Here is a 49737-nt window from a genome sequence, read left to right on the forward strand (position 1 = left end):
AATCGCGCTGGTGGACTACAGCTTTAAGGTGATTATCTGCATGCTGTTTTTCCTGCCTGCTTATGGCGTGCTGTTAAATACCGTACTCAAACGACTGGCCGAAAAACCTGCCGGTGCCAGAGTTAATTTCGGCTGAAACCCGCTGACCTTTTAAGCTGCCTTGCCACCCCGGTAAGGCAGTTTTTTGCCACGTCATCTCCGCTTTCTTAAGTTCTAACCCGCTAAATTGCGCCGCTGTCAGAGCAAAACCTCGCCATTAAAAACGGTGTCTCAAAAGACGTTAAGCACCTACACTACAAAGCGTCAGTTGCTTTTAACCGCTGATTACTATTCTATGAGTGGCAGTAACAGGTACACGACTAAGGTAGAAGAGAGAACAATGCGTAACTTACTAAAATATGCTGGCATCGGTTTACTGGTGGTTGGACTGACCGCCTGTGACGGCAAAAATGATAAAGCCGCAGCCGATGGCAATGGCAGCAGTAGCAGCCAGAGTGGTCAGACAGTGACCCTGATGGACGGCAAAATGAGTTTCTCCCTGCCATCTGGCATGTCCGATCAGAGTGGTAAACTGGGTACGCAGGCTAACAATATGCACGTCTACGCCGATGCCTCCGGCCAGAAAGCCATTATTGTGATTGAAGGGGACACAAGCAGCGAAGGGCTGGATACGCTGTCGAAACGTCTGGAACAGCAGCAGCGCAGCCGCGATCCGCAGTTGCAAGTGGTTACTAACAAAGCTATTGACCTGAAAGGTCAGCCTGCTCAGCAGCTGGACTCGGTGATTTCAGCAAAAAATCAGTCATCCTGGTCTTCAGTGGTGCTGGCAAAAGTTGACAACAAATTGCTGACGTTGCAAATCACCCTCCCTGCGGATAATCAACAACAGTCTCAGGCTGAAGCTGAAAATATCATCAACACCATCACGCTTAAATAGCCTTCTGGCCCCTTGTCGTCAGGGGCCGTTTTCACCCCTCCCGGACCGGCACAGCTTAGCCTTGCTTCACCATCGTCAGCTCTCCGATCCGGACGAAGGGGTCACTTCAGCTCAGTGGTTCCGCAGCCTCAGCCAGACGCTGTCTCAGCTGCTGATAACGTTGGGCAACATGCTGTTCTGCCCATTTTTTGTCGGCGATTTTTTCTATTTTCACCGCGCAATATTTATATTCCGGGGTTTTTGATATCGGGTCGAGGCTGTCGATTGTCAGCTCATTGCAGGCACCAATCCACCACTGATAGGTCATATAAACCGCCCCCTGATTGGTACGGTCGCTCACTTCTGCCCTGCTGATCACCTTGCCACGTCTTGATACCACCCACACCAGCTCACCGTCACTGACAGAAAGTTGCCGCGCATCCTCAGTGTTAATCTGCACCCGGCCAGGTTCATCCGCCTGCGCGCTCAGCGCATGGCAATTGCCCGTCATTGAACGACAGCTGTAGTGTCCAACTTCCCGCACGGTACAGAGCACCAGTGGCCACGCCTCATCGACCGGTTCAACGGGTGGCCGCCAGTCGCAGGCAAACAGCAGCCCTTTACCAGAGGGGCGATGAAAGCGATTGCCCTGGTAAAGAAACGGCGTCCCCGGATGGGATTCATCCGGACAGGGCCACTGCACATAGCCGAAGCCAGCCATTTTTTCCCAGGTTACACCGGCGTAAAGAGGACAAAGAGAACGCAGTTCATTCCAGATGGCTTCATTGTTTTCATACTGCATCGGGTAGCCCATCGCCTGCGCCATCCGGCTGATGATCTCCCAGTCGGGGAGCACATCGCCCTCGGGCTCGACGGCTTTATAAAAACGCTGGAAGCCGCGATCGGCGCTGGTATAAACCCCTTCATGCTCCCCCCAACTGGTAGCAGGCAGAATAACATCAGCCATTTCTGCGGTTTTGGTCATAAAAATATCCTGCACGATAACCAGGTCCAGCTTTGCCATCGCTTTACGCATTAGCGCCAAATCGGGTTCGGTTTGTAGTGGGTCCTCGCCCATTATCCAGTAGGCATGGAGTTTATTCTCCATCGCCAGATGGGCAACATCAGTGATGCTGTGACCGACTTTATCGCTGAGCGATTTGACTCCCCAGGCGGCGGCAAATTTCTCACGGACCTGCGGATCGCTGACCGACTGGTAGCCAGGAAAAACGTTTGGCAACGCGCCCATATCACAAGCTCCCTGCACGTTATTCTGCCCGCGTACCGGCCCGACGCCCACGCCGGGTCGCCCAAGGTTGCCGGTGGCCAGCGCCAGACTGGACAGCCCTTTTACCACATCAACACCCTGGCCCCATTGCGTCACCCCCATTCCCCAGAGGATGGTGGCATTTTTCACCCCCGCGAAAAGTCGCATTGCCTGGCGTATCAGTTGCGGCGCAATCCCGGTGATCTCACAGACCGACTCAGGGGTATAACGCTGCACCACCTCCTGCCACGCCTCTCTTCCTTCGGTATGCTCCCGTAGAAAAGCCTCGTTACACAATCCCTCATTAATCAATACGTTAGCAAATGCATTGACCAGAGCCATGTTGCTGCCATTTTTCAACGGCAGCCACAAATCGGCAAGACGAGCGCTTTCAATATAGCGGGGGTCGCAGACGATGATTTTTGCACCTTTTTGCTTCGCCCTGACGATACGTCTTGCCACAATTGGATGGGAATCCGCCGCGTTATAACCGAAGATCAGCAGGCAATCGCTGTTTTCGATATCGCCAATCGAGTTACTCATCGCACCATTGCCCAGCGTGGTTTGCAGTCCGGCAACGGAAGGTCCGTGGCAGACCCGTGCGCAGCAGTCGATGTTGTTGGTACCCAGCACTGCCCGGACAAATTTCTGCATAACATAATTGGTTTCATTGCCGGGTCCCCGGGATGATCCGGTGACCATGATGCTTTCAGCCCCATAGCGGGCCTTGATCTTTTTCAGGCGCGAACTGGCGAAGTCGATGGCCTCCTGCCAACTGACGGCCTCGAAGGGGTCGCCCCGACGACGACGGATGGCAGGATGTTTTAACCGTGGCGTCAGCAGGCGGGTGTTATTCAGGAACTCCCAGCCATAATAGCCTTTCAGACAGAGTTCGCCCTCGTTGGTAACGCCGGGTGCGCCCTTTGCGGTGACAACCTTACCCTGCTCAACGTGCAGTTCAATCTTGCAACCACAGCCACAGTAGGGGCAAACCGTAATGACCTTATCCATTGATCCATTCCTCCTGAAAAAGCATCTGGCTTCCTGAGGCAGTCTGCCGCTGTCGCTGCCGCCGCAGCTGGCTCAGTTCATCCGAGGTCACACACGTTAGCGCACCGGTTGGACAAACACTGACGCAGGCCGATCCGCTGCTCTGCCCGGCGCAGAGGTCACATTTAATCACCTGCGGATGGCCCCCTGTGCTGACGATTTCAATCGCACCGAACGGACAGGCAATCATGCAGCTTTTGCAGTCGATACAGCGCTCACTGACAATCTCAACGGCCTGCTCACCCTGTTGCAGGGCAGCCACCGGGCAGGCCGCGACACAGGGTGCATTTCTACACTGTCTGCACATTACCGGCGTGCTGACTGCATTCTGTTTCACCACCCTGAGACGCGGAAAATAGTCCTGTGATGTCACCGCAACCGTTCCGGCATGGACCACGGCGCAGGCCACTTCACAGGTGTGGCAGCCGATGCATTTCATGGTGGTCGCCAGAATAAATTGGCTCATGCGCTTCTCTCCCTGAGTGGCTGCCGGTCAAACATCGCGATGATTTCCTCCGCACTGCGTCGCCCCTGGGCCATCGCCGTCACCACCAGATCGGCCCCATGCACCGCATCCCCGGCGGCAAAAACTTTAGGATTATGCGTTTGTGTGGAAGCCCCCTGTTCGCCAGTCTTAATCAATCCCCAACGGTCAAAACGGACTCCGTGCCCGGCCAGCCAGGGCATCTCGTGTGCCTGAAAACCAAACGCCAGGATCAGTGCATCCGCCTCAAGCACAAATTCTGAACCCGCCAGCGGCTGTGGCCTGCGGCGTCCGTCACTGCCGGGTTCTCCTGGCACAGTGCGAATCAGACCAATACCACTGAAGCACCCGTTTTCATCCAGCTGGAGATATTGCGGTTGCAGGTTGAACATAAATTCCACCCCCTCTTCCCGCGCATTGACGACCTCTTTTTTCGAGCCGGGCATGCTCTGCTCATCGCGACGGTAAGCACAAATCACCTGACTGGCCTGCTGACGTATGGCGGTCCTCAGGCAATCCATCGCCGTATCCCCGCCGCCCAGCACCACCACGCGCTTATCCCGCAACGAAATGCAGGGATACTGTGGATCTTCATCAAATGCCATAATTTGCCGGGTATTGGCGATCAGATAAGGAAGAGCCTGAATGACGCCCGGCGCATCTTCATGCTCCAGTCCCGCTTTCATCAACCCATAGGTTCCGACGCCAAGGAACACCGCATCATATTCATCCAGCAACCGATCAAAGCTGATATCCCGGCCAATTTCGCAATTAAGCCGAAACTCAATCCCCATCTCGTTGAAGATCGCACGTCGGTTAACCATCAGCTGCTTATCCAGCTTGAAGGAAGGGATGCCGAAGGTCAGCAGGCCACCGATCTCCGGATGACGGTCATAGACCACCGCCTGAACGCCACGGCGGGTCAGAATATCTGCACACCCCAGTCCGGCGGGTCCAGCGCCGATAATCGCCACACGCTGCTGGCGAGGCGTGACGTCCCCCACCGAAGGACGCCAGCCCTGCGCCAGAGCCTGGTCGGTAATGTAACGTTCAATATTGCCAATGGTCACGGCCCCTGCCTTGCCATTCAGCGTACAGGCCCCCTCACAGAGGCGATCCTGTGGACAGACACGGCCACAAATTTCCGGCAGGCTGCTGGTCTGGTGAGAGAGTTCGGCGGCTTCAATAATCCGACCTTCACCTGCCAGGCGTATCCAGTCAGGAATGGCGTTATGCAGTGGGCAGGTCCAGCCGCACCAGGCTTGCTGTGCACAATAAAGGCACCGTTCCGTCTCATAGGCCGCCTGCGCCTCGTTCAGCCCCAGATAAATTTCATCGAAATGTTGCTTACGCCGTTCTGCTGTAAGCCTGACTGCCCCGCGCCGTGGGGGCTTATCCAGCAGCTGCCGCCCTTTTCCGTTGGTGGGCAGGGAAGGCGTGATGCCTGTTGCACTGCGCGTCTGCCGCTGTTGGCGCTGACGCTGAAGCGCAGCTTCATCCATCAGTTGCAGCGCACCTGTCGGGCAGATGCTGACGCAGGCGGGCTTGTCTGCTTCAGTGTGCTGGCAGAGATCGCACTTCATCATCAGACCCGTTGCGGGAAGCTCCTCAATGGCGCCGAAAGGGCAAGCCAGCAGGCAATTTTTACAGCCAATACATTTATCTTCTGTCAGCTGGACGCTTTGCTGCTGGTAAGCCAGCGCGCCGGTGGGACAACTTGCCACACAGGGCGAGTTGTTACAGTGACGGCAGGTCAACGGCACCTGTGTGGCTGCTGAACTGACCAGATGAATACGGGGACGAAACTGACTGCGACTGGCGGGCCAGCGAGACTGATTATGCGTAAGCACACATGCCACTTCGCAGGCATGACAACCGATACACTCTGTGGGATTAGCAATGACAAAGCGGTTCATTTTTTATCCTTTTTTATGCAGCCCCGATCACTCCAGCCCACCGCTATGCAAAATGTGGACAGCTTTGCCGGAACCACGGTGGCAATCGCTGGAAATGTGATGCAACTTGCATTATTACCCGACCTCTCAGCCTGCCGGGATTATCCTTGTAACCAACAGGGATATTCTACTTCTCACTTTGATAAGACAAGTGTCAAAGTGAAAAGCCAGTAAAGATTGAGCCATTTCTCGCCGCCGTTTTTTTCTTCCCACACCTCCCTTTTTCAATCCCGGCTCACAACTTATTCATTGACCACCCCATTTTTCTGACTCTGGCATATCCCTTGCTTTGTCGTGGCGACAGGAGCACATCAGGAGAAATGGCCCAATGAGTACCATTCTGGTTGGAAGTGAAGTGGCGCGTGTTGATGGACTGGCAAAGGTAAAAGGCAGCGCAATTTACGGCGACGACCTGGTGCTGAAGAACATGCTTTATGGCGTCTGTCGCTATACGGATATCGCGGCTGGCTTCATTGAAAAGCTTGATTTAACCGAGGCGGAACAGGTGCCCGGCGTGGTGAAAATCGCCACCTTCGCCGACATCCCCGGTGAAACGCACATCGGTGTGGTCATCCCCGACTATCCGCCCATTATTGACCGGGAAATAGCCTTTCGTGGCGACGTCATTGCGGTTATTGCCGCCGAAACCCAGGAAGCCGCCTGCCTTGCGGCAGAGAAAATCAAAATCGTTTATCGCCCCCTCACCCCACTGACATCAGTAAGAGAAGCCCTCTCGCCAGGCGCACGTCTGATCCACAGCGACAGAGAAAACAACATTATTAATCATCATCATACGGTGAAAGGTGATATCGAAGCGGGATTTGCCGCCTCATGTCATATCTTTGAACGGGATTATGAGGTGGGTTTTCAGGAGCACGGCTATATAGAACCCGAATCCATTACCGCTGCCATTGATGCTAACGACAGCATTATGACCCTCTATGGCTCAGTTCAAAATGCCCATCGGGTCAGGGGGATGGTCGCCAGATATCTTGGGTTACCTCAGGCGAAAGTTAACGTCAGACGCTCGGTACTGGGCGGTTCTTTCGGCGGCAAAGACGATATTATCGATCATCTCGCCTGCCGCGCGGCGTTGCTGGCGCAGCTTACCGGCCGGCCGGTTAAGATGACTTACAATCGCGAGCAGTCAATGCGCGAGAGTTATAAACGCCATCCCTATCTGATGCACTATAAAATCGGCCTTGATGACCAGGCGCGAATTCAGGCCATCAAGATTGATATTCTCGCTGACGGCGGCAGCTATGCAGGTCAGACGGTGTTTGTCACCTGGCGCAGCTCAGTTCAGGCCGCCGGACCTTATAACATTCCCAATGTTCGGGTCGATGTCACCGGGGTCTACACCAATAACAATTACACTTCTGCCTATCGTGGTTTTGGCGCACCTCAGGTTATTTTTGCCAATGAGTCACTGATGGATGAGGTGGCAGAACAGCTCGGGATATCCCCGATTGAACTTCGGATGCGCAACGCCCTGCAACAGGATGATACCAGCATGGCAGGGCAGGTATTCAGTGAACATCGGGTTTCCGCACAACAGGTGCTGCAAACCGCCATCGACAGCACCGATTTCATCGCCAAAAGAGAACATTACCGGCGGCTTAACCGCCAGAATGGCCCGGTTAAATACGGTATCGGGCTGGCACTGAGCCATCGCGGCTGTTCTTTAGGTGCCGAAGGTCTGGATGCCTCTTCTGCCCTGATTCAGGTAAATGCAGATGGCAGTGTGAATATCTCCACATCCGTTTCCGAAAATGGTCAGGGGCTGGCGACCACCATGTCAATGATTGCCGGGGAAGCATTCGGTCTCAGCCTCGACAGGATCACCTTTACCGATCCTGCTACGGCGATGATTGCTGACGGTGGCTCTACGGTCGCCTCACGCGGAACCCTGATGGGCGGGCAGGCCATTCTCAGCGCAGCCAATAAAATCAAGCAGCGCATGGCTGACGCGATTGCAGAAAAGCTGGGGGCCACGGGCATTGCGGATCTGGTCTGGGAAAATGGCAAGGTCTTCAATCGCCTTCAGCCCTATAACCGGCTGGATTTTCAGCAGGTAGTGGAAATGACCAAAGCGACCGGTGCCAATCTCTCGGCCTATGGCTGGCATGTGGCACCGGATATTCACTGGGATGAAGAGAAGGGCTGCGGCAGCCCCTATTTTACCTGGGTTTATGGCTGTCAGGTGGCTGACATTGCGGTTGATACCCGCACAGGAAAAATCAGCTTCAACCAGATTACGGCGGTTCACGATGTTGGCAAGGTGATCAACAAAGTGGGATTTGAAGGCCAGGTCTGCGGCGGTGTGGTTCAGGGGATGATCGGCTATGGCATGCTGGAAGAGTTCAATATTGAGCTGGGGGAAGTGAAATCAGAAAACTTTGACACCTACCTGCTGCCGACCATTAAAGATGTCCCTGAAATCAATATTATCCCGGTGGAGAATCACGATAAAGCTGGCCCTTACGGGGGCAAAGTGATTGGCGAACCGGTGCTGGAGCTGGGTGGCGCAGCGCTGAATAATGCGGTCTGTTTTGCACTGGAACGCCGGAATTACGTGCTGCCATTAACCCTTGAGCAGGTAAAACTGGGCTATGCGCTGAAAAAGCCCGTTCGTCAAAGTGAACTGATGGCCGAATCCGGCGAGAAAAAGCAGGTTTTACGCATTAACACACTGCAACTGACTCGTGCCACAACGCTGGCGGAAGCGCTGCTGGCACTGCAAAAGCAGGATGCCAGGCCGCTGGCGGGCGGCACAGATGTGCTGGTGCAGGCCCGGCTGAAAAATACACCAATTCCGCTGGTGGATATCTCCGCAATCCGCGAAATTCAGCAAACAGAGATGCAGGGAGAGGCGATGGTCATTGGCGCGGCGGTCTGCTTCAGCGATCTTACTGCTAATCCATTAATTAAAAAGTACTACCCACTGCTGACCACCGCCTGCAATACCATTGGTTCATTGCAGCTGCGTAACCGGGCGACTATTGGCGGCAATGTGGTTAACGCCGCGCCCTGTGCAGACTCCGTACCGCCGTTAATCATCTATGATGCCGAAGTGCGGCTGGCAACCCTCAATGGCACCCGGCAGCTACCGCTGGCAGAATTTATTACCGCTGGCTATCAGACTCAGCTTCAGCCCGGTGAATTGCTGACTCATTTCATTCTCCCGCTACCTGAATCCTGCCCGCAGATGCAGCAGCGTTACCTGCAACTGGGCCGCAGAAATGCACTTAACATTACCCGCCAAAGCTTTACCGGGCAGTTTTCGTTTAATCCTGCGGGGATTCTGACCCGCTGCCGCCTGGTTGATGGCGCACTGATGAGCCATCCTCAGCGGCTGATTGCCGTGGAAAAGATCATTACCGGAAGAAAACTCACTGACGCCGTGATTGAGGAAGGGGTAAAAGCGCTGGAAGCGATGCTGGAGGCCGCTATCGGTAAGCGCTGGTCTGCCGCCTATAAAATTCCGGTGGCAGCAGCAATGCTGCACCAGATGTTGGAAGAAGCACGGGAAGAACAGGCTCTCTAAGGAAAGGCTAATGAACCTTATCACACTGAAAGTAAATGGTATTTTGGTACAGCGCGAGGTGGATGATAATCGTCGCCTGCTCGATTTTTTGCGTGAAGATTTACAGCTCACCGGCAGTAAGGAAGGCTGTTCGGTGGGTGAATGCGGTGCCTGTACGGTGATAGTGAATGGCAAATCAGTCTGTTCCTGTTTAATGCTGGCAGCGCAGTGTGACGGCGCTGAAATTACCACCATCGAGGCACTGGACGCTGACCCGGTGGGCCGCAAATTACAGCAGTCATTTGTCCGACACGGTGGCGTGCAGTGCGGCTTTTGTACGCCAGGCGTGTTGATGAGTGCAAAAGCCTTACTGGATAAAAATCCTGCCCCGGATGATGACGCTTTATGTGAGGCGCTGGAGGGAAACCTGTGCCGCTGCACCGGTTATCAACCGATTATCAAATCCATTAAAGCGGTGCTGAAGGCTTAAAACGGACTGACAGAGATGAAAGAGTGTGTGGTGCTGGCCGCCGGGCTGTCGACCCGCATGGGCAGTTGGAAAATGATGCTTCCCTGGAAGAACGGCACCGTGCTGGATGGTACGATTGCCTCCGCACTGTCCTTCTGCGACCGGGTAATACTGGTCACCGGCTATCGGGCTGACGAGCTTCGGCAGCGATACGCCGGTCATCATGGCGTCCGTCTTTGCCACAATCCTTACTTCACCGGGGGGATGTTCTCTTCCGTGCGCTGCGGCGTGGCTGCATTAAGTGGTGAACGTTTCTTTCTGATTCCCGGGGATATGCCCGCTGTCGATCCGCAGGTTTACTCCCTGCTGTGGCATTACCCTTCCTGCGGCTGCATTCAGCCCTGCCACAATGGCGGCAGAGGGCATCCGGTTTTACTGCCAGCCGCACTGCGGGAAATCATTTTATCCGCTCCGGCAGAGAGTAACCTCCGTCAGCTGATTCAGGCATACGGTTGTGAAAGCGTGGCGGTAAACAGCCAGACCATCCATTGCGATCTGGACACACCGGAACAGTATCAGCAGCTGCTGAAGGCCAGCGCTGTCAGACAAGCCCGTACTTCTTGATTTTTCGGTACAGGGTAGCCAGGCCAATGCCCAGCTCATCAGCGGCCTGTTTTTTATTGTTGTTGCAGCGATGCAGTACCTCTTCAATGGTACTTTTTTCCATCGTTTTAAGGCTGACCTGACCATTCTGTTCTGGCAGCTCACTGACGAGGGGATAAGCAGTTTGCGTGGCTGTGATCTGTGGTTGCGGCGCGCACGAAGTATGAAACACCGGCGGCAGCAGCGAACTGTCGATCATGCCGCCATCCGGTACAATATTGATCAGATATTCGACAAGATTGCTCAGCTCCCGCACATTACCCGGCCAGCTATGACGCTGTAACAGGCGCAATACCTCAGGGCTGATCCCCGGCCAGGTACAGTTGATACGGCGAGTATGCAGGCTGAGAAAATAGTGTAACAACAGTTCCACATCCCCTTCCCGCTCACGTAGCGGCGGTATAAAAAGAGGGATTACATTAAGACGATAATAGAGGTCTTCCCGGAAACGGCCTGTGCTGATGGCCTGTTCCAGATGCTGATGCGTTGCTGAAATGATGCGAATATCAACCGGCACAGGCCGGTTACCGCCCACCGGCTGGACTTCGCGACTTTCAATTGCCCGCAGTAATCGGGCTTGCAGACCGAGAGGCATATCGCCAATCTCATCCAGAAACAGCGTGCCACCGTTGGCCGACAGAATCAGTCCTGGCCGTCCACCGGGCGCTGCGCCGGTAAAGGCCCCTTTCACGTAGCCAAACAGCTCACTTTCAAGCAAATTTTCGGGTATCGCCGCACAGTTAATTGCCACAAACGGCTGGTCATGACGCCTGCTAAAACGATGGATGGCGCGCGCAACCACTTCCTTCCCTGTTCCGCTTTCGCCAGAAATTAATACGCTCGACGGACTCGGAGCCACCCGCGTTACCAGCCGCTTAAGCTTTTTCATGGGTACAGATTGCCCAATCAGCTGTTCAATACCGGGTAACTCTTCATTATTTTCCGCCGGGACGGATGCGGCAGTCTGATGAAATGCCAGTAAAAAAAGCGACCGTCCTTCAGCACGATGTAGCTGCCCGGTCAGAATAAGTTGTTGATGGGGCAGTGTGACAATATGCTGATGATGTCCTTCCGGGCTGATTTTTTGCCAAATCTGCGGTTTGATATCCAGCATCAGTCCGGTGACGTTGCTTTCGGGCAGCTGCAACATATTCCGTGCGCGGGAATTAATAAACGTCACCCTGCCAGCGTCATCCCGCACAATAACCCCCTGGTCCATCCTCTCAATCATCGTCAGCCACAGCGCTTCACTTTTTGACTGACGACGAGGCGTGCTGGCCAGATTCGTCACCATCAGCCGGGAAACGTGACGGATATATTGCAAAAACATATCCACGTTTTCGCTCAGCCGCTGATGCTGTTTTTGATCCACCGCAATCAGGCTGATCACCCCAAGACAGCGTTGGGGGGACATAATTGGAACGCCAAGAAACGCCCGTTCTTTGCACTCTTCCCGCTGTTCACAGGCTTTGCAAAGTGAGTTGAAGCGCGAATCGATAACCGCCACTTCCTGCTGATTCTCAATGACCGCCCGCAGCAACCGGGTGTTACTTTTCGGCACAAAACCAAACCTGTCGCCATAACTCCCGGTCCCGGCGATGCGAATTAAACGGTGATCAACAACTTCCACCTCCAGTTGCAGCACGCCTGCCAGCAAGCTACAAAAATTCTGAATGATGCCCTGGATAGCCATCATGGCTGAAGGGGCTTCAGGTGTCGCAGTCATTTGCTTCCTCTCTAATCCATTAGTTGCTTATCACGTCAGAGGCGCTGGTCTTTCTCATTTTGAGAACTTAACCTCATTTTCTCATTATGAGCTTCAGATTCGCGCCACGGCTCAGCCACCCCTGCCATTTCCCACCCGATCTCTACGCCGGTTCAACAGGCCGTAACCCTGATCGGAGACAAGCTACATTTTTTTTCCTGATTTATCAGCCCGCTTTCAGAGCAGCATCACATTTCATCATTCAGGCCCGCTCACAAATACTGATTGGCACAAAAGTTGATATTGCTCTGGCAGAAATGACCTTCTCCCCATCACAGAGGGTCTCTCCGGGGCCTGAACCTGCAAGAAGGGGGCCTCTTTATCATAAGGAACCTCACAGAATGGAAGAGATAACCACGCTTTTGCATGCTATCCGCCAGAAAAAATCTGCCCTGCATAGCAAGGATTTCCTGCTGACATGGGAGCAAACCGGTGAAGAACTGGAGCAGGTACTGGAGATTGCCGCTGCGTTGAAGCGTCTGCGTGAAAAAAACATCGACACCAGGGGATTTAACAATGGCCTTGGTATTTCCGTTTTCCGCGATAATTCAACCCGAACCCGTTTTTCCTTCGCCTCAGCGCTGAATCTGCTGGGATTAACTCAGCAGGATCTGGATGAGGGAAAATCGCAGATCGCCCACGGCGAAACGGTGCGCGAAACCGCCAATATGATCTCCTTTTGCGCAGATGCCATTGGTATTCGCGATGATATGTACCTTGGGGCCGGTAACGCTTATATGCGTGAAGTCGGAGAGGCACTGGATGACGGCTTTCAACAAGGGGTATTGCCACAACGCCCGGCGCTGGTGAATCTGCAATGTGATATCGATCACCCCACCCAGTCGATGGCCGATCTCGCCTGGCTGAAAGAACACTTTGGCGGGCTGCAAAATCTCAGGGGCAAGAAAATCGCCATGACCTGGGCCTACTCCCCCAGCTACGGCAAACCCCTCTCCGTCCCTCAGGGCATTATCGGCCTGATGACCCGCTTTGGTATGGACGTCACTCTGGCACATCCGCAAGGCTATGACCTGATCCCGGAAGTGCTGGAGGTCGCCCGCCGCAACGCCAGCGCATCTGGCGGGCACTTCCGTCAGGTCAATACGATGGAAGAGGCGTTTCACGATGCCGACATTGTTTATCCCAAATCCTGGGCACCCTGGCAGGTGATGCAACAGCGCACCACCCTGCTGCGTAATCAGGATCATGCCGGACTGAAAACCCTTGAGCAGGCATGCCTGCAACAAAATGCACGCCATCAGGACTGGCACTGCACCGAAGAGATGATGAAACTCACCCGCGACGGCCATGCGTTATATATGCACTGCCTGCCCGCCGACATCACCGGCCTGTCCTGCAAAGCGGGAGAGGTGGAAGCCAGTGTCTTTGAACGCTATCGCATTGCTACCTACAAAGAAGCCAGTTGGAAGCCGTGGATTATCGCGGCAATGATCCTCGCACGGAAATTTGCCGATCCGGCAACCGTTCTGGAACAGCGTCTGCGTGATGCGCAGCCCCGCATCAAAATTTGAAGGGGAAAACGTTATGTCATCGTTCCGTTCGTCCATGCAGATTATCAGTAACGAACACTTTGCTCCTCGTTGTTCGCCGCTGTTCAGCCGTGAGTCCGCCAGAGAAGCCCGCGCCTTCCACCGCACCCTCTCTGGCTATCAGCCAACACCACTTCACTCGCTGCCCGCCTTCGCCGCAGCGCTGGGCGTTGAGAATGTATTAGTCAAAGACGAGTCGAAACGATTCGGACTCAACGCGTTCAAGATGTTAGGGGGCGCATGGGCCATCGCCCGCCTGCTTTGTGAAGAGTATCAGTTGGATATTCATCACTTCTCTTTCGAATCATTCCGTCAACAGCATCCGCAACCACTGACCTTTACCTCCACCACCGACGGTAATCATGGCCGGGGCGTGGCCTGGGCAGCCAGAGAACTGGGGCAGCGTGCGGTGATCTTCATGCCGAAAGGCTCATCGGCCGCCCGCGTTGGTCATATCACCGATTTGGGTGCCGAATGCATTGTTACCGATATGAACTATGACGATACCGTCAGATTAACCATGCGCACCGCGCAGGAGAAAGGCTGGAAAGTGGTGCAGGACACCGCCTGGGAGGGCTACACCCAGGTTCCCACCTGGATTATGCAGGGGTATGCCACGCTGGCCGATGAGGCAGTGGAACAGATGAAAGCCATGAAGATTCCTCACCCCACGCATGTGTTTTTGCAGGCAGGAGTGGGGGCGATGGCGGCCGGTGTGCTGGGTTACCTGAGTGATGTCTTTGGTGCAGGAAAATTGCACGCGGTGGTGGTGGAGCCGGATAAAGCCGACTGTCTGTTTCGCTCGGCACAACAGGGAAAAATGGTCAATGTTCAGGGCGAAATGAACACCATTATGGCCGGTCTGGCCTGTGGGGAACCGAATCCGCTGGGCTGGCCGCTGCTGCGAGACTGCGTCCAGCACTTTATCTCCTGTGACGATCGCGTCGCCGCTCTGGGAATGCGGGTGCTGGGCAATCCGCTGGCAGAGGATCCCCGCATTGTCTCCGGCGAATCGGGCGCAGCGGGGATGGGGGTCATGGCAGCGATACTTTGCCACCCCCAACGCGACGAATGGATGGAGAAACTGAAACTCACCCCCGACTCGCGCGTGTTGCTACTGAGCAGCGAAGGCGATACCGATCCCGAACATTATCGGGAAGTGGTGTGGGAAGGAAAATTTGGAATTAATCAGCAACGACAGGAGTAGCAGATGAGCAGGCCAATCCCTTATGACCAGATCCTTAAACTGGCCAGAAAATATCAGCCGGATATGACACGTTTTTTGCGCGATATGATCGCCATCCCCAGTGAAAGCTGTGATGAAAAACGGGTTATTGCACGTATTAAGCAGGAGATGGAAACGGTCGGATTTGATCGGGTAGAAATCGATCCGATGGGCAATATTCTGGGCTATGTAGGCCACGGTCCTCGTCTGCTGGCAATGGACGGCCATATCGATACCGTTGGCGTGGGCAATCTCAAAAACTGGCATTTTGATCCCTATGAAGGCATGGAAACCGACGAGTTGATTGGGGGACGTGGTGCCTCTGATCAGGAAGGCGGCATGGCGGCAATGGTCTATGCCGGAAAGATTATTAAGGAGCTGGGGCTGGAAGATGAGTACACCCTGCTGATCACCGGCACGGTTCAGGAGGAGGACTGTGACGGTCTGTGCTGGCAGTACATTATTGAGCAGATGAAGATTCGCCCCGAGTTCGTCATCAGCACTGAACCCACCAACTGCCAGATTTATCGCGGTCATCGTGGGCGGATGGAAATCCGCGTTGAGGTGCAGGGCGTAAGCTGCCACGGTTCTGCTCCCGAACGGGGCGACAACGCCATCTTTAAAATGGCACCGGTGCTGATGGAATTGCAGTCGCTGGCGGGCAGACTCGGTAATGATGAGTTTCTGGGGAAGGGTACGCTGACGGTTTCAGAAATTTTCTTCACCTCACCCAGCCGCTGTGCGGTGGCCGACAGCTGCGCCGTTTCTATCGATCGCCGCCTGACGTGGGGTGAAACCTGGGAAAGGGCACTGGATGAGATCCGCGCTCTGCCCGCGGTAAAAGCGGCGCAAGCCGACGTCTCACTCTATCATTACGAACGCGCCTCATGGACCGGGCTGGTCTACCCCACCGAATGTTACTTCCCCACCTGGAAAGTGGAAGAAGACCATTTCACCGTACAAACCCTGCGTGAAGCCTATCGTGGGTTATTTAATCGCGAGCCGGTCGTTGATAAATGGACCTTTTCCACCAATGGCGTCTCAATTATGGGCCGTCATGGCATTCCGGTGGTTGGCTTTGGTCCGGGTAAAGAACCTGAAGCCCACGCGCCTGATGAAAAAACCTGGAAAGAGCACCTGGTCACCTGCGCTGCGCTGTATGCCGCCACGCCACTGGCCTGGATGCAACAGACGAAATAGTCGCCCGTTCTGATGTCGGCGCTCTGCGCTGAGCGCCGAAGGGAGAAAGACCATGAGAACGTTAATTAAAGGCGGCACGCTGGTGGATGAGTCAGGGGAGTACCAGCAGGATATGCTGATTGAGCTGGGTAAAATTGCCCGCCGCCATCCGGATATCGCTGTCAGTGACGATATGCAGGTCATTGATGCCCGTGGTCTGCTGGTAATGCCTGGTGGCGTTGATGTACACACTCACTTCAATATTGATGTGGGCATCGCTAAGAGTTGTGATGATTTTTTTGCCGGAACCCGGGCAGCCGCCTGTGGCGGGACCACCACTATCGTTGACCATATGGGGTTTGGGCCAACGGGTTGTACCCTGCACCATCAGCTGGAGAAATATCATCAGGATGCCAGATCGGCGGTAATCGACTACAGCTTTCACGGCGTTATTCAGCATGTCAACGAGGAGATTATCGAAGAAATACCCGCAATGGTTCATGACGAGGGGATCAGCAGCTTCAAATTTTATCTCACCTACAGCCATTTTCTGCATGATGCGGAAATACTTCAGGTACTGCAAAAACTGGGCGATACCGGGGCGCTGGCAACCGTGCATCCGGAAAATGATGCCGCTATCCGGTGGCGACTGAGCGAATGCAAAAAGCATCACCGTCTGGCCCCCATCTGGCACGCGCACAGCCGCCCACCCGCCTGCGAAGCAGAAGCGATAGCCAGAACCATTAATCTCGCCCGACTGGCAGGGGATGCGCCACTGTACATTGTCCACCTCTCAAACGGGCTGGGACTGGAATATACAAGGCTGGCCAGAAATGCCGGACAACCGGTTTGGGTGGAAACCTGCCCGCAGTATCTGCTTCTGGATATGAACTGTTATCTGCGCCCGGACGGTCTGAAATTTATGCTCAGCCCGCCGCTTCGTCCCCGTGCCGAACTGGATAAGCTGTGGGTGGGGATTGCAGATGGCGGCATTGATACCGTTGCCACCGATCACTGCAACTTTCCGTTCTCGCAACGCCAGCAAATGGCCTCGGAAGACTTTACCCGTTGCCCTAACGGGTTACCCGGCGTGGAAAACCGACTGGCTCTGCTGTTCTCTGAGGCGGTGATGACCGGGCGCATCAGCCGCTCACGTTTCGTTGCCCTGACCAGCAGCAACCCAGCCAGACTGTTTGGATTATGGCCGGAGAAAGGCAGCCTGCTGCCCGGCTCTGATGCCGACCTGGTGCTGTTTGATGCCCACAAAAATCAGACTATCCATCACCACCAACTGCACGACAATGGCGACTACTCTCCGTGGGAAGGCTTTCGCTGTCAGGGGTGGCCAACGATGACCCTGTCGCGTGGCGAAATCGTCTGCCGCCAGGGTCAGTTTACCGGCCACGCCGGACATGGTCAGTTTATCGCAAGAAAACCATTCATTAACAGGACGTTACCATGAAGAAAAGAATCGTACTGGCGCTGGGGGGTAACGCTCTTGGCGAAGGCCTTTCCGGCCAGATGGAGGCGGTCAGAACCACGGCAGAAACCATCGCCGGGCTGGTGGCAGAAGGACATGAGCTGGTGATAACCCATGGCAACGGGCCGCAGGTGGGCATGATAAATCAGGTATTTGCCGCGGCTGCCCATACCACTGTTCATGCCCCCGTCCTGCCGATGTCAGTCTGCGTCGCGTTAAGTCAGGGCTACATCGGCTATGACTTACAGAATGCTCTGCGGGAGGCGCTGAGAAATCGCGGGATAAATAAAAATGTGGTATCGCTCATTACTCAGGTGCGGGTGGATGAGCAGGATCCGGCATTTCTTCAGCCTGATAAACCCATTGGCGCGTTTCTCAGCCCGCAGGCAGCGGAAAAACAGCGTAAGCAGGGGTTTGTTCTGCGGGAGGATGCCGGAAGGGGCTGGCGGCGTGTCGTCGCTTCGCCCAAACCTCAGGAGATCATTGAAGCGCCTGCGGTCACCGCGCTGCTGGCCGCCGGGCAGATTGCCATTGTCGCGGGTGGTGGAGGCATTCCGGTTATCGCCGAAGGCAATCACCTGCGTGGTGCCAGCGCGGTAATCGATAAAGACTGGGCCAGCGCAGTGCTGGCAAGTGATATCAATGCCGATATGCTGATCATTCTTACCGCCGTGGAGAAGGTGGCGATTAACTTCAACACGCCGCAACAGCAGTGGCTCGACAGCCTGACGCCACAGGAGGCGCACCGCCTGATAGCCTTACAACAGTTTGCCGCTGGCTCGATGCTGCCAAAAGTTGCAGCGGCTGCGTATTTTGCTGAATCCCGGCCGGGTCGCCAGGCATTAATTACTTTACTTGCCAGAGCCAGAGAGGGCATTGCAGGTCTGACCGGAACCCTCATTCAGCAGTAGCGTTGCAGCCAGTCTGCGTTGGCAATGACCCGGCAGCCCCGCTGCCGCCACAACAGCGCTGACTACGCCGGTGGCAGATAATTTCAGCAAGGATACTGACGGCGATCTCTTCCGGTGTCTCCGCATTGATATCCATACCCACCGGTGAATGCAGTTTTTGCAGCAAGAGATCGTCTGCCCCCTGACTGATTAGCAACTGTCGAAAATGCTGAGCCTTCTTGCGGCTTGCCAGCAGCCCGAGATAGCAACAGGGCAGCCAGAGCATTTGTTCAAGGACCTCGCGATCCTGATGATTAGTGGCAATCACCACATAACTGCTCTCTTTAAGCGGCAATGTGGCAATGATAGTGCTGTAGTTGTCTCCTGCGACGCGCTGGCAGGCAGTCGGCAGCTGCGGATGACGAAGATTTTCTTCCCAGGGATCGGCAATGATCACCTCATAACCCAGCGGCAGCGCTGCCTGAGCCAGTGCACGATTGACGTGTCCGGCACCGAGTAAAAAGAGCGCCGGGCGGCTGGAGTAAACAGCAATATGCACCGTCATCGCCCCGCCACAATCTGCGCCTACTGCATGATCGCCCTGACGCGCCAGTTGGCCATGAAACAGTCTTGCCTGCCCTTCGGCCAGCGCCTCCAGCGCCTGCTCCATCACCAGATTTTCCATCTTTCCTCCACCGATGGTCCCGGCCGTTTCGCCATTTTCTGCCACCAGCATACTGGCCGAATGACGTGGCGTTGAGCCGCGACTCTCAATGATGTGGATCAGGGCGAAGGCAACGTTTTCTTTTTCCAGCCGACAGGCTACGGCGAACAGGCTCATGGCAAACATCCTCTGATTAATGTCACCGGCAGTTGATGCAACCTGTATGCCGCTTTTTAACCTCATGCCCATGACACGAATCACAAAAAATCGCCGCTATTTCTCATATTGAGCGAGAAATTTATTAATTTGCGAAAAATGAGGTTTTTTCCCGCTCAGGGTTAGTAAATAAATGATTTTCATTATCAAATGTCCGCTCTCTGGTCGGTTACCGTTCTGCGGAGTGCGAATAGCATCACGAAATATAATGAAAATATCCCATCACTAAAGCTCTGGCGCAGTTGTTGCTAAAGCCCTGCGGTAAGTCACACCCGGGACGGCAAGCGCGTTTCAGTACCGGGTATCCGCAAGCAGCACAAAGGAGCAATGTGTATGGGTGACATAATGCGTCCCATCCCTTTCGACGCCCTTCTGACACGAATCTGCGCCGAATATCAGGAAAATCAGTCGGTGTTTGGCATACCTGAACAGGCATTTTATTCCCGCAGCCCATCGCGTCAGATAGCCTGTTTCGGTCGGCGATGCGATACGCCTTTGGGGCCAGCCGCCGGGCCACACACCCAGCTGGCGCAGAATATCATTGTGGCATGGCTGACAGGAGGCAGTTTTATCGAACTGAAAACGGTACAAATTCTGGACCGTCTTGAGTTGGATAAACCCTGTATCGACGCCAGCGACGAGGCCTGGAACACCGAATGGTCTACCGAATTCACGCTGAAAAAGGCCCATGACGAATACCTCAAAGCCTGGATGGTATTGCATCTGTTGGAAGAGATTTTTACTCCCAGACATCACGGCCAGTCGCGCTCTTTTATTTTTAATATGAGCGTTGGCTATGACTTAAAAGGCATTCAGCAACCCAGGATGCAGCAGTTTATTGATCAGATGGTGGATACCCGCAACAATCCGAAATTCGCCCGCTACCAGCAGGCGTTAGCAGACTTTATCGCCCGGGGTGATTACAGGTTACTGGCGAAAGCTGACCGCTCCGCGTTACAGAGCCTTCCCACTCGTATTTCGCCAGAGATGGTTAACAGCGTCACCCTGTCCACGATGCATGGCTGCCCTCCGGACGAAATCGAATCGATTTGCCGCTATATGCTCACCGAGAAAAAACTGCACACCTGTGTGAAGCTGAATCCCACACTGCTGGGCTACCAGCGGGTCAGAGAGATCCTCGACGGCAATGGTTTTGACTATATCTCGCTGAATGAAGCGTCCTTCAGCCACGATTTGCAACTGACGCAGGCGCTGGCAATGCTGGAACGTCTGATTGCGCTGGGGAAAAAGCAGCAACTGAGCTTCGGCGTCAAACTGACCAATACGCTTGGGGCGCGTAATCATAAGCAGCGACTACCCGGTGAAGAGATGTATATGTCAGGCCGCGCACTTTATCCCCTGTCGATCAATGTGGCGGCAGTACTTTCTGAACATTTTGACGGTAAATTGCCCATCTCTTACTCCGGCGGGGCAAGCCAGTTCAACATTGCCGACATCTTCGCTACCGGTATTCAGCCCATTACCATGGCCACCGACCTGTTGAAACCCGGCGGCTATCTGCGCATGAAAAACTGCGCGGAACGGCTGGACGGCAGTGAGGGTTGGGACAGCCATCAGATTGATGTGGTGCGCCTGCGGGCGCTGGCTGAGCAGGCGTTGAAAGCTGACTGGGCGCAAAAAGAGTGGAAAAGCCGTGACGAGATTGATACCGGTGCCAGCCTGCCGCTCACTGACTGCTATGTGGCACCCTGCGTCACTGCCTGTGCCATCCATCAGGACATCCCCGAATATTTGCGTCTGGCAGGAGAAGGCCGTTACACCGATGCGCTTGAGCTGATTTATCAGCGCAACGCGTTGCCCGCGATCACCGGGCATATCTGCGATCATCAGTGTCAGAACAACTGCACCAGGCTTGATTATGAAAATGCGCTGAATATCCGGCGCATAAAAAAAATCACGCTGGAAAAAGGCTGGCAGGGCTACCGGCAGCGCTGGCATAAGCCCGCCGGTTCCGGCGACAGACCTCCGGTTGCGGTACTGGGTGCCGGACCTGCTGGCCTGGCGGCAGGATATTTCCTTGCCAGAGCGGGGCATCCGGTCACTCTGTTTGAACGCGAGGAGAGTGCTGGCGGCGTGGTCAAAAATATCGTGCCGCAGTTTCGCATCCCGGCTGAGCTTATTCACCATGACATCAACTTTATTAGCGAGCACGGTGTGAAATTTGTTTACAACTGTGCCCCTGATCTGACCATCGCCTCATTGCGCAGGCAGGGCTTCTCCTCAATCTGTATCGCTGTTGGGGCCGGTAAGAGTAATCGCCTGCAACTGTCGGGTTCAGGTGTTAAGCCACTTAAGTCTTTCGAATTTCTCCGACGTTTTAATCGCAATCAGCTGGCAGGAGAGGTGCGGGGAGAGGTGGCCGTGGTGGGAGCCGGAAATACCGCAATGGACTGCGCCCGTGCTGCCCGTCGCGTACCCGGCGTCAACAGCGTCACCATCATCTACCGACGTGAACACCGGGATATGCCTGCCTGGCCGGAGGAGATTAACGCTGCCAGACAGGAAGGTGTGGGCTTTGAAACGCTGCTCAGCCCGGAAGGATTTGACCACGCAGGCCAGTTGGTGATGAGAGTGATGAAACCGGGTGAACCGGACAACCAGGGACGCCGCCGTCCGCTGGCAACAGAACAAACTCGCTGTCGGCATTTTGACGCGGTGATTACCGCCACCGGTGAACAAGCGGATACCGACCTGTTGCAGAGGCTGGGGCTGGAAATGGCCGCAGACGGATATCCCTCGGTTAACCCTCAGACACTGGAAACCAGCGTGCCAGGCGTGTTTCTGATTGGCGATGTACAAACCGGTCCGGCCTCTGTCGTCTCTGCTATCGGCAGCGCCCGCAAGGCAGCCGATACCATTCTCAGACGGGAAAATATTCGTGGAAGCAGCGACGATAAACGCTGGCTTAACAGCAATCCTGCTGCCATCTGGGCCCGTAAAGGCACCGTCGCTGTCCGCCAGATTGCCTGTGACGACGGTGAAGCCTTTGCCCGACAGGAAGCCGCCCGCTGCCTGGAATGTCACTACGTCTGCGCTAAATGTGTCGATGTTTGCCCAAACCGGGCCAACGTGGCGCTTTCCGTACCGGGTTTCCAGAACCGTCAGCAGATCCTGCATCTTGATGCCTTATGTAACGAATGTGGCAACTGCGCACAGTTCTGCCCGTGGCAGGGTAAACCCTATAAAGACAAAGTGACCGTGTTCAGCTTGCAGGAAGATTTTAATAACAGCAGCAATCCGGGTTTTCTGGTGAAAGAGTCGGCGGTGCAAATCCGTCTGAAAGACCGCACCTGGCAGCTGGAGCTTGGCTCCGAGGGAGAGATCGCCGGTGACCTGCCGGAAGAACTGACCAGCATGGCGCAGATTATTCGCTATACCCATCAACATCATCACTATCTGCTGGGCAGCGTGGAGGAATGACCATGATTTTGTTAGAAAACTGTACCGCAGTTCAATTTTCACCCTGCCAGATCGATCATGGCATCGATATTGTTATTGAAAACGACCGCATCGTGGCTACCGGTGCGCATCTCCGCCCGCATTATCCCCAGGCAACCGTCAGAGAGATGCAGCAGCGCCTGGTGATGCCGGGGCTGGTCTGTGCCCATAACCATTTCTATTCCGGCCTGTCTCGTGGCGTGCTGGCCCCCATTCCGCCCTGCCCGGATTTTATCTCCACACTTAAACATCTGTGGTGGCGGCTGGATCGTGCTCTTGATGAAGAATCGCTCTACTACAGCGGGCTGATATGTTCACTGGAGGCGATCCGCCACGGCTGCACCGCGGTAATCGATCACCATGCCTCACCCTCGTTAATTAAAGGTTCACTGGCTATTCTGCGTCAGGGTTTTATCAGGGCAGGATTACGCGGAATGACCTGTTTTGAAACCACCGATCGTAATGCGGGTCTGCAAGAGCTGGAAGCCGGAGTGGAAGAGAATGTGGCTTTCGCCAGCCTGATTGACAGTGAGCGTGCCACCAGCCAGCAGGCACCGTTGGTGGAGGCGCATCTGGGGGCACATGCTCCATTTACCGTGCCGGATGCGGGACTGGAAATGCTACGCGAAGCCAGAAAAATCACCGGGCGCGGGCTGCATATTCATGTTGCGGAAGACAAATATGACGTGTCCCACAGTCATGATAAATATGGCCTGGATCCCATAGTGCGGTTGGATCAGTTTGACCTGCTGGATGAAAAAACCCTTATTGCTCATGCTTTGTGGCTTTCTGCGGATGAAGTCGCACTGCTCAACCAGCGGGGTGCCGCCCTGGTACACAACGCCCGTTCCAATATGAATAATCATGTTGGCTACAATCACCATCTTGCTGAGTATCAGCTGGCCGCACTGGGGACTGATGGTATTGGTGCCGATATGTTTGAGGAGCTTAAGTTCGCGTATTTCAAACACCGGGATGCCGGAGGGAAGCTGTGGCCGGACAGTTTTCTGCAAATGTTGTATAACGGCAACCGCATTCTGGAGCGGAATTTTGCCCGGCCGTTTGGCCGACTGGCGGCAGGCTACACTGCCGACCTGACCATCTGTGATTATCTCTCCCCCACGCCGTTGCAGGCAGAAAATCTGCCTGGCCATCTTGCGTTTGGACTGGCCAGCACTGCCGTTCACAGCGTGATGGTCGCGGGTTGCATGGTATATGAAGACCGTCAGTTTACTTTTGACGTCGCGCCGCTGTATGCCGAAGCCCGTAAAGCTGCGCAGCGTCTCTGGCAGAAAATGGCTACGCTGTGAAAATGGGTCGGCATCAGGCCGGTGGCCCCTTCTTTATCTGCCCTGAATAATTCGAGTTGCAGAGCGGCGGCGAGGCGATAAATCTCCAGCAGAGTAGATCAGTACCTGGCTGGGGGAGTGAGAAAAGCCCGGGTGCCTGCAACTTAAATTATGACAGCTATCGCTGAAATTCTGCGCTTTCTCAGTTTGATAAGTGGGAAATGATAATGAGAGGTGAGCGGCCCGTAGCGGATTTTCTTGATATCCGTTAAGCCACTGACACAGCTGTTGCTCCAGAGATGGCGTGATCCTGCTTCCAGTTTTCATTCTCTTTTTGTCGGCAAGCCACAGACTGGCACAACTTAAGCATTCTCCATTCGCGCCAGGCACTGCCCGGAAGCAGACCTGGCGTAATCAGGGAGGTTTAACACCTTCGAATCGTAGCCGGGAATGCCATTCCCACGGCCGTAATGGAGAAATCTGACCATGAATGTTTCAGTATCCCCCTCGCATCTTTCCCCTTCATCAACACTTCCCGTCGATGAGCTGCTGCCAATTGGGCTGATGATGCTCTATGGCCTTCAGCATGTACTGGTGATGTACGCCGGGGCGGTGGCTGTGCCGCTGGTGGTTGGCTCCGCGCTGGGCATGAGTAATGACCAGATCGTGCTGCTGATCAGCAGCGATCTCTTCGTCTGCGGTGCCGCCACGCTGCTGCAAACGCTGGGTATTGGCAAATGGCTGGGTTGTCGCCTGCCGGTGGTCCAGGGCTGTACTTTTGCGGCATTGATCCCGATGGTGTTAATTGGCAAAGAGTATGGCATGGGCGGCATCAGCGGGGCAGTGATGGTCGCGGGGGTATTTGCCCTTATCTGTGCACCGTGGATCAGCAAGCTGGTACGCTTTTTTCCTAAAGTGGTGATGGGGTCGATAGTCGCCCTGATCGGCCTGTCGATTATGCCCGTAGCCGGAGGCTGGATAGGCGGCGGCAACAGCGATATGCAGGGGTTTGGCAATCTGATGGCTCTGTCGCTGGCGGCGTTAACGCTGGTCATCATCCTGAATATTTACACCTTTGCCTCCGGGCTGGTTAAAAATATAGCCGTGCTGATTGGCCTGATCATCGGTTCTGCTGTCTAGTACGTTGTGGACACGCTGGACTTCAGCCAGGTGGCGGCTACCCCCTGGCTCAATTTGCCTGTCCCGATGCGCTTTGCCTCACCGGAATTCCATCTTCTGCCGATTCTGCTGCTGACCATGGTGATGGTCGTCGTGATGGTAGAAACTATGTCATCGATGATGGCAACCGGCGAAATTGTGGGTCGCAAGGCCGATGCCACCACGCTGAAAAAAGGACTGCTGGCCTGCGGTCTGGCAACCCTGTGCGGCAGCTTTTTTAACCTGTTTCCCTATGCGGCATTTGCCCAGAACGTGGGGCTGATCAGCCTGACCGGGGTACGCAGCCGCTTTGTGGTCGCCTGTTCCGGCATCATTCTGATCCTGATGGGATTGTTCGCAAAACTGGCGGCGCTGGTGGTGATAATACCTAAACCGGTCCTCGGCGGTGCGGGTGTGGTGATGTTTGGTATGGTTGCCGTTTCCGGTATTCGTACGCTGGGACAGGTTAATTATCGTAATAATAATAACGGGATGGTAGTGGCCCTGACGCTGGGGCTGGGACTGATGCCGGTGCTGGTTCCCCAGCTGTTTGCTCAGCTACCGGAGCTGGCAAAAATGTTCCTGCACAGCGGCATCACGCTGGGCACCTGTGTGGCTATCGTCGCTAATCTGATCCTGAACGGCAAAGGTAAATGGATGAGCAAAGGAACCGAGTGCGCTACCTGCGAGCCTGACCCCCATCCGGGGGAGAATGAATCCACCGCCGCACGCCGTATGGCGGTGAAAACCGTGCGGGTCTGGCTGCTATTAAGGCGGGCCAGGGCGGCGGCGCAGGAGAAAAATCAGTAGGCCGTCTCACTCTGTTTCAGCCTGCGGTAGACATTTAAGGTCAGCACCGTCGCCAGACAGACCAGCAGGCCGCTGAGCAGATAGATCACCGGAACGCCAAACCAGCTCATGACCAGCCCCGCCAGCGGGCCGGTAATGCCCAGCGAAAGATCCATAAATGCCGTGTAGGTCGCCAGGGCGCTTCCCTGGTTCTGTGGCGGCACGGCTTTGACCGCCACCACACCCACCGCCGGAAAGACCAGAGAAAAACCGGCTCCGGTGAGAAAAGCGCCCAGTTTCGCCATCCAGGGATCCACCGATCCCCAGACCAGAAACAGACCAACAGCCTCAACGGCAAAACAGACGATAGCAACAGGCAGTCCACCATAGCGGTTAATGGCATTGGGAAAAAGCAGGCGGGTGCCGACAAAAGCACCACTGAATAACGTCAGCGCCCAGGCGGCACCTTCCCACCCTTTTTCCTGATAAAACAGCGTGATGAATGTCGCTATTACGCCAAATCCTGCTGAGCCCATCGCGAGGAGCAGACCAAAATTCCATACTTTGCCCAGTACCGCACGAAAAGGTAGCGGCTGCCCTTTGCTGCTTTTCACCGCAGCCCTGGTCATCGCCGTTAGTATTGCCACCAACGCGATAGCAATGATGAGGCCGGATAACAACAACAGCCCACCCCAGCGATAAATTGCCACGCCCACTGGCGCACCTATGGCCATAGCACCGTAGGTGAAAATGCCATTCCAGGAAATAACCCGACCTATATGCAACGAGCCGACCACACCGACGCCCCACAGGGTTGCTCCCGTACCGGCCAGGCTCTGGCCAAAGCCCAGAATAACCCTGCCAAGGCACAGCAACAGCAGGCTGAGCACCGGCAACCCTGCACTCAACGCCGCCAACGCATAACAAAGCCCACTAAGCAGGCAGCCGCAAAGGCCGACAATCACCACCTTTTTGGGACCCCAGAGATCGGTAAGCCGCCCGGCATGAGGCCGACTGAGCAGAGTGGCAAAATATTGCAGGCTGACGACCAGTCCGGCCCAGAATGCGCCGTAACCCATCGCATCATGTACATAGCCAGGCAGTACCGCCAGTGGCAGGCCGATGGTCAGGTAGCTGGCAAAATTGAAAATGACTACGGACATAATGCGCAGATTTAAGCGTAAACCGCTCGGAGCGAGTTCCGTTGCAGGTTGCTCAGGCATGAAAATCAACACCTTCAGAAGAACAGGAATTTTTACTATAACCCGATTTTAAACAAGATGTTCGCTGTGCTGACTGCCGGGATGACAATAACAAAGAAAACGTGCCGGGCATCTTGCTTATGCCTGTAGCCTCCCGGAAAAGCCAGGCGCTTTCAGACCGTCAATCAACAATAAACAGCTGTGCACCACTGTCAGTCCAGGAGCGGTGCGCCTCGGCATTATCTGCCACCTGATAGCTCATTCCGGCGGTCAGTGTGAAGACACGGCCATCATCCAGTTCTGTATGCAGTTCGCCAGACAGGCACAGCAAAATATGGCCTTTGGAACACCAGTGGTCAGCCCTGTACCCCGCAGAATATTCAACCATTCTGACGCGAACTTCGCCGAAATTCTGCGTTTTCCAGAAAGCTTTGCCACTTTCTCCGGGATGTTCGGTCACTGCCAGCGCTGACCATGCGGTGGTGCCAAACGGAATATCAGTCATCTTCATCACGTATTGCCTTCGTCAGAGGGATTTCAGGCAACATAACAGCCGAAAATCATTTTGTATCGTTTTTATCTTTCGTGAGCTTCCTGCCGGCACAGCCACCGCAGAAGGAAAGTGGGGTCTGTCCGCTATCCCATTATTTTTTTACGTTTCTCCCCACAAACAAACCCCAAAAAAGAGCTGATCTTTACATGTTTTATGCACAGGTTGCCTGAAGTGGTTTCAGGTATAAATTATGTTACATCTCAAAGAGACGATATACTTAGCACAGACGGATATCTGCTCAGGCAGGCAACTGCCCGCAATATTCCGCTGGCTGTAGGAGAAAAGATACCTACACCATCCGTACCATTTCGCCAGACGCAGCATCTTTTTTTCTGGTGAACGGGAATGTTCTGGTTGGAAAACAATTAATTACAGGGTGTTTTATATGAAGCTACGTAGGAAGCGTGTTAAGCCAATCGGCTTAAAAGACGTAACGATCATTGATGATGCCAGGTTACGCAAAGCAATTACCGCCGCATCATTAGGTAACGCCATGGAGTGGTTCGACTTCGGCGTTTACGGTTTTGTGGCTTACGCTTTGGGTCAGGTATTCTTTCCGGGAGCCGATCCCAGCGTGCAGATGATTGCCGCACTGGCCACCTTCTCTGTTCCCTTTTTGATCCGCCCGCTTGGCGGCGTATTTTTTGGCGCACTGGGTGACAAATATGGTCGCCAGAAGATCCTCTCCATTACCATTATTATTATGTCGGTCAGTACCTTCTGTATTGGTCTGATACCGTCGCATGCCTCAATAGGCATCTGGGCACCCGTGCTGCTGCTGCTGTGTAAGATGGCGCAGGGCTTCTCGGTGGGTGGTGAATATACCGGCGCATCGATTTTTGTCGCAGAGTACTCGCCTGACCGTAAACGCGGGTTTATGGGCAGCTGGCTCGATTTTGGTTCTATTGCCGGTTTCGTTCTGGGTGCGGGTCTGGTGGTATTGATTTCCACCGTGGTGGGCGAAGCGAAGTTTCTTGAGTGGGGCTGGCGCATCCCGTTTTTTGTCGCGCTGCCGCTCGGTATTATCGGCCTCTATTTGCGCCATGCGCTGGAAGAAACACCCGCTTTCCAACAGCATGTGGACAAGCTGGAGCAGGGCGACCGGGAAGGCCTGAGCGATGGCCCCAAAGTCTCCTTTAAAGAGATCGCCAGCAAACACTGGAAGAGCCTGCTGGCCTGTATTGGCCTGGTGATTTCCACTAACGTCACTTACTACATGCTGCTGACGTACATGCCAAGCTATCTGTCACATAATCTGCATTATTCCGAAGATCACGGCGTGCTGATTATCATTGCCATCATGATTGGGATGCTGTTTGTGCAACCGGTTATGGGGCTGATGAGCGATAAATTTGGTCGTCGTCCGTTTGTGATTGTCGGCAGTATCGCTCTGCTGGTGCTGTCGATCCCCTGCTTTATGCTGATCAACAGTAATGTGATGGGGCTGATTTTCGCCGGGCTGCTGGTTCTGGCCGTGGTGCTGAACTGCTTTACCGGCGTAATGGCTTCTTCGCTTCCGGCGATGTTTCCGACGCATATTCGCTACAGTGCGCTGGCCAGCGCCTTTAACATTTCGATTCTGGTCGCCGGTCTGACGCCCACTCTGGCAGCATGGCTGGTGGAGACGACCACCGACCTTTATATGCCAGCCTACTACCTGATGGTGGTGGCGGTTATCGGTCTGGTAACCGGGATCATGATGAAGGAAACGGCCAATAAGCCACTGCGCGGTGCCACGCCTGCCGCTTCCGATATCACCGAAGCGAAGGAGCTGTTACAGGAGCATCACGATAATATTGAGAGCAAGATTGAAGAGATCAGCACACAGATTGCTGAGCTGGAAGAGAAGCGTAAGCATCTGATCAATCAGCATCCTCATATTAACGACTAACACCGACGGCAAAAATAAGCCCGCGTTGATGGACTGACCTCATCGACGCGGGCTTTATTCTGTTGAGCAGGTGTTAACCTGACCGGGTTTATTGATGCGGCAGGATGCAAAATGTCGCTGTAGCCGCTATTGCCTGCCTGGTGGCTGTTCCAGATGACTGGTCGCCATCCCCGTCCAGTAAGTTCCCGTCTCCGGAACAGGCAGAAATTCCTGATTCATCTGTTGCAGGGTTTTCGCCGGATCGAGATCGCGGAACAACTGTGGATGGAAAGCTTTGGCAAAAATTTCCACATCCAGCAAATGCCACGGGCTCATATAGAAATTGTGCCACACCGCCAGAGCCTTACCGTTACGAATAGCCGGTAACGATGAGAGCATGGTTTCACGTTGCAGTGCCTGAGCAAAACTCTGCTGTGCCTGCTGCGCGTTAACCTGTGGACCAAGTTGCAACTGTCCCGACTGCTCAGGTCCTGCCATGCCGGTGACAATTAACACCTGAGGATTTGCCGCGATCACCGCCTCCGGCGAAATTTGTCCAAAGACGCTGGCAAAACGCCCCGCTGCAATATTGTCGCCCCCAGCAAAGGCCAGCAAATCGGCCAGATTACCGTGTCCAACCGTGGTACAGCACACTTCCCTGCGGCCGATGTGCAACTGCAACATCACGCTGGGACGATGTGGTTTTGCCTGCTGCAAACGATCGCGGATCAGATTCATATGCTGCTGATAAAACGCGATAAACCGCTGCGCTTTCGCCTGATCATTGAGGACTTCACCCAGAATTTTCAGGCTCGGCACGGTGTTCTTTAGCTGATCAACACGGGTATCGATGTAGATAACCGGGATCCCCGCCTCGGTCAGCTGTTGCTGAAAACTGTCATGGTTACTCGCCTGTTTGGCATACACCGGCAGAATAACCAGGTCAGGACGCAGCGCGATCACCTTTTCCACACTGATTTGCGCGTAGTTAGCTTTGCCAATGATCGGGATCTTTTTGATCTCGGGGAAAGCGGTGCTGTAGCGCTCCCAGGTCTGGCTGTCCAGCCGTTGCAGATCGCCCGGCCAGCCTACCACCCGTTTGACCGGGTTTCCTTCTTCCACCAGCGCAAGGGTATAAATCATTCTGCCCTCGCCCACCACTATCCTTTGCGGGTTGTCCGGGACTTCCACCGTGCGTTGCAGAATATCAGTAACCGTTTTTGCCGGTGCCACGCTGCTGACCATCAGCAGCGCAAAGAGCAGTGCTTTTTTCATCCTTTTCTCCGGTCAGAAATCGACGGCGGCCTGTAGATAAACAACGCGAGGTTCACCAACGCTGACGCGGAGGTTACCGGCACTGGATTCGTAATACTCTTTGTTGAACAGATTATCGATGTTCAGCTTAAGCTGGGTATGTTTGCCCACCAGCTGGCTGTCCCAGGCAACAAACGCGTCGGCTACGGTGTAGTCGGGCATGGTGAAGCTGTTTTCAGGATCGCCCGCCCGACTGCCCACATAGCGGCCGCCACCGCCCACGCGCAGTTCGCCCGGTAGCCAGGAGAAACGCAGGGTGTGGCTCAGATAGAGGCTGGCCATATTGGTTGGCGCATTAACCAGACGGTTACCTACGTTTTCAGGATTAACATCGTCCTCAACGATTTTGGTTTTGTCGTAGCTGTAGTTGGCGATCAGGTTCCAGTCTTTGGTCAGCTCGCCGTTGATCTCCACTTCCGCCCCACTGGAACGTGCCTTTGGAATATTACGCGTTACGCCATTGATGTAGACCGACATATCTTTTTCATCAATGCGATACAACGCCAGAGTAGCTGAGAGTGCAGGCACAACCTGCCATTTCGCCCCCACTTCCCAGGTGGTGCCTTTTTCGGTGGATGCCACGTTGCCATCGTCATCGGTTTCTGTTGACGGGGTAAACGAACGGCTGTAGCTACCATACAGTGAGACGTCAGGCAGGACTTTATACACCAGCCCCATCTGCGGCAGGAAAGCGTCTCCACGATCGTTCAGTGATGAAGTAGGATTCACAAATCCGTAGCTGCTGGTCTGGGTGTAACGCTGATAGCGCCCGCCCAGCACGGCGATCCATTTATCGGTCAGATGAATGCTGTCTTTGGCAAAGACAGAGCGGCTGTAAAGATTGGTGCGCACATTGCTCAGGCTGTCCGTATAGGTGCTGCTGCTAACTATCGGTTCTTCATCATATACCGGGTCATACATATTAAAGGTTTTCGACACCTTGCCACGGTAAGAGTAAGCCTTGTAGGTTTCGTTCTGTTCGTAATCCACGCCGAGCATCACATCATGCTGCATACCCCAGATTTCCGGGCTGCCGCCGATATCCCATGACAGGTAAGTTGTCTGATGGTTAAAACCACGGTTGGCATCCGCGCGGCGGGAAACGATCCCGGTGGTGGTATCTATTGCCGTAGCGCGAACTTCATTACTGTCGTAACGGCGCTGCATCCAGGCATAGTTGAAATGGGTATCCCAGGTGTCATCCAGCTTCCAGGCGAAGTTGAAGTTCAGGCGCTTATTTTTCCCCCAGGCGTGGTTGGCATGATCGTCAAGGCGCTGGTTATAGGGGACATTTACCGGTTTGTTGTTAATAAACGCGGTGCCACGGTCATACGGAATATCGTATTTGTACTCCACGTAGCTGAGGTTAAACGAGGCTTTTTCACCAAACCAGCTGAGTGAAGGAGCAAGCAGCGTATGATCATTTACGCCGAAATTGCGCCAGTAATCTTCACGTTGCCGTTCAGCAATCATCCGAAAAGCGAACCCATTGCCCAGCGGACCGGTCACATCAACAGCACCCGTACCGCCGCCGAAGCTGCTGGTGCCTCCGCTGATGTGGGTGTTCCACTCGTACTGTGGTTTTTTACTGACCAGATTAATGACCCCGCCCGGATTAAGGATGCCGTATAGCAGCGAAGCCGAACCTTTCAGCACTTCCACATGATCAATGGTGGAATCCATTGACAATCCCTGGTTGCTGCGCACACCGTCGAGGAAGGTTGAACCATCTGAATTCGCGCCAAACCCGCGCTTAACAAAACCATCTTCTGTTCCACCCAGCGTATTTCCCTGGGTCACACCGCTGACAAATTTCACCGCATCGTTAACGGTTTTGACCTGGTAATCTTCGATCACCTGTGGCGTAACAACGCTGACTGACTGGGGGATCTCATTTCGAGGTGTAGCCGTTCGCGTGGCGATAGTGGCCGAGTCCTGACTGTAGCTGCCGCCAGTGCCGGGTTGATCGGCAGTGACGGTGAGAGTTTGATCTTTAACCGCATCTGCCGCTAATGCGCCGCTGCTGCTAAGCAGGGAGGCAAAAATAACCGACTGGGTTTTTCCACTGAGGCGATAAAAAGTGACAACACGAGTAAATGGCGAGTTCATATGTTAGTAAACAGGTAGTTTTTTGTTCGCGAATGATAATCAGTTTCATTGGCGTTATCAATTTGACTACCGGCGTATTTTCGTCACTACTACATTTTGATCATTTTATTCACAGATGACGATCATTGCCTTAAACAATGACCGTAGGATAAAGAAGGAAAGGGCTTACAACATGCTGTGCTGCAAGCCTTTTTTATCAGAAATGATACTTAATGCCGAGGTTACCGTTATAGCCTTCCAGACCTTTTCCCATGCTGCGGACGTAACTGGCTTCAGCATAGACACTCAGTTGGCCAGAGACTTTACCAGCAATCCCTAAACCGGTTTGCCAGTACCCCTTGCTGATATCCGGCCTGAACGTTTGATCGTCAAGGATCATTCCCGGCGTTTTACCCAGTTGGCGAACGATATCTGCCTTCACGTAGGGCTGAACTCTGGTTGCATCATAAAACAGTCGCGCACCCAGTCGGGCCTGTCCTGTCGTGATGTTCTGATCTTTCATTTTCACCCCGCTGGCATAGCCCTGACTGATGTTCATGTACTGCCCAATCAGTTGAAACTGCGGCTCAATGCTTAGCTGCTGGTAAACACTAAAAGGCTTACCCACTTCAGCCGAGAGCAGGGCGCTGTAGCTGTCCATCTTCGCCCTGGTCAGACTGGTAAAGCGGTTGCTGTAGCGGGTTATCTGCCCCACCGTATCCAGATAGCTACCGTCATCGTGCCATGCGGTGAAATAACCTCCCACGCCATAAGCCGTGGTTTCCGTCTTACCGACATAAGCAGAGAGACCTTCACGAAGGGTTCGGGCATTATCACGGTTACCGCTGCGGATGCGCCCCAGAGTGAGCATCGGCCCGGCTTTACTATGCCAGCCATTCGCCAGATCTTTTTGCATCACATCACCGCCTAACTGCACAAAAGCGCTGTTAACGTTGTAAGCATAACGCCCTGCTGCGTAGCGATCGTGACGCCCCCAGGTTCTTCCCCAGACCGCGCTCCCCTGCTGATAAGCCCCAATACGGGTATGATAATTTCCGGCTGACTGAAAACCGTAAGCGGCATTGAGATAGGGTGCCATCATGTAGCCAGCGATTTCCGGACGCCAGCTGACAACGTTTTCACCTGCTGCCGTGTCGTCAGTCGTATCTGACGTATCCGGATCAACCGCAATATAAGAAGATTGCAGATACCAGCTGTTGTCACCCACCTTGTTGACGAAGTATTCATACAGTCCGGCAACCACGCTCCCCTTCTGAGTAAAACTGGCTGAGGTGGCATCTCCGGCCACCTTAACCAGTAAAATCCCGGCATTAGTTAACGCACCCAGGCCATTCTGATTGACCACCGTCAGGCTGAAATCACCGGTCGCATTGCCGTTCACCAGGATTTGATCGGTGGGGGAGTCGTCATCTCCTGCTTCGGTACGCAGGACAAACTCGCCGGAACCAGAAAGATCGCCGGTTACCGTCAGCATGCTGAAACCACTGGCACTGTTAAAGGTGACCAGACCATCCTGTTGCAGGTCAACGACGGTCGAGTCACCACTCATTACCCAGCGGCTGGTACTGTCCAGAGAGAGCAGGCTGACACTTTGAGTCACACCAGACAGCAGGGAGTTATCGCTCAGGGATAAGCTAATCACCTCCTCTTCGCTGTCCGCGATAACATCGCCCAGCAACGAGACATTACCAGAGGCATTGACCGTTACCGTTGAATGGGTCTGGGTTCCATCGCTTGCTTCCGTTGCCGAAGCCTGTAGCGCCACACCATCGCCGCCGGTAATCACCGTCCCGTTTTGCAATGTCAGTTCAAGATCGCTTCCCTGTACAAGCACGCCCGTAGACTGCTCACTGGTCAGGGTAACGTTGTCTAGTGTGACGGTATTTTGCTGCCCGTCCGCCTGACCGCTGGCCAGTAACCCGACCGCCAGACCGGTAGTGGTCAGTTGACTGTTGCTGATATTCAATGTGGAGAGGGACGTTTGCAATGCTGCGGCATCCGCACCCGCCGTGCTGACCGTCACTCCGTCGGCAGTGATAGTGGAGGCCTGTTGTGCAGACAATCCGGTACTCTGATCGCCTGTAGTAGTGAGGGTGGAATTAAGCAGTGTAATGGTGCCGCCATTCAGAGCCTGCGCGCCAGATGACGCCCTGCCGCTGGTCGTCGCGGTAATGTTTTCTGCGGTGACGACACTGTTTTCTCCGCTGCTGAGAATCGCTGCCGCATTCGCCCCGGAGGTACTGATAACAGAGTCGGTAGCGGTCAGCGTTCCCGCAGTCATGGCAACAAGACCATAGCCACCATTGCCGGTGGTGGTGACGGTAGAGTCGCTCAACACCAGATTTCCGCCACGCGCAACAGCGCCATAGCTGTATGTACCGGTGGTGCTGATAGTCAAACCGCTGCCTTCCGCCTGGCTTTCGGTGTAGTAGCCATAACTGTAATTGCCGGACGTGCTCAGCGTACTGTCTGTGATGACAGCCGAGCCGCTCTGGATATCCACTGCATGTGAGCTGGTGCCACTGGTAACAAAACGGGTATCTGACGCCTCCAGCGAGGAAGTGGCATAGGATAACCAGACGCCATGCGCAGCAATACCTGTTGTCTGATAGCTTCCTCCCTGAATCGTGGCAGAGGAACTGACATTGACATCCAACGCATAGCCATAACTTCCGTTGGTGGACACATCGACATTGGTTAATGTTGCGCTGCCGCCCATCAGCCTGATGCCGGTATAGGCGGCAGTGACGCTGCTGTCAGTCAGGGTCAGCGTGCTCCCTGTTCCACCAAGAATGGCTGGCATCGATGTCGCACTTGAATCGACCGTCAGCTGGGTGGCAGTTAATGAGCTGTTATATACGGCTATCGCATTTCCGCCGTTTATGCTGGTCTGATCGATCTCGACGTTATTCAACGTGGCGCTGGCCGCACCGGAAGTCCCTGAGAGATAAAGTGCTGACGAACTGGTACCACTGGCGGTCATCTGCACATTTTCTGCGTTCAGTGTGCCGCCCGACATATACAGCACGTAAGCTGATGCGCCACTGGTGGAAATATCCGCATCCGTCAGTGACAAACTGGAATTATTTGACTGGATGGCATTACTGCCATATCCCGAGGTACTGATTGACCCACCATTCATAATCAGTGAGCTGTTCTGATAGAGGTAGACGCCATAGGCGCTGATGCCTTCAGATGATAGCGTGGCACCGTTGAGGGTCAGTCCCGCCTGTTCCCTGATATGAGCAACATAGGTGCTGTCCGCCGTGGTGGAAAAAGAGAGATCGGAGTCAGTAATAAGCTGGCTGTTTGCCCCGGCAGCATACAGCGGAATAGTGGTATCCGTAGAGTGATATCCCTCGGTGACTTCCACCGTTGTTCCGTCAGTTACACTCCAGTTTTGATCGGCCAGAGCGCTGAAAGGAAAAAGTGTTAACGTCAGAACATTGAGAGCAAAAGGCCGTATATAAATAGCCATGGTGATTCCTTCAGTTGCTTTCCATAAAAATTAAATATGATGCTACTGTGGTGACAAGATGTGATTTGAGAAAAAAATACAAAATGTTAAAAACAACTACTGGAAAAAAATTCTTATAAGGAAGTTGTAAAAGACCAAATAACAACAACTTCATTCATGATCTAACTCGTTAACTCATCTCAAAGGATATTATGACAAAGTTAAGAATGAGTGAAGGCTTTTTATTGGCTTTAATTCGAATTAATCAGAAAGACACTACTTAAAACCAACCAGAAAAACAACAAATATAATTCAGGTACAAAAAAACAAAGATAAAGTAACAGGAAAAAGTAAAAAAATGCCTTATCAGAAGAAACATTGATTAGACCGGTCACAAGCTTCGTAAGAGCCACTCTCTGCCCGATGATATTTTAATTAAAAGGAATCATAATTTGTTGATAATGAGATACGCAGAGTCGTTATTTAAGACCGTTAATAACACACAAAAAAAATCATTAAATTCCAATAATGAATAAAAAATATTATTACAGATTTCACACAATCACTGTCAAATAATAAGAATCCATCCTTACGCTGCTATTTTTCAAGGTAATAATCTCAGCTACATTATTTTTTGGACATCAAAACCGCCAAAATCATCGCTCAGTTCGTTTTCATAACACATCGCTTTCACCTCTGTTACCGGCGGTAATTTCCGTTATTCTATTCTGCTTCGTATTCGTAATAAGGGCATCCCGCCCTGATATGGCGATAAGTTTCGCACCCGGGAAAACGCAGGGAAAACAGCAAAATTTTGGCAGGGATGGCGCCTGACTACGTCAAAAAAACGGATGTGGAGAATGTCATGTGACATTCTCCAAATATTCTGAAAAGGCCAGCTTACTGAGGTTCCATCAATTTCCAGAGAAAAAATGAGGTATGGCAGCATATGCGGGGCCAGTATGCCTGCCACTACCGGTGGTTTTCTGGGACAGATGATTAGTTGGTATTGACTCCCTGAACATCTACGGTGAATGGGATTGAGCTGGTAATATTCTCGGCCCCCTCTGCAGAAAAAAGCCACGCTGGCTGGTTTAAGGAGAGTGACGTCAGATGTGGTGTGACCTCAATCGGTATTTTCACTGCTGAAGATCCAGATGTGAAAGGAACGTCTGTTTCCACGCCAACGTCTGGCAGAAGATCTTTACCATTCATCCTCAGCGCCAGCCCCAGGTTTTCTTTGTTGGTGGCGAAATACTTATCACTACCTGTTAAGCGACTACCTTTAGGCGTTAGCTTTGTGGTTACCGTACGAATATAATTCAGTACTTCAGCATTAGGACTGGTACACACCACATTTACCCCCAGCCCGTTTTGAGCAGTTTGCGTAGCCTGTCCTTTGAAAATACTGTCGGTCTGGAAACCCGTCAGGTTAATATCTGTAGCCGCTGTGCCAGTGCAGTTCACGGAACCAATATTCATCCATCCGGTAATGGAAATATTGTAATTTTCATCAACACTATTTAAGCCACCGACACCATCCAGCTGAAAGATGGTTAATTTATAAACGTCGTCGGTACTGATCTCCCCGGTTCTGATCAGATAAACCTGAAAAGTCATGGTGCGTGACGGCGCAGGCAAGACGTTGCCTACCGTCCATCCGGTATCAACTTTGCCTGCATTCACACTGCTATTGGTATCAAAAGTGCCCAAATCCCGGCCATTGAAGATAAGACCCAGCTTTACCCCGGATGGCAGTTTTTCAGCCTCCCTTTTCGGGAAAGGATAAATATAAACATTTTCTGTCCTGCTACCCGTTAATTGTGATCGGCAGCTGATATCTCTGCTGAATACTCTTGATTGCCAGATTTTTTCACCTATACCTTTATCACCAAGATAAGCAAGTACATTTATATGGTCTTGATCATGTACGGCATTTCTATCTGTTCCCAGGTAACAGACTAACGCAAAAGCATTGGAGGAGGTCGCACAATAAGTGAATATAAAACACATAAAGATAAATACAGCGCGAACTTTCTTTTTCATCGAATTATTTCCACCTAAATTCAGAGGCCTTCGGCCCCGTATCATGATTATTAACTGGCCTCCATGCCACGTTGTTGACTACATCGAAGTTTTATTGACCTATTACGATATTAAGCGTGCTCTTATAAACACCGATATCTTCAGCTATCAGGTTGCCCACTTCTTTTCCATCAACCAATACAAATATCTGTCCCTTTCCTACCTGTTCAGAGGTAAATAATGCTGAATACACACCATTATCTTCGCTGACATCTGAGATCCGGGCACCGCTAATTCCAGTGCTACTAAATGTAATGGCAGAACCTGTAACCGGGTTATTGTTTTTGTCCCTTGCAATAACTGAAAGGGCAATTGCGTCTTTACCGTCGGAGGAGATGATATTCTTGTCTATGGCAAATGTTGAATGTGTACCATCAACTTCACCGGCTACGAACGTTATCTGTGCCGATATGGCATGACCGTTGGTTGTCGCCGTCACGTTATAATGACCACTAACACGGCTGGTGGCAGTAAAGGTTGCTGTACCCTCTTTAGAAGTCCGCACGCTTGCGGAAGAAAGCTCAACCCCACTGTCAGCGCTCAGAGATACTTCACGATCTGCTATTGGATTGTTATTGGCATCGGTGACTGTAACGGTCAACTGGTTGGCTGCTTCACCATTTGCCACTGCGTTGTTGGTTGTAACTTCCAGCCCGCTGGTCAATGCTGTGGCATCATCAGCAACAAAGGTGACATCAACGCTTTTACCTTCCTGTTCACCAACACGTGCGGTGATTTTACGTACACCTGCTTTTACATGAGTAAAATCGACTGTCACTTCGCCTTTTTCATCAGTTAATAACGATTGTGCAGGGATTTCGTCGCTGTCTGCGGTGAAGGTAACTTGCTGGTTCGGTATCAGATTGCCCTGGGCATCTTTCACTACCGCTTTAAGCTGGATGAGGTCCTTACCGTTAGCGACCGCATTGTCTTTCACGACCGTAAAGCTGGCAATCTGTGCTGTCGCACTATCAGCGACAACATCCACGACTGCGCTGGAAAAGGTTACGCCACGTGCCGCAGGGGTGATAGTGATCGCCTGTGCCAGCTTCCCTGCGGTAAGGGTCGCAGTATATTGACCCGCGTTTTGACGTTTAAATGCTGAGAGTACTGCACCGGACGTTTCCATCTCTTTGAGATTCTCAATACCGATTTCTTCTTCCTGAATATCGACAGGATTTCCCTGGTTGTCTTTCACCGACAGCGTCAGTATCTGCTGTGACTGACCGTCGGCAGGCAGTGAACTTTGCGGAGGTGTCAGAGTACTTTCGGCAAGACTGACGGCCGCTTCAGTCACCGTTACCTGGGTTTGCGCCTTGCGGGAAGCATTTCCTTTCTCATCAATGGCGACACCGCTGATAACATAATTATTGATTGCGTTCGGTCCATATTTATAGTCCGGTAAGATAATGCTGTAGTCGTCAGGTCCGTTAGCAATAATCTTTCCACCGTTGGCAATTAACGTAGTTGCAGACCAGTCAATGCGTGCCAGAGGATATTTTGTATTTACAGAAACGTTGAGGCTTTTTTGCTCTCCAGCGTAGCCTTTAATTAAACTGGCCGTTTTTAATTTTATGACCTCATTTTTACGATATTCCAGCACGATGTTATTATTGCGGTCGACTAAATCATATCTGCTGCCAGCAAGACTGCGCATTGCAGCTACCCGAGAACTGTCGATCTGATGTTTCCATGGCACACCCAGCTGATAATTAAGTTGCGCGCCAATATGATTATTGCTCATATCTTTACTGCCCTGACGCCTTTCAGTGCTCACTGTAAGTAAAGGAAAAGGTGTGAGCGTGAGGCCTGCTGTTAAAGCATGCGGATTTTTCTGCCGATTATCTTTGCCAAAGAGTGCAACTTCGTTACCATAATATTTTTCATAATTCAGCTTAGTACCCAGATGCGGCATGGCTGGCAACCAGGCTTCAGTGCGAATATCCCAGCCGTTTGCCGGACGTTCTTTGTAGTCTTGAAAGTCAGGGGAGTTTTTCCAGTTGGTCAACCCGTAATAGCCATTCGTACTCAACTTGATAAAATCACGCCAGTATTCCATGCCAATACCAGAACGGGCATGGCTGCGAGACAAATCATAATCAAGGAAAGTATTAATACCAGCCATAAAGCTGTCTGCAAAATGGCGTATACCAAGGCCCAGATTAGCCTGCGCACGATCATCAGTACGATGGATACTACCCTGGGTAAAAATCAGCTGCTTCTGCTGGTCATGCAAAGGTAATAACAAATCCAGCTGAGAGTTTTTTAGCGACAGGTTTTTATCAGCATCCAGCTGAACGCGGGCCGTTCCATAGCTGCCCAGCCATTGCTGAATTTCAGCATTTACTTCGCTGGTAGCCATACCTCTCGCCAGCGCAGCAGCGGCTTTACTATCAGGATTGCTGGCCATGAAAGAGCCTGCCTGACTGGCGAAACCGGCGATTTTTGCTTCCTTCTCACCGTTTGCTTCTTCTGGTGCAACACCATCATGCTGCCAGTTTACCGATGGCAGCGGCGCCGGGGGAACGTCCAATTCATCACCCGGCTTCAGGTGATCAAAACCACTGGAAAATGTCCTTAACTGATTGAGCTTACGCAGGGCATCGAGACTCATATTGTATTTTTGCGCAACAGTCTGCACAGTTTCTGATTCTTTCAGTATATAGACATGCGTTGCCATGGTGGATGCATCAGCGGAATGCGCCAGAAAGCGATTACCGGATTGCGCGCCAGCTAACGGTGATATTACCGAGCAGGCCACAGGAAAAGCACATTGCACGGCGATATTTATCCAGGCAACGCGTTGATACCATTTATTATATATTCTGGTTCTGCTTTTCAATATACCTCCTCCCCCTGGTTATGATGATTTTGATAAAATGTTGAATTTATTTTTCGCATATAAAGCCACAGTTAATAATTGGTATTCACTCAATGCCAGCTCTGTAATAAAGGGAAAAAACCAATTTATACGGGAGAAATCAAAACCTTACCCGCGGAGAAAATGATTAATTTACCGTACCAAAAAATTATTTAGCTGAAGTCAGATGTGAAATAAAAAATGAAAATGAATTATCTTCCACCAGAAGATAGCCAAAAAAATCACCAATAGATACAAATAAAACAAAAAAAACACCACCTGTTTTATTATCGTTTATCCTCCCTTCTAAGTGCAGATTTATACGCCACTGGTTATTATTTAAGAAAAAGTAAAATTAATAAGAACATCAATCCATATTAAATACTTACCTAAATTTAGTACCAAAGATTAATATTTACTCTGTGCTAAACCTTCAGAATTATTTCACTTTTTATCTATTGTGTAATTAATATTGATAAGTAACAGAGTCGTCTATATCGAGGATAGAACGGCAGAAGCTGATCAGCTTGCCAACAAAATATTTACACCTTTTTGCCTTAAAAAATTATTTTTTAAGCCGGGTAAGTGTAAAGTATTCGTTTTTTACTTAACTATAAAAGCACGACCACAGGCAGGATAAAAGAACATGTCCCAGCATGGGATAATTTCTGAGAGTGGTATTTTTTAAGAAACAATTCAGATAATTACATTCACTCTGGAGTATCCCACCCTGAGATCCATTGATGTGAATTTTCTACTTGACGGATTCAGGGTAGTGACGCCAGGAAGAAACTCCGGAGCGAAATGCGCTTAAGTTATCGTTTGCTGAATATTTATGTGACCAGACGCTTGTGTATTGTGAGTGTGTTCCCCCAACTGATCGCAAAATGAGCAGCAAATGACTGTCTGAGGAACTGAACAGCCTGAACCCCAGATATATCCGGCTTTACACTGTTGCGCAGTGGCCGGTAAGCGTAATAATCCGCATTAGATAACTTCCCTGTGTGAATGGTTTTATAGCAACCTCACCTTGACGTTTTAATGCTGGATGCAGCCTTTCAGCGCGGTAACTCATCAGCAGTTTTTTTATTGCATCCCAACAGGTGTAGTCCACGCAAAATCAATGCTGATGTGAAGAACAGCACCCATATGTGCCCTACTTTTCATTATTCCCGGCAGCTAATTCGCCCTTACCAATAACGGACGTTGTCAGGTTGATTTAGATAAATTCGGTTACTACTGAATGCCATGAAGCGGCCAGGACCTGAGATTTCAAAGAGGCAAACTTCGCTTAATTAAGCCAGACATTTACTTATAAAGCCATTACGCAAGTCCTGAGCATTGGCAGGTGAACCTCTGGTAAAAACATGCAGATGTTAAATAAAAACTTATCTAAAAGAGGGGCGATGTATCAGATGGATGCAAATGAAATAACCTCATTGTAATTCAATGAGGTTATTTCAAGCCCCGGCGTTGGGGCATTTTCTGTAGAGAAGTCAGAAGCGGTAATTGGCCGAAACAGAAATATTACGTGGTTCACCGTAAACGGTATTTCTGCCGACATTAATATTGTAGGTTTTATCAAAGAGATTGTTCAGATTCGCCTGAACAGAAAGCTGTCTGGTCAGTTGATAACGGCTGAACAGATCGACCAGAGCATAGCTGCCCTGCTCTGCATACAGCGTGCTGGCTCCATCCGGTCCGGCAACGTTATCCCAGGTATGCGTCTGCCAGTTGATACCGCCGCCCACCGTCAGATCCGGCAACACCGGCAGGCGATAGCTGCTGTAAAGTTTTACCGTGGTGCGTGGCTGGGTTGGATTGAGCGCCGCATCTTCTCCGTCCCGCGCAACATAACGTGTGGCACCAAAGGTCATTTGCAGGTTATCCGTTACCGCGCCGTTAATTTCGAACTCCACGCCCTTGCTGACCGTGCCATTCTGCTCATACCAGGCATAGTCAGTACTACCCGGCACCAGCGCGTAATCCGTTGCTCCCAGATGATCCTGCTCAATACGGAACACCGCCAACGAGGCAGTGACCCGGCTGTTCATCCAGTCACCTTTGACCCCGGTTTCATAGCTTTTACCGGTAACCGGAGAGAGGTAGGCACCGCTGGCATTGCGATAAGTCTGCGGCTTAAAGATGGAGGTATAGCTTGCATAAGCAGACCAGGTGTCATCAATGTCATACACCAGACCCGCATAGGGCGTGATGTTATTTTTCTCCATATTCTGCGTCAGCGTATCAGCCTGGTAACGGGTGTAACGTGCGCCCAGAATCAGGTGTAGGGGATCGGCCAGCGAAATGCGGGTGGCTATGTAAGCTGACTTCTGATGAATCGTATTATCCTGTGACAGCGCCTGCTCGTCCCAGTCTGGCTCAGGATAGTTACCCCAGTCGTTAAAATCGCCGACATCAGCAGAGGTAAAACTGGTAGAAGCGCTGAAATAACGATCGTTCTGACGGATGTAGCTGATGCCGGTCATCAGTTCATGCTGACGACCAAACAGGGTATAAGCGCCATCAATCCTCGCATCAACCGCGTTTTCTTTGCGCTTCGCCGTGTTGTAGCCCGTACCACCCAACAGGTCATAACCGGCATACGGACCAACGCCAATGCCGGTGGTTTTATCGAAGTAACCGTCTATATATAGCAGCTTACTGTCCATCGTTGCTTCGGTGTGGCTGCCACTCAACGTCAACTGCCAGCCGTTAGTGAAGTCCTGTTTCAGGCTGGCAAAAACTTTCTTCGAATTGCTGTTGTTATAAGCCCAGTCAGGCGAAAGATTGGTACTGCGATCATAATGCGTTTTACTGCCATCCAGATAGAACGTTGGCAACCCACCCCAGGTTGCGCCCTGAATGTTAGTCTCCTCGTAGTCATAACCGACGGACAGCGTGGTGGCATCGGTCAGGTCGGCATCCACCACACCGTAAAGAAACTTTTTCTGGGTGTGATAGTGATCAAGCCAGCTGTCGCCGTCCTGATAACCCGCCACCACCCGGCCCCGCACCTGCCCGGATTCAGTCAGCGGCGCAGAGAGATCGGCAACATAGCGTTGCGTATCCCAGCTACCGTAACTGGCCGAGAGATTGCCTACAAATTCTTTGCTGTCAGCATGTTTGCGGATCATATTGACTGAGGCTGCCGGGCTGCCTGCACCGGTCATTAAACCGGTGGCTCCGCGCACCACCTCAACCCGCTCATAGATAGCCGTGTCAGCCTGCGTATCACCAATGTTCCACTGGGGATCGATCAATACCGGGAAACCATCGATTTGGTAGTTATCGATCATAAAGCCGCGTGAATAAAAATTGCTGCGGTTTGCCCCGGAGTTAAATTCACTGATGCCGGTGGTATTTTTCAGGACGTCATTCAGGGTTTGCAGTTGCTGATCCTGCATACGTTGTCTGGTGATCACGCTGATGGACTGAGGCGTGTCGCGGGCGGTCAGTGCCATGCCGGTGGAAGCGCGGGTGACGGGAGTGTTGTAGTCGGTATCAGTCGTGCTGCCGTTGCTGCCAGCCGTGGCATCAACCACCAGCTCAGGCTCTTTCTGCGTGGTATCGGCTGCATGGGCCGCAGATATCTGCAATGCGCTGATGATCATCACCGCCAGTACAGAGAGCGGAGCGTTGGCAGAGAGGGAGGCAGCATGGCGATGTCCCCTGGTATGACAAGGCGCAAAAAACATTATTTACCCTCAAAAGATTATATTTTTGATTTACTGACCGGGTACTTATCTGAAGCATCAAATTCAGAGCGCACTTTTCCCCGCCAGCGCAACCGCCACGCTGGCGACCGGGCATAGCGTCAGTAGCTCTCTCAGGGATTAACAACCCGCAACGGAAGCTGCCGGTCCTTTCAGATAAGAAAGTGAATGAGAACTATAATCATTTTGATTAGCAATGTAAATGAAATGTATTGAACCTTTTCGGCATTTTGCTGTCGCGAGATTTACACTGCCGTTATCCCCTCAGTAAGCCCAACAAAATGATATCTCTGCGGCCAGCACGAGCGGGGTGGTTACGGCCTTAAGGTATGGTGAAGGGAGAGATAACGGCGTGATTGTCAGCTGGTAAAGAAACTACAAAGCCTGCCCGCAGGCCCAGGCGGAGCTCCACGCCCACTGAAAGTTGTATCCTCCCAGCCAGCCAGTGACATCCACCACCTCACCAATAAAGTACAACCCCGGCACCTCCCGTGCCTCCATCGTCTTAGAAGAGAGCGCATGCGTATCCACCCCACCCAATGTCACCTCGGCGGTGCGATAACCTTCGGTCCCTCCGGGTTGCACCTGCCAGTTGTGCAGTGACGCCACCAGCTCGTTTTGCTGGCTGCTGTTAAGTTGTTTCAGCGTACATGCCGGTAATTTGCCTAACTGTTGCAGGCACTCGGCCAGACTACGTGGCAACACTTTCGCCAGCGTGTTCTTCAGGCTTTGATTAGGATGTGCTTTGCGCTCATCAGTAATCAGGCTGTCCAGAGAACGCGCCGGTGAGAGATTAATGGTAATGATTTCGCCCGGCTGCCAGTAGCTGGAAATTTGCAGCACCGCCGGGCCGGATAAGCCACGATGGGTGAACAGCAGCGCTTCCTTAAATGTTGTGCCATCTTCAGCCGTCAGAATGGAAGGCACGGCGACACCGGACAGGCTTTGTAATTGTTCCAACAGGGGTTTATGCAGTGTGAAAGGCACCAGCCCGGCACGGGTCGGCAAAACCTTCAGACCAAACTGTTCGGCTATTTTGTAGCCAAAAGGTGACGCTCCCAGCCCCGGCATGGAGAGCCCACCGGACGCTATCACCAGCTTTTCAGCCTGTACCACACCGCTAGTCAGTTCGACGGTGTAACCCGCATCGTCTCGCATCACGTTCAGTACCTGGCTGCGCAGACGCAGCGTCACCTTAGCGGCCTCACACTCTTTCAGTAGCAGGTCGACAATCTGCTGCGCGGAGTCATCACAAAACAGTTGTCCCAGGGTTTTTTCATGCCAGGCAATGCGATGACGGTTAACCAGGTCGATAAAATCCCACTGGGTATAACGCGCCAGCGCGGATTTACAAAAATGGGGATTGTTTGAGAGGTAAGCGGCAGGTTCGGTATACAGGTTGGTAAAGTTACAGCGCCCGCCCCCGGACATCAGAATCTTTCGTCCTGCCTTTTTGCCGTTATCGATCAGTAAAATACGTTTACCACGCTGCCCTGCCTGAGCCGCGCAGAACAGGCCAGCCGCACCCGCACCAATGATGATAACGTCAAATTTTTCCACTGCCCGCTCCAGCCATCGCTCAAAAACGGTGATTGTAGTGATTAGAAGGCACTGATACCAGACTAGCCAGGGGGCCAGATGTGAAACATCTGACTTTTTTAAGCCGCTTAAACGGGCAATTTGTTCTTAATGACACCCTGATGTCAAAAAAAGTCTATATTTCACTTTCCCCTGATGCAGTTTCTCGCGGATAATGCGCCGCGCTCATGTCCTCCAAAATGGCGTAACGCTTATGCTACATCTGTTTGCTGGTCTTGATTACCATACCGGCCTGTTACTGGTCCTTGCTCTGGTGTTTGTTTTGTTCTACGAAGCCATTAATGGTTTCCATGACACGGCTAACGCAGTGGCCACGGTGATTTATACCCGCGCTATGCGATCGCAACTGGCGGTGGTGATGGCCGGGGTGTTTAACTTCTTCGGGGTATTGTTGGGCGGGCTAAGCGTGGCTTACGCTATCGTTCATTTGCTCCCAACCGATCTGTTGCTCAATGTCGGATCGGCCCATGGGCTGGCGATGGTCTTTTCCATGCTGCTGGCGGCAATTATCTGGAATCTCGGCACCTGGTATTTCGGTCTGCCGGCATCCAGTTCTCACACGCTTATCGGGGCAATCATCGGCATTGGCCTCACCAACGCCCTGCTTACCGGCACCTCGGTGGTGGATGCACTCAATATCCCCAAAATGATCGGCATCCTGTTGTCGCTGGTGATTTCACCGTTAGTTGGCCTGATGGTCGCCGGTCTTCTGGTGTTTATCCTGCGTCGCTACTGGAGTGGCAATAAAAAACGTCGTCGCATTCACATGACGCCTGCGGAACGTGAAAAAATTGACGGTAAGAAAAAACCGCCATTCTGGACCCGGATCGCCCTGATTGTCTCAGCGATTGGCGTGAGCTATTCCCACGGCGCGAATGATGGTCAGAAAGGTATCGGTCTGATTATGTTAGTGCTGATCGGTGTGGCACCAGCAGGTTTCGTGGTGAACATGAATGCCTCCGGTTATGACATCACCCGCACCCGCGACGCGGTGAACCATCTTGAACAGTACTATCAGCAGCACGCAGATTCACTGACGCACATTGTGCAGATGGCCCCGCCGGTTGTGCCTACGCCGGAACAAAGTGCCGCAACGCCACAGGAGTTCCACTGCGATGCGTCGCGGGCGATGCCTGCCATTCAGCATGCTCAGGGTCTGCTGAACAACCTGCAAAGTTACGATACGCTCAACGTTGAACAACGCAGTCAACTGCGTCGTCTGATGATGTGTATTTCTGATACGGCGGATAAAGTGGCGAAGCTGCCAGGGACTTCCAACGATGACCAACGTTTCCTCGGTAAGCTGAAAGGCGACTTGTTGAATACCATCGAGTATGCGCCAGTATGGATCATCATCGCGGTGGCCTTAGCGCTGTCACTGGGAACCATGGTGGGCTGGCGCCGTGTCGCCACCACCATCGGCGAGAAAATCGGCAAGAAAGGCATGACCTACGCACAGGGGATGTCTGCCCAGATGACCGCCGCCGTCTCAATAGGCATTGCCAGCTATACCGGGATGCCGGTCTCCACGACGCATGTGCTTTCATCTTCTGTCGCCGGGACAATGCTGGTTGATGGCGGAGGGGTACAGGGACGCACGGTGAAGAATATCCTGCTGGCATGGGTGTTTACCCTGCCCGTCTCAATTCTGTTATCCGGTGTGCTGTACTGGATTGCACTGAAGTTTGTCTGAGCATGAGTTGCTGTTGACTAGTCCTGGCATAGGTTGACACTTTACGCCCTCAAAACGCCTGATGTACTGCATCTGGCGTTTTATATTTCAGCGACAGATGCGGTCGCTGGCTATTGTAGATTCTTACCGACTCCGCCACCATTATTTCTGCCTGAACGATGTCTGCCGGGCGCGTTATCAGCAGCTCGTTTTTCAGTATTCCGTTGACCCTCTCCGCAATGGCGTTCTGATAACAGTCATACCCATCCGTCATTGAGCAGATTAGCCCGTGTCTTTCATGCACCGACTGGTACATCGCTGAGCAGTACTGTATGCCGCGATCGGAGTGATGGATCAGCGGTGTCCTGCCATGCCGGTTTTTCAGTGCCATCTGTAGCGCCTTCACCACGTGCTCTGTATGAAGACTTTCATGCACATGGTAACCCACTATTTTCCGTGAGAATGCGTCGGTTACCAGGCTCACGTAAGCCGTGCCGGTTCTGACCGGAAGCCAGGTAATGTCCGCCACCCAAACCTGCTCCGGGCCGGAGATGACGGTCCGCCCCGGCCCGTCTTTCAGCAGGTTTGGATGCTTATAAAAGCGATGATGGCTGTGGGTTGTTTTATGATAAGCCCTGGCCGGACGTACCCGCAGCCCGGCCTCCCGGAGTACGGTAAACAGGCTGTCCCGCCCGATATGCAGTTCAGGTGCATCCCGACAGTTAAGGATATGGTGCAGCTTGCGCGTGCCCAGGCGCGGTTGCTGCATCCTGAGGTTTTTCACTTCCTCAGTAATGCGGCAGGCCTGCTCTGACTTACGTTGCACGCGCTGACACCCCTGATACCAGGCCTGACGGCTTATTTTTAAAAACCGGCAGACCCTGACGATGGTCAGTCCGGGTGTTTTTGCCTGCGCGATAACGAAGCTAACTGCTTTTTTGTCAGCGTGGCACCGAACTCAGTGTTCATGACCTTCACGACGGCCTCAAAGAACTGCGCCTTCACTTCGGATTCAGCCAGCTGCTGCTCAAGCTCTTTGATTCGTTGTTCAGGCGTAAGGGGAAGGGATTTTTTCATGAGTCCTCCACGTGCGCTGCGCTGCTTTGAAGAGTGCCAGTCCAGCTGGCCATATTTACGCAGCCACTTCAGAACGGTGGAGCACCCCTGGATACCGTAGCGCTCCTGAGCCTGACGATAAGTCATCTCACCTTTTTCAACCTGCTCAACGACGGCCAGTTTAAAGGACAGAGAGTAGTCGCGTTGTGTACGTTTAACATATTGCTTCATCACATTCTCCTCAGAATCG

At 52.7% G+C, this 49737-nt stretch carries 29 protein-coding genes and 1 pseudogene (1 of these 30 cut by a window edge); 15 read left to right on the forward strand and 15 right to left on the reverse strand.

Going from position 1 to position 49737, the window contains the following annotated elements; all coding sequences use genetic code 11:
- Both BG55_RS03255 and BG55_RS03260 read left to right on the forward strand, forming a co-directional pair.
- Positions 1–136, forward strand: the final stretch of a protein-coding gene (locus BG55_RS03255; protein WP_034934352.1) for a 7-cyano-7-deazaguanine/7-aminomethyl-7-deazaguanine transporter. 530 nt of this gene lie to the left of the window's left edge; the window shows 136 of its 666 coding nt (coding positions 531–666); its start codon lies off the left edge, out of view; it ends in the stop codon at positions 134–136.
- A gap of 243 nt (positions 137–379) precedes the next feature.
- Entirely contained in the window at positions 380–937 is a 558-nt protein-coding gene (locus tag BG55_RS03260) for a DcrB family lipoprotein (protein ID WP_034934310.1), read from the forward strand.
- A 106-nt stretch (positions 938–1043) separates the two neighbouring features.
- Here the strand turns inward: BG55_RS03260 and fdhF are convergent, their stop codons facing one another.
- From fdhF to BG55_RS03275, 3 genes are read right to left on the reverse strand one after another with little or no spacing between them, the layout of a single operon-like run.
- The gene (fdhF, locus tag BG55_RS03265; protein WP_034934312.1) at positions 1044–3194 is read right to left on the reverse strand and encodes a formate dehydrogenase subunit alpha; all 2151 of its coding nucleotides are present in this window, start codon (positions 3192–3194) and stop codon (positions 1044–1046) included.
- Positions 3187–3699, reverse strand: coding sequence for a 4Fe-4S dicluster domain-containing protein (locus BG55_RS03270; RefSeq protein ID WP_034934314.1), 513 nt, complete (start codon positions 3697–3699; stop codon positions 3187–3189). Before BG55_RS03270 ends, fdhF begins: the two co-directional genes overlap by 8 nt.
- Entirely contained in the window at positions 3696–5633 is a 1938-nt protein-coding gene (locus BG55_RS03275; RefSeq protein WP_034934316.1) for an FAD-dependent oxidoreductase, read from the reverse strand. The genes BG55_RS03270 and BG55_RS03275 overlap by 4 nt, the downstream gene beginning before the upstream one ends.
- 367 nt (positions 5634–6000) lie before the next feature.
- Between BG55_RS03275 and BG55_RS03280 the strand changes: the two genes are divergently transcribed.
- Genes BG55_RS03280 through BG55_RS03290 form a run of 3 tightly spaced genes read left to right on the forward strand, consistent with a single transcriptional unit; the run spans position 6001 to position 10291 of the window.
- A complete protein-coding gene (locus BG55_RS03280) occupies positions 6001–9219 on the forward strand; it encodes a molybdopterin cofactor-binding domain-containing protein (RefSeq protein ID WP_034934318.1) in 3219 nt (1072 codons plus the stop codon).
- Positions 9220–9229: 10 nt separating this feature from the next.
- The gene (locus tag BG55_RS03285; protein ID WP_034934320.1) at positions 9230–9688 is read left to right on the forward strand and encodes a (2Fe-2S)-binding protein; all 459 of its coding nucleotides are present in this window, start codon (positions 9230–9232) and stop codon (positions 9686–9688) included.
- A 15-nt stretch (positions 9689–9703) separates the two neighbouring features.
- On the forward strand, positions 9704–10291 hold the full coding sequence (locus BG55_RS03290; protein ID WP_052018662.1) for an NTP transferase domain-containing protein: 588 nt from the start codon (positions 9704–9706) through the stop codon (positions 10289–10291).
- On the opposite strand, the gene BG55_RS03295 is transcribed toward BG55_RS03290, so the two are convergent.
- Entirely contained in the window at positions 10269–12056 is a 1788-nt protein-coding gene (locus BG55_RS03295; RefSeq protein ID WP_034934323.1) for a sigma-54-dependent Fis family transcriptional regulator, read from the reverse strand. The genes BG55_RS03290 and BG55_RS03295 overlap by 23 nt on opposite strands.
- 380 nt (positions 12057–12436) lie before the next feature.
- Between BG55_RS03295 and ygeW the strand changes: the two genes are divergently transcribed.
- Genes ygeW through arcC form a run of 5 tightly spaced genes read left to right on the forward strand, consistent with a single transcriptional unit; the run spans position 12437 to position 18440 of the window.
- Positions 12437–13627 (forward strand): knotted carbamoyltransferase YgeW, encoded by a 1191-nt coding sequence (gene ygeW / locus BG55_RS03300; RefSeq protein WP_034934325.1) that lies wholly within the window; start codon positions 12437–12439, stop codon positions 13625–13627.
- A 13-nt stretch (positions 13628–13640) separates the two neighbouring features.
- Positions 13641–14852 carry a diaminopropionate ammonia-lyase gene (gene dpaL, locus BG55_RS03305; RefSeq protein ID WP_034934353.1) on the forward strand — a complete coding sequence of 404 codons (1212 nt, stop codon included), beginning with the start codon at positions 13641–13643 and terminating at the stop codon, positions 14850–14852.
- A 3-nt stretch (positions 14853–14855) separates the two neighbouring features.
- On the forward strand, positions 14856–16070 hold the full coding sequence (locus BG55_RS03310; RefSeq protein ID WP_034934327.1) for a YgeY family selenium metabolism-linked hydrolase: 1215 nt from the start codon (positions 14856–14858) through the stop codon (positions 16068–16070).
- A 52-nt stretch (positions 16071–16122) separates the two neighbouring features.
- Entirely contained in the window at positions 16123–17511 is a 1389-nt protein-coding gene (gene hydA / locus BG55_RS03315; RefSeq protein WP_034934329.1) for a dihydropyrimidinase, read from the forward strand.
- Positions 17508–18440, forward strand: a complete 933-nt coding sequence (gene arcC / locus BG55_RS03320; protein WP_034934331.1) for a carbamate kinase — start codon at positions 17508–17510, stop codon at positions 18438–18440. The genes hydA and arcC overlap by 4 nt, the downstream gene beginning before the upstream one ends.
- Here the strand turns inward: arcC and BG55_RS03325 are convergent.
- Positions 18427–19260, reverse strand: coding sequence for an XdhC family protein (locus tag BG55_RS03325; protein WP_084276178.1), 834 nt, complete (start codon positions 19258–19260; stop codon positions 18427–18429). The two genes, arcC and BG55_RS03325, sit on opposite strands and share 14 nt — an antisense overlap.
- Before the next feature lie 372 nt (positions 19261–19632).
- On the opposite strand from BG55_RS03325, the gene ygfK reads away from it, so the two are divergent.
- The 3 genes and pseudogenes from ygfK (at position 19633) to BG55_RS03340 (ending at position 26015) form a co-directional block, all read left to right on the forward strand.
- Positions 19633–22740, forward strand: a complete 3108-nt coding sequence (ygfK, locus tag BG55_RS03330) for a putative selenate reductase subunit YgfK (RefSeq protein ID WP_034934333.1) — start codon at positions 19633–19635, stop codon at positions 22738–22740.
- Between the two features lie 2 nt (positions 22741–22742).
- On the forward strand, positions 22743–24068 hold the full coding sequence (gene ssnA, locus BG55_RS03335) for a putative aminohydrolase SsnA (RefSeq protein ID WP_034934334.1): 1326 nt from the start codon (positions 22743–22745) through the stop codon (positions 24066–24068).
- Between the two features lie 465 nt (positions 24069–24533).
- Positions 24534–26015, forward strand: a pseudogene (locus BG55_RS03340) (nucleobase:cation symporter-2 family protein).
- On the opposite strand, the gene BG55_RS03345 reads toward BG55_RS03340, so the two are convergent.
- Both BG55_RS03345 and BG55_RS03350 read right to left on the reverse strand, forming a co-directional pair.
- Positions 26009–27217 carry an MFS transporter gene (locus BG55_RS03345; RefSeq protein WP_034934336.1) on the reverse strand — a complete coding sequence of 403 codons (1209 nt, stop codon included), beginning with the start codon at positions 27215–27217 and terminating at the stop codon, positions 26009–26011. The pseudogene BG55_RS03340 and the gene BG55_RS03345 overlap by 7 nt on opposite strands.
- Positions 27218–27377: 160 nt before the next feature.
- Entirely contained in the window at positions 27378–27707 is a 330-nt protein-coding gene (locus tag BG55_RS03350; RefSeq protein ID WP_034934338.1) for a DHCW motif cupin fold protein, read from the reverse strand.
- 427 nt (positions 27708–28134) lie between these two features.
- Between BG55_RS03350 and proP the strand changes: the two genes are divergently transcribed.
- Positions 28135–29640, forward strand: coding sequence for a glycine betaine/L-proline transporter ProP (proP, locus tag BG55_RS03355; RefSeq protein ID WP_034934339.1), 1506 nt, complete (start codon positions 28135–28137; stop codon positions 29638–29640).
- 126 nt (positions 29641–29766) lie between these two features.
- Here proP and BG55_RS03360 read toward each other — a convergent pair whose 3' ends face one another.
- The 7 genes from BG55_RS03360 to BG55_RS03390 all read right to left on the reverse strand — a co-directional run bounded on the left by BG55_RS03360 (position 29767) and on the right by BG55_RS03390 (position 46720).
- Positions 29767–30894, reverse strand: a complete 1128-nt coding sequence (locus BG55_RS03360; RefSeq protein WP_052018664.1) for an ABC transporter substrate-binding protein — start codon at positions 30892–30894, stop codon at positions 29767–29769.
- A gap of 12 nt (positions 30895–30906) precedes the next feature.
- Positions 30907–33042, reverse strand: coding sequence for a TonB-dependent siderophore receptor (locus BG55_RS03365; RefSeq protein ID WP_152542605.1), 2136 nt, complete (start codon positions 33040–33042; stop codon positions 30907–30909).
- A 196-nt stretch (positions 33043–33238) separates the two neighbouring features.
- On the reverse strand, positions 33239–36520 hold the full coding sequence (locus BG55_RS03370) for an autotransporter outer membrane beta-barrel domain-containing protein (protein ID WP_034934340.1): 3282 nt from the start codon (positions 36518–36520) through the stop codon (positions 33239–33241).
- Positions 36521–37498: 978 nt separating this feature from the next.
- Complete coding sequence (locus BG55_RS03375; RefSeq protein WP_034934341.1) at positions 37499–38545, reverse strand: hypothetical protein; 1047 nt, start codon at positions 38543–38545, stop codon at positions 37499–37501.
- Between the two features lie 91 nt (positions 38546–38636).
- Complete coding sequence (locus BG55_RS03380) at positions 38637–41426, reverse strand: inverse autotransporter beta domain-containing protein (protein ID WP_235192701.1); 2790 nt, start codon at positions 41424–41426, stop codon at positions 38637–38639.
- Positions 41427–42940: 1514 nt separating this feature from the next.
- On the reverse strand, positions 42941–45142 hold the full coding sequence (gene fhuE, locus BG55_RS03385; protein ID WP_034934342.1) for a ferric-rhodotorulic acid/ferric-coprogen receptor FhuE: 2202 nt from the start codon (positions 45140–45142) through the stop codon (positions 42941–42943).
- Between the two features lie 393 nt (positions 45143–45535).
- Positions 45536–46720, reverse strand: a complete 1185-nt coding sequence (locus tag BG55_RS03390) for a BaiN/RdsA family NAD(P)/FAD-dependent oxidoreductase (RefSeq protein ID WP_034934343.1) — start codon at positions 46718–46720, stop codon at positions 45536–45538.
- Positions 46721–46952: 232 nt separating this feature from the next.
- Between BG55_RS03390 and pitA the strand changes: the two genes are divergently transcribed.
- Positions 46953–48452 carry an inorganic phosphate transporter PitA gene (gene pitA / locus BG55_RS03395; protein WP_152542608.1) on the forward strand — a complete coding sequence of 500 codons (1500 nt, stop codon included), beginning with the start codon at positions 46953–46955 and terminating at the stop codon, positions 48450–48452.
- A 49-nt stretch (positions 48453–48501) separates the two neighbouring features.
- Here the strand turns inward: pitA and BG55_RS03400 are convergent.
- A protein-coding gene (locus BG55_RS03400; RefSeq protein WP_152542550.1) for an IS3 family transposase occupies positions 48502–49718 on the reverse strand; the annotation gives its coding sequence in 2 pieces (ribosomal slippage) (positions 48502–49371 and positions 49374–49718; 1215 coding nt in all).
- Positions 49719–49737 lie beyond the last annotated feature (19 nt).

Origin of the sequence: Erwinia mallotivora (assembly GCF_000590885.1) — a bacterium.
In the GTDB taxonomy this organism is placed as follows: domain Bacteria; phylum Pseudomonadota; class Gammaproteobacteria; order Enterobacterales; family Enterobacteriaceae; genus Erwinia; species Erwinia mallotivora.

Bases quoted from the DNA above. Each gene is read 5' to 3' on its own strand.
- BG55_RS03370 (WP_034934340.1), bottom strand. From the start codon at position 36,520: ATGGCTATTTATATACGGCCTTTTGCTCTCAATGTTCTGACGTTAACA.
- BG55_RS03280 (WP_034934318.1), top strand. From the start codon at position 6,001: ATGAGTACCATTCTGGTTGGAAGTGAAGTGGCGCGTGTTGATGGACTG.
- BG55_RS03285 (WP_034934320.1), top strand. From the start codon at position 9,230: ATGAACCTTATCACACTGAAAGTAAATGGTATTTTGGTACAGCGCGAG.
- hydA (WP_034934329.1), top strand. From the start codon at position 16,123: ATGAGAACGTTAATTAAAGGCGGCACGCTGGTGGATGAGTCAGGGGAG.
- BG55_RS03295 (WP_034934323.1), bottom strand. From the start codon at position 12,056: ATGACTGCGACACCTGAAGCCCCTTCAGCCATGATGGCTATCCAGGGC.
- BG55_RS03260 (WP_034934310.1), top strand. From the start codon at position 380: ATGCGTAACTTACTAAAATATGCTGGCATCGGTTTACTGGTGGTTGGA.
- ygfK (WP_034934333.1), top strand. From the start codon at position 19,633: ATGGGTGACATAATGCGTCCCATCCCTTTCGACGCCCTTCTGACACGA.
- BG55_RS03325 (WP_084276178.1), bottom strand. From the start codon at position 19,260: ATGAGCCTGTTCGCCGTAGCCTGTCGGCTGGAAAAAGAAAACGTTGCC.
- ssnA (WP_034934334.1), top strand. From the start codon at position 22,743: ATGATTTTGTTAGAAAACTGTACCGCAGTTCAATTTTCACCCTGCCAG.
- arcC (WP_034934331.1), top strand. From the start codon at position 17,508: ATGAAGAAAAGAATCGTACTGGCGCTGGGGGGTAACGCTCTTGGCGAA.
- BG55_RS03375 (WP_034934341.1), bottom strand. From the start codon at position 38,545: ATGAAAAAGAAAGTTCGCGCTGTATTTATCTTTATGTGTTTTATATTC.
- BG55_RS03310 (WP_034934327.1), top strand. From the start codon at position 14,856: ATGAGCAGGCCAATCCCTTATGACCAGATCCTTAAACTGGCCAGAAAA.
- pitA (WP_152542608.1), top strand. From the start codon at position 46,953: ATGCTACATCTGTTTGCTGGTCTTGATTACCATACCGGCCTGTTACTG.
- BG55_RS03345 (WP_034934336.1), bottom strand. From the start codon at position 27,217: ATGCCTGAGCAACCTGCAACGGAACTCGCTCCGAGCGGTTTACGCTTA.
- BG55_RS03290 (WP_052018662.1), top strand. From the start codon at position 9,704: ATGAAAGAGTGTGTGGTGCTGGCCGCCGGGCTGTCGACCCGCATGGGC.
- fhuE (WP_034934342.1), bottom strand. From the start codon at position 45,142: ATGTTTTTTGCGCCTTGTCATACCAGGGGACATCGCCATGCTGCCTCC.
- BG55_RS03270 (WP_034934314.1), bottom strand. From the start codon at position 3,699: ATGAGCCAATTTATTCTGGCGACCACCATGAAATGCATCGGCTGCCAC.
- dpaL (WP_034934353.1), top strand. From the start codon at position 13,641: ATGTCATCGTTCCGTTCGTCCATGCAGATTATCAGTAACGAACACTTT.
- BG55_RS03350 (WP_034934338.1), bottom strand. From the start codon at position 27,707: ATGAAGATGACTGATATTCCGTTTGGCACCACCGCATGGTCAGCGCTG.
- fdhF (WP_034934312.1), bottom strand. From the start codon at position 3,194: ATGGATAAGGTCATTACGGTTTGCCCCTACTGTGGCTGTGGTTGCAAG.
- proP (WP_034934339.1), top strand. From the start codon at position 28,135: ATGAAGCTACGTAGGAAGCGTGTTAAGCCAATCGGCTTAAAAGACGTA.
- BG55_RS03275 (WP_034934316.1), bottom strand. From the start codon at position 5,633: ATGAACCGCTTTGTCATTGCTAATCCCACAGAGTGTATCGGTTGTCAT.
- ygeW (WP_034934325.1), top strand. From the start codon at position 12,437: ATGGAAGAGATAACCACGCTTTTGCATGCTATCCGCCAGAAAAAATCT.
- BG55_RS03365 (WP_152542605.1), bottom strand. From the start codon at position 33,042: ATGAACTCGCCATTTACTCGTGTTGTCACTTTTTATCGCCTCAGTGGA.
- BG55_RS03360 (WP_052018664.1), bottom strand. From the start codon at position 30,894: ATGAAAAAAGCACTGCTCTTTGCGCTGCTGATGGTCAGCAGCGTGGCA.